The sequence below is a fragment of the Priestia sp. GS2 genome, assembly GCF_036409025.1.
Taxonomy (GTDB): Bacteria; Bacillota; Bacilli; order Bacillales; family Bacillaceae_H; genus Priestia; species Priestia aryabhattai_A.
In genome coordinates this window covers 1,972,724-2,030,394 of record NZ_JAZGJX010000001.1, presented here as the reverse complement: position 1 = coordinate 2,030,394, position 57,671 = coordinate 1,972,724, and the positions used below count along the sequence as shown (strand labels likewise).

59 protein-coding genes, 1 other RNA gene, 1 pseudogene and 1 riboswitch (1 of these 62 cut by a window edge) are annotated in these 57,671 nt (G+C 37.1%); of the genes and pseudogenes, 45 read left to right on the top strand and 16 right to left on the bottom strand.

What is annotated here, in order from left to right:
* Window positions 1–28: 28 nt before the first annotated feature.
* Window positions 29–127: riboswitch (TPP riboswitch) on the bottom strand.
* Between the two features lie 394 nt (window positions 128–521).
* The 4 genes from V2145_RS10595 to V2145_RS10580 all read left to right on the top strand — a co-directional run bounded on the left by V2145_RS10595 (window position 522) and on the right by V2145_RS10580 (window position 4,732).
* The gene (locus V2145_RS10595) at window positions 522–1,898 is read left to right on the top strand and encodes a sodium/glutamate symporter (RefSeq protein ID WP_131886848.1); all 1,377 of its coding nucleotides are present in this window, start codon (window positions 522–524) and stop codon (window positions 1,896–1,898) included.
* A gap of 176 nt (window positions 1,899–2,074) precedes the next feature.
* The gene (locus V2145_RS10590; RefSeq protein WP_094909852.1) at window positions 2,075–2,818 is read left to right on the top strand and encodes a TspO/MBR family protein; all 744 of its coding nucleotides are present in this window, start codon (window positions 2,075–2,077) and stop codon (window positions 2,816–2,818) included.
* Between the two features lie 262 nt (window positions 2,819–3,080).
* Window positions 3,081–3,260: a hypothetical protein gene (locus tag V2145_RS10585; RefSeq protein ID WP_094909853.1), complete on the top strand. Its 180-nt coding sequence runs from the start codon at window positions 3,081–3,083 to the stop codon at window positions 3,258–3,260.
* A 137-nt stretch (window positions 3,261–3,397) separates the two neighbouring features.
* Window positions 3,398–4,732, top strand: coding sequence for a sodium-dependent transporter (locus tag V2145_RS10580; protein ID WP_131886847.1), 1,335 nt, complete (start codon window positions 3,398–3,400; stop codon window positions 4,730–4,732).
* A gap of 34 nt (window positions 4,733–4,766) precedes the next feature.
* Here V2145_RS10580 and V2145_RS10575 read toward each other — a convergent pair whose 3' ends face one another.
* Complete coding sequence (locus V2145_RS10575; protein ID WP_131886846.1) at window positions 4,767–5,342, bottom strand: cell wall hydrolase; 576 nt, start codon at window positions 5,340–5,342, stop codon at window positions 4,767–4,769.
* A 323-nt stretch (window positions 5,343–5,665) separates the two neighbouring features.
* Here V2145_RS10575 and V2145_RS10570 point away from each other — a divergent pair, with 323 nt between their 5' ends.
* The 5 genes from V2145_RS10570 to V2145_RS10550 are packed head-to-tail and all read left to right on the top strand — an operon-like array spanning window position 5,666 to window position 10,531.
* Entirely contained in the window at window positions 5,666–6,700 is a 1,035-nt protein-coding gene (locus tag V2145_RS10570) for a LacI family DNA-binding transcriptional regulator (protein WP_094909855.1), read from the top strand.
* A 53-nt stretch (window positions 6,701–6,753) separates the two neighbouring features.
* Window positions 6,754–7,479 carry a ThuA domain-containing protein gene (locus V2145_RS10565; protein ID WP_094909856.1) on the top strand — a complete coding sequence of 242 codons (726 nt, stop codon included), beginning with the start codon at window positions 6,754–6,756 and terminating at the stop codon, window positions 7,477–7,479.
* A 22-nt stretch (window positions 7,480–7,501) separates the two neighbouring features.
* Window positions 7,502–8,527 carry a Gfo/Idh/MocA family protein gene (locus V2145_RS10560; RefSeq protein WP_131886845.1) on the top strand — a complete coding sequence of 342 codons (1,026 nt, stop codon included), beginning with the start codon at window positions 7,502–7,504 and terminating at the stop codon, window positions 8,525–8,527.
* A 13-nt stretch (window positions 8,528–8,540) separates the two neighbouring features.
* Window positions 8,541–9,545 carry a Gfo/Idh/MocA family protein gene (locus V2145_RS10555; RefSeq protein ID WP_131886844.1) on the top strand — a complete coding sequence of 335 codons (1,005 nt, stop codon included), beginning with the start codon at window positions 8,541–8,543 and terminating at the stop codon, window positions 9,543–9,545.
* A gap of 17 nt (window positions 9,546–9,562) precedes the next feature.
* Entirely contained in the window at window positions 9,563–10,531 is a 969-nt protein-coding gene (locus tag V2145_RS10550) for a sugar phosphate isomerase/epimerase family protein (protein WP_210608304.1), read from the top strand.
* A gap of 30 nt (window positions 10,532–10,561) precedes the next feature.
* On the opposite strand, the gene V2145_RS10545 is transcribed toward V2145_RS10550, so the two are convergent.
* The 3 genes from V2145_RS10545 to V2145_RS10535 form a co-directional block, all read right to left on the bottom strand.
* Window positions 10,562–11,158: a DNA-3-methyladenine glycosylase gene (locus tag V2145_RS10545; RefSeq protein ID WP_094909860.1), complete on the bottom strand. Its 597-nt coding sequence runs from the start codon at window positions 11,156–11,158 to the stop codon at window positions 10,562–10,564.
* A gap of 26 nt (window positions 11,159–11,184) precedes the next feature.
* On the bottom strand, window positions 11,185–12,573 hold the full coding sequence (locus V2145_RS10540; protein WP_094909861.1) for an MFS transporter: 1,389 nt from the start codon (window positions 12,571–12,573) through the stop codon (window positions 11,185–11,187).
* 165 nt (window positions 12,574–12,738) lie between these two features.
* Window positions 12,739–13,233: a hypothetical protein gene (locus tag V2145_RS10535; RefSeq protein ID WP_131886842.1), complete on the bottom strand. Its 495-nt coding sequence runs from the start codon at window positions 13,231–13,233 to the stop codon at window positions 12,739–12,741.
* A gap of 220 nt (window positions 13,234–13,453) precedes the next feature.
* Here V2145_RS10535 and murQ point away from each other — a divergent pair, with 220 nt between their 5' ends.
* The 5 genes and pseudogenes from murQ to thiE all read left to right on the top strand — a co-directional run bounded on the left by murQ (window position 13,454) and on the right by thiE (window position 18,122).
* A complete protein-coding gene (murQ, locus tag V2145_RS10530; protein ID WP_131886841.1) occupies window positions 13,454–14,344 on the top strand; it encodes an N-acetylmuramic acid 6-phosphate etherase in 891 nt (296 codons plus the stop codon).
* 32 nt (window positions 14,345–14,376) lie between these two features.
* A pseudogene (locus V2145_RS10525) lies at window positions 14,377–15,783 on the top strand (PTS transporter subunit EIIC); the annotation flags it as partial.
* Window positions 15,781–16,320: a PTS sugar transporter subunit IIA gene (locus V2145_RS10520; protein WP_256993269.1), complete on the top strand. Its 540-nt coding sequence runs from the start codon at window positions 15,781–15,783 to the stop codon at window positions 16,318–16,320. The pseudogene V2145_RS10525 and the gene V2145_RS10520, both read left to right, overlap by 3 nt.
* A gap of 339 nt (window positions 16,321–16,659) precedes the next feature.
* Window positions 16,660–17,472, top strand: coding sequence for a hydroxyethylthiazole kinase (gene thiM, locus V2145_RS10515; protein ID WP_094909865.1), 813 nt, complete (start codon window positions 16,660–16,662; stop codon window positions 17,470–17,472).
* 17 nt (window positions 17,473–17,489) lie between these two features.
* Complete coding sequence (gene thiE / locus V2145_RS10510) at window positions 17,490–18,122, top strand: thiamine phosphate synthase (RefSeq protein ID WP_256993239.1); 633 nt, start codon at window positions 17,490–17,492, stop codon at window positions 18,120–18,122.
* Between the two features lie 36 nt (window positions 18,123–18,158).
* On the opposite strand, the gene V2145_RS10505 is transcribed toward thiE, so the two are convergent.
* Window positions 18,159–18,587 (bottom strand): pyridoxamine 5'-phosphate oxidase family protein, encoded by a 429-nt coding sequence (locus V2145_RS10505; protein WP_094909866.1) that lies wholly within the window; start codon window positions 18,585–18,587, stop codon window positions 18,159–18,161.
* Window positions 18,588–18,849: 262 nt separating this feature from the next.
* On the opposite strand from V2145_RS10505, the gene V2145_RS10500 reads away from it, so the two are divergent.
* On the top strand, window positions 18,850–19,344 hold the full coding sequence (locus V2145_RS10500; protein WP_094909867.1) for a hypothetical protein: 495 nt from the start codon (window positions 18,850–18,852) through the stop codon (window positions 19,342–19,344).
* A gap of 204 nt (window positions 19,345–19,548) precedes the next feature.
* Here the strand turns inward: V2145_RS10500 and ssrS are convergent.
* From ssrS to V2145_RS10480, 4 genes are all read right to left on the bottom strand, one after another.
* A non-coding RNA gene (gene ssrS / locus V2145_RS10495) (6S RNA) lies at window positions 19,549–19,726 on the bottom strand.
* Between the two features lie 110 nt (window positions 19,727–19,836).
* Window positions 19,837–20,460: a hypothetical protein gene (locus V2145_RS10490; RefSeq protein WP_256993240.1), complete on the bottom strand. Its 624-nt coding sequence runs from the start codon at window positions 20,458–20,460 to the stop codon at window positions 19,837–19,839.
* 70 nt (window positions 20,461–20,530) lie between these two features.
* Window positions 20,531–21,691: an anti sigma factor C-terminal domain-containing protein gene (locus tag V2145_RS10485; protein ID WP_131886838.1), complete on the bottom strand. Its 1,161-nt coding sequence runs from the start codon at window positions 21,689–21,691 to the stop codon at window positions 20,531–20,533.
* The gene (locus V2145_RS10480; protein WP_094909869.1) at window positions 21,688–22,182 is read right to left on the bottom strand and encodes an RNA polymerase sigma factor; all 495 of its coding nucleotides are present in this window, start codon (window positions 22,180–22,182) and stop codon (window positions 21,688–21,690) included. Before V2145_RS10480 ends, V2145_RS10485 begins: the two co-directional genes overlap by 4 nt.
* Before the next feature lie 426 nt (window positions 22,183–22,608).
* On the opposite strand from V2145_RS10480, the gene V2145_RS10475 reads away from it, so the two are divergent.
* The 4 genes from V2145_RS10475 (at window position 22,609) to V2145_RS10460 (ending at window position 26,393) form a co-directional block, all read left to right on the top strand.
* The gene (locus V2145_RS10475) at window positions 22,609–22,839 is read left to right on the top strand and encodes a DUF2187 family protein (protein WP_025910525.1); all 231 of its coding nucleotides are present in this window, start codon (window positions 22,609–22,611) and stop codon (window positions 22,837–22,839) included.
* A 96-nt stretch (window positions 22,840–22,935) separates the two neighbouring features.
* Entirely contained in the window at window positions 22,936–23,823 is an 888-nt protein-coding gene (locus V2145_RS10470) for an ATP-binding protein (protein WP_131886837.1), read from the top strand.
* Window positions 23,824–23,834: 11 nt separating this feature from the next.
* On the top strand, window positions 23,835–25,751 hold the full coding sequence (locus V2145_RS10465; RefSeq protein ID WP_094909870.1) for a vWA domain-containing protein: 1,917 nt from the start codon (window positions 23,835–23,837) through the stop codon (window positions 25,749–25,751).
* A gap of 252 nt (window positions 25,752–26,003) precedes the next feature.
* Window positions 26,004–26,393 (top strand): sporulation protein, encoded by a 390-nt coding sequence (locus tag V2145_RS10460; protein ID WP_247600299.1) that lies wholly within the window; start codon window positions 26,004–26,006, stop codon window positions 26,391–26,393.
* Between the two features lie 33 nt (window positions 26,394–26,426).
* Here the strand turns inward: V2145_RS10460 and V2145_RS10455 are convergent, their stop codons facing one another.
* Complete coding sequence (locus V2145_RS10455) at window positions 26,427–26,810, bottom strand: SET domain-containing protein (protein WP_094909871.1); 384 nt, start codon at window positions 26,808–26,810, stop codon at window positions 26,427–26,429.
* Window positions 26,811–27,008: 198 nt separating this feature from the next.
* Window positions 27,009–30,116: a glycoside hydrolase family 2 TIM barrel-domain containing protein gene (locus tag V2145_RS10450; protein WP_094909872.1), complete on the bottom strand. Its 3,108-nt coding sequence runs from the start codon at window positions 30,114–30,116 to the stop codon at window positions 27,009–27,011.
* A gap of 133 nt (window positions 30,117–30,249) precedes the next feature.
* On the opposite strand from V2145_RS10450, the gene V2145_RS10445 reads away from it, so the two are divergent.
* From V2145_RS10445 to V2145_RS10435, 3 genes are read left to right on the top strand one after another with little or no spacing between them, the layout of a single operon-like run.
* Window positions 30,250–31,080 carry an AraC family transcriptional regulator gene (locus tag V2145_RS10445; protein WP_094909873.1) on the top strand — a complete coding sequence of 277 codons (831 nt, stop codon included), beginning with the start codon at window positions 30,250–30,252 and terminating at the stop codon, window positions 31,078–31,080.
* Between the two features lie 20 nt (window positions 31,081–31,100).
* The gene (locus V2145_RS10440) at window positions 31,101–31,625 is read left to right on the top strand and encodes a GNAT family N-acetyltransferase (protein ID WP_094909874.1); all 525 of its coding nucleotides are present in this window, start codon (window positions 31,101–31,103) and stop codon (window positions 31,623–31,625) included.
* A 1-nt stretch (window position 31,626) separates the two neighbouring features.
* On the top strand, window positions 31,627–32,412 hold the full coding sequence (locus tag V2145_RS10435) for an ABC transporter ATP-binding protein (protein WP_094910165.1): 786 nt from the start codon (window positions 31,627–31,629) through the stop codon (window positions 32,410–32,412).
* Window positions 32,413–32,463: 51 nt separating this feature from the next.
* Here V2145_RS10435 and V2145_RS10430 read toward each other — a convergent pair whose 3' ends face one another.
* Window positions 32,464–34,320, bottom strand: a complete 1,857-nt coding sequence (locus V2145_RS10430; protein ID WP_094909875.1) for a terpene cyclase/mutase family protein — start codon at window positions 34,318–34,320, stop codon at window positions 32,464–32,466.
* A gap of 148 nt (window positions 34,321–34,468) precedes the next feature.
* Here V2145_RS10430 and V2145_RS10425 point away from each other — a divergent pair, with 148 nt between their 5' ends.
* Both V2145_RS10425 and V2145_RS10420 read left to right on the top strand, forming a co-directional pair.
* Window positions 34,469–35,521 (top strand): C45 family autoproteolytic acyltransferase/hydolase, encoded by a 1,053-nt coding sequence (locus V2145_RS10425; RefSeq protein ID WP_094909876.1) that lies wholly within the window; start codon window positions 34,469–34,471, stop codon window positions 35,519–35,521.
* Window positions 35,522–35,631: 110 nt separating this feature from the next.
* Window positions 35,632–35,910 (top strand): hypothetical protein, encoded by a 279-nt coding sequence (locus V2145_RS10420; RefSeq protein ID WP_286175155.1) that lies wholly within the window; start codon window positions 35,632–35,634, stop codon window positions 35,908–35,910.
* Window positions 35,911–35,962: 52 nt separating this feature from the next.
* On the opposite strand, the gene V2145_RS10415 is transcribed toward V2145_RS10420, so the two are convergent.
* The gene (locus tag V2145_RS10415) at window positions 35,963–36,844 is read right to left on the bottom strand and encodes a PhzF family phenazine biosynthesis protein (RefSeq protein ID WP_131886834.1); all 882 of its coding nucleotides are present in this window, start codon (window positions 36,842–36,844) and stop codon (window positions 35,963–35,965) included.
* A 444-nt stretch (window positions 36,845–37,288) separates the two neighbouring features.
* On the opposite strand from V2145_RS10415, the gene V2145_RS10410 reads away from it, so the two are divergent.
* The 6 genes from V2145_RS10410 to V2145_RS10385 all read left to right on the top strand — a co-directional run bounded on the left by V2145_RS10410 (window position 37,289) and on the right by V2145_RS10385 (window position 41,589).
* Window positions 37,289–37,717, top strand: coding sequence for a hypothetical protein (locus tag V2145_RS10410; RefSeq protein WP_330987675.1), 429 nt, complete (start codon window positions 37,289–37,291; stop codon window positions 37,715–37,717).
* Entirely contained in the window at window positions 37,701–37,904 is a 204-nt protein-coding gene (locus V2145_RS10405; RefSeq protein ID WP_131886832.1) for a hypothetical protein, read from the top strand. Before V2145_RS10410 ends, V2145_RS10405 begins: the two co-directional genes overlap by 17 nt.
* A 23-nt stretch (window positions 37,905–37,927) precedes the next feature.
* Window positions 37,928–39,052 (top strand): NAD(P)/FAD-dependent oxidoreductase, encoded by a 1,125-nt coding sequence (locus tag V2145_RS10400; RefSeq protein WP_330987674.1) that lies wholly within the window; start codon window positions 37,928–37,930, stop codon window positions 39,050–39,052.
* A 209-nt stretch (window positions 39,053–39,261) separates the two neighbouring features.
* Window positions 39,262–39,816: a class I SAM-dependent methyltransferase gene (locus tag V2145_RS10395; protein WP_131886830.1), complete on the top strand. Its 555-nt coding sequence runs from the start codon at window positions 39,262–39,264 to the stop codon at window positions 39,814–39,816.
* Window positions 39,817–39,832: 16 nt separating this feature from the next.
* The gene (locus V2145_RS10390; protein WP_094909882.1) at window positions 39,833–40,516 is read left to right on the top strand and encodes a response regulator transcription factor; all 684 of its coding nucleotides are present in this window, start codon (window positions 39,833–39,835) and stop codon (window positions 40,514–40,516) included.
* On the top strand, window positions 40,513–41,589 hold the full coding sequence (locus V2145_RS10385; RefSeq protein WP_094909883.1) for a sensor histidine kinase: 1,077 nt from the start codon (window positions 40,513–40,515) through the stop codon (window positions 41,587–41,589). The genes V2145_RS10390 and V2145_RS10385 overlap by 4 nt, the downstream gene beginning before the upstream one ends.
* Window positions 41,590–41,633: 44 nt before the next feature.
* Here the strand turns inward: V2145_RS10385 and V2145_RS10380 are convergent, their stop codons facing one another.
* On the bottom strand, window positions 41,634–42,542 hold the full coding sequence (locus tag V2145_RS10380) for a VanW family protein (RefSeq protein ID WP_330987673.1): 909 nt from the start codon (window positions 42,540–42,542) through the stop codon (window positions 41,634–41,636).
* A gap of 150 nt (window positions 42,543–42,692) precedes the next feature.
* Between V2145_RS10380 and V2145_RS10375 the strand changes: the two genes are divergently transcribed.
* From V2145_RS10375 to nadE, 15 genes are all read left to right on the top strand, one after another.
* Complete coding sequence (locus V2145_RS10375) at window positions 42,693–43,526, top strand: hypothetical protein (protein WP_094909885.1); 834 nt, start codon at window positions 42,693–42,695, stop codon at window positions 43,524–43,526.
* A 436-nt stretch (window positions 43,527–43,962) separates the two neighbouring features.
* On the top strand, window positions 43,963–44,292 hold the full coding sequence (locus tag V2145_RS10370; RefSeq protein ID WP_025910505.1) for a helix-turn-helix domain-containing protein: 330 nt from the start codon (window positions 43,963–43,965) through the stop codon (window positions 44,290–44,292).
* Window positions 44,293–44,984: 692 nt separating this feature from the next.
* Window positions 44,985–45,329 (top strand): helix-turn-helix domain-containing protein, encoded by a 345-nt coding sequence (locus V2145_RS10365; protein WP_330987672.1) that lies wholly within the window; start codon window positions 44,985–44,987, stop codon window positions 45,327–45,329.
* Window positions 45,330–45,613: 284 nt separating this feature from the next.
* Window positions 45,614–45,811, top strand: coding sequence for a hypothetical protein (locus tag V2145_RS10360; protein ID WP_094909887.1), 198 nt, complete (start codon window positions 45,614–45,616; stop codon window positions 45,809–45,811).
* 84 nt (window positions 45,812–45,895) lie between these two features.
* Window positions 45,896–46,681, top strand: coding sequence for a hypothetical protein (locus V2145_RS10355; RefSeq protein WP_094909888.1), 786 nt, complete (start codon window positions 45,896–45,898; stop codon window positions 46,679–46,681).
* A complete protein-coding gene (locus V2145_RS10350) occupies window positions 46,681–46,947 on the top strand; it encodes a PqqD family protein (protein ID WP_025910501.1) in 267 nt (88 codons plus the stop codon). Before V2145_RS10355 ends, V2145_RS10350 begins: the two co-directional genes overlap by 1 nt.
* A 31-nt stretch (window positions 46,948–46,978) precedes the next feature.
* Entirely contained in the window at window positions 46,979–47,386 is a 408-nt protein-coding gene (locus V2145_RS10345; protein WP_051567174.1) for a S24/S26 family peptidase, read from the top strand.
* A gap of 18 nt (window positions 47,387–47,404) precedes the next feature.
* Window positions 47,405–49,222: an ABC transporter ATP-binding protein gene (locus V2145_RS10340; RefSeq protein ID WP_330987671.1), complete on the top strand. Its 1,818-nt coding sequence runs from the start codon at window positions 47,405–47,407 to the stop codon at window positions 49,220–49,222.
* A gap of 21 nt (window positions 49,223–49,243) precedes the next feature.
* On the top strand, window positions 49,244–50,245 hold the full coding sequence (locus V2145_RS10335) for a nucleotidyltransferase domain-containing protein (RefSeq protein ID WP_330987670.1): 1,002 nt from the start codon (window positions 49,244–49,246) through the stop codon (window positions 50,243–50,245).
* A 210-nt stretch (window positions 50,246–50,455) separates the two neighbouring features.
* On the top strand, window positions 50,456–50,848 hold the full coding sequence (locus tag V2145_RS10330) for a CDI toxin immunity protein (RefSeq protein ID WP_094909893.1): 393 nt from the start codon (window positions 50,456–50,458) through the stop codon (window positions 50,846–50,848).
* A 146-nt stretch (window positions 50,849–50,994) separates the two neighbouring features.
* The gene (locus V2145_RS10325) at window positions 50,995–51,765 is read left to right on the top strand and encodes an NUDIX domain-containing protein (RefSeq protein ID WP_131886824.1); all 771 of its coding nucleotides are present in this window, start codon (window positions 50,995–50,997) and stop codon (window positions 51,763–51,765) included.
* A 48-nt stretch (window positions 51,766–51,813) separates the two neighbouring features.
* Window positions 51,814–52,362 (top strand): cysteine hydrolase family protein, encoded by a 549-nt coding sequence (locus V2145_RS10320; protein WP_330987669.1) that lies wholly within the window; start codon window positions 51,814–51,816, stop codon window positions 52,360–52,362.
* A 31-nt stretch (window positions 52,363–52,393) separates the two neighbouring features.
* Window positions 52,394–53,863 carry a nicotinate phosphoribosyltransferase gene (locus V2145_RS10315; RefSeq protein WP_094909896.1) on the top strand — a complete coding sequence of 490 codons (1,470 nt, stop codon included), beginning with the start codon at window positions 52,394–52,396 and terminating at the stop codon, window positions 53,861–53,863.
* A 15-nt stretch (window positions 53,864–53,878) separates the two neighbouring features.
* The gene (gene nadD / locus V2145_RS10310; protein ID WP_094909897.1) at window positions 53,879–54,565 is read left to right on the top strand and encodes a nicotinate (nicotinamide) nucleotide adenylyltransferase; all 687 of its coding nucleotides are present in this window, start codon (window positions 53,879–53,881) and stop codon (window positions 54,563–54,565) included.
* Window positions 54,566–54,590: 25 nt separating this feature from the next.
* On the top strand, window positions 54,591–55,409 hold the full coding sequence (nadE, locus tag V2145_RS10305; protein ID WP_131886822.1) for an ammonia-dependent NAD(+) synthetase: 819 nt from the start codon (window positions 54,591–54,593) through the stop codon (window positions 55,407–55,409).
* A gap of 46 nt (window positions 55,410–55,455) precedes the next feature.
* On the opposite strand, the gene V2145_RS10300 is transcribed toward nadE, so the two are convergent.
* Together V2145_RS10300 and glcD are read right to left on the bottom strand one after the other, a co-directional pair.
* Complete coding sequence (locus tag V2145_RS10300; RefSeq protein ID WP_094909899.1) at window positions 55,456–56,778, bottom strand: (Fe-S)-binding protein; 1,323 nt, start codon at window positions 56,776–56,778, stop codon at window positions 55,456–55,458.
* Window positions 56,775–57,671: the 3' portion of a glycolate oxidase subunit GlcD gene (glcD, locus tag V2145_RS10295; RefSeq protein WP_094909900.1), read on the bottom strand. Its footprint extends 516 nt past the window's final position; only the last 897 of its 1,413 coding nucleotides appear in the window; its start codon lies off the right edge, out of view — the gene reads right to left on this strand; the stop codon is at window positions 56,775–56,777. Before glcD ends, V2145_RS10300 begins: the two co-directional genes overlap by 4 nt.

Sequence of the window (57,671 nt, the reverse complement as noted above, 5' to 3'; positions counted from 1 at the left end):
GGTAAAGGCAATTGTGGATGTATGACACAACAACGCCGTACCACTTCCCTACGCTGGTATAAACCAGATCAGGTTCAAAGGGATCAAGATTCCTTGTCTCAGCCAAAAGGCACCCCTAGTGGATTCTTTCATGTGTTCCTATTTAATCTAACATAAAAAAAAGAATTATACAAAAGTTTAGAAAGAATGATTCAAAAGTAACAAAGTATAGTGATCTGAATATTTATATTGTTTAAAAAATAACCGAGATAAATTACCTATGAAACTAGTAACTATACGCTTGAAGTAGTTGATGAAAAAATAAGAAAATTGTCACGAATCCTGTCGAAATGTGCAAAGGCTGCACTATCATGCTATAATAATCGTAAGCTCGTTACGTTTAAACAAGCTCAATTAAAGAATTAAGCTACAAATTAAAAAGGTGTTTAGCTGAAGCTAAATGGCCTTTTCAGTTTGCTTAGTTTAATATAAATTAGTCCTGTCAATTTAGTAGGAATTATATTTTTTAAGGAGGTTGTTTAATGAATTTATCAGCATGGGATTTATTTGTGGATGTTGGTTTCATCTCACTTCTATTAGTGGCTGGTACCATTATTCGAGCAAAGGTCAGGTGGGTACAAAATTTATTTTTACCTGCGAGTATTATTGCAGGAATTTTGGGCTTAGCATTAGGGCCAAACGGTATTGGTCTCATTCCATTCACTAATCAAATTGGAACGTATCCAGGTATCTTAATTGCGGTCATCTTTGGTGCGATTCCAATTGCAACTCAAAGTGTAAAGTTTAAAGAAATAGCTGGCCGCGTAGGTAGTATGTGGTCATATTCTCAAATGATTATGCTAGCGATGTGGGGAGTCGGTTTACTATTTTCATTGCTACTATTAAATAACGTTTGGGGAGATTTAAACTTAGGGTTTGGTTTGTTATTAGCAGCAGGATTTATTGGTGGGCATGGAACAGCGGCTGCTGTGGGAGACGCATTTGCAAAGCAAGGATGGGAAGAAGGATTATCGTTAGCGATGACATCAGCAACAATTGGTGTTATTTGCTCAATTGTAGTAGGACTAGCGTTTATTAAATATTATTCAAAAAAAGGTGAAACAAATTACCTTGCAAGATTTGAAGATTTACCACGAGAACTACGCACAGGATTAATCCCTCCCGAAAAGCGCACTTCTACAAAAATGGATACGGTATCATCGATTGCTGTTGATCCACTTGTCTTACATGTAGCGTTAGTGACAATTATCGCATTGGGTGGTTATTACTTAAGTGAGTTAGGTCAAACGTTGTTGCCTTCAGTAACAATACCAGCTTTCTCCTTAGCATTTCTTGTAGGGCTAGCTATTAAAGGTATTATGAAGAAAACGAACAGCGATCAGTATATTAATGCAGACGTAATGAATCGAATTAGCGGAAGCGCAACAGACTTTTTAGTAGCGTTTGGTATCGCTTCTATTAGTTTATCAGCAGTAGCGAGCTACATCGTACCTTTTGCACTGTTGTTAGTGTTTGGCCTAGTGTTTGCATGGTTTGTATTCCGAATTCTTTCTGGTAAGTTCTTTGGTCCAATTTGGTTTGAACGAGGAATTTTTACTTGGGGTTGGATTACAGGAACAACAGCAATGGGAATTGCATTATTGCGTATCGCGGACCCAGAAAGCAAAAGTAAAACACTTGATGATTATGCATTGGCGTATATACCGATTGCGCCGGTAGAGATTCTTCTTATTACATTTGCTCCGTTAATGATCGCAACGAACCAGCATTGGTTGTTTGTACTTATTACACTTGGAGCGAGCATCGCTATTTATTTATTTGCAATGTCAAGAGGCTGGGTGAAAAACGAAAAGAAATCATCGAGTCAATCAAGAAGTATAGAAGCAAACTCAAAATAAAAACTCAGCCTTAGGCTGAGTTTTTATTTTTTTTAGGAGTCAAAAGGCCTATTCTAAGAAATTTTGTGAACGAGTGCATAAATTTAGTTCAGACGAGGTATTAATGAAGAGAAGCTACTATTTGATCTTTTTAGCTAGGACGACTATATTCACATCTACAGGAAAGGAGAAATAGTATGGCGAATTTTCGTTTTTATAGCATCTTAAATGCGATTGGTCTCGTTCTCGTGTTAATCGTAAACTATTTAGCAAACGCGTTACCGATAGGTGGGCAAAATACAGGTGAGGTGTCTGATAGTGTGCCAACGCTATTTACACCAGCGGGTTATGCATTTGCAATATGGGGGCTCATCTATACGCTTTTGGTCATCTGGGTTATTCGTCAATTTATTGCAAGAGAAGATCAAAAAGAAATTTATGCGAAAATTGGTATTTGGTTCTTTATTAGTTGTTTACTAAACAGTGCTTGGATCTTTATCTTCCAATATCGTTATTTCACTCTTGCCTTACTCGTAATTGTTCTATTCTTAGTAACGCTGATGATTATTTACTCCATTATTCAAAATTCAAGAATGACAACGTGGTTCATGAGGTTACCAATTTCTATTTATATTGGGTGGGTCTCCGTAGCAACAATTGTTAATGTCTTTGTTGTATTCCAAGCTAATGGAATTGAAACGTTATTTGGTTTAAGTGAAGAGACGTGGGCCATCATTATGCTTATAGTGGGAGGAATATTAGGTATTCTGTTTACAAGAAAAAACAGAGACATTGCATATTCACTCGTGTTTGTATGGGCTTTTATTGCAATTTCTGTTAAGCAAAGTGCATATTCAGGAATTGTAACAACAGTTTGGATTGTAGTTGTGATATTGGTCCTTAATATCCTTGTTCAACTCATTCGTAATTATCGAAAGTGAAGAAATCCTAGCGATGGCTAGGGTTTCTTTTTTTCGTTGCGCTCCTCTAATAAGGAAGAGGTAAAACCAATTAAGCAAATCAATATGCCAAAAGGGACAACAATGGGAATAAAAGATAAAATAAAGGTCATTCTGTACCCTCCTTTACACAGGATTGATTATATCTATAAGTATGTAGAGAAGAAAAAAATAGTCTAGGATGTTTAAATACGTGCATTCAAGGCTATAGGATAAGTGATAAAGTAGAAGAGGAGCGGAAAAAATGACCTATTTAGTAGCGTATACGAATAAAGAAAACATGGAATATAGTCAAATTACATGCCGAAATCAGGCGGAAGCGGAGCAAGAAGCCCTTAGGTTAGAAAAGGAGGGACATTTGCATATTGAAATTATTTCGAATCAAGAAGCATATGACGGTGACGAATCTTCTTTTCGTGAATAGTTAGAACTGAAAAATTATTGTAAGAAAATGAAATAAGCAATGTTTTTCTTGAAAAAGTGCAATAGAGAATGATTTTCTCTTCGAGATATGATAAAGTACTATTCAGATGAGTATAGAAGAGGAGAGAATTTGGTTATATGAGTAAAGCAAATCAGTGGTCTTCACGTTTAGGATTCGTATTAGCATCTGCAGGTGCTGCGATCGGTCTTGGTGCCATTTGGAAATTTCCCTATGTGACTGGGACAAGCGGTGGAGGAGCATTCTTTTTATTATTTGTACTGTTTACGCTCTTTATTGGATTGCCGCTGTTGTTAGCGGAATTCATTATTGGTAGACATACTGGAAAAGAAGCGATTAGTGCGTATAAGGCAATTGCCCCCAATACAGCTTGGGTTTGGATTGGGAGAGTAGGTGTTCTTAGCTGTCTTGTCTTGCTGTCTTTTTACAGCGTTGTAGGCGGATGGATTATGCTTTATACCATTATGAGCTTTAGTGGATTACTTACTGGGAAAGAATATGGTGCACTTTTTAATACGATTATCGCAGAGCCTTATCTCGTAATTGGAGCGCAGGCTTTATTTTTGATTATCAACGTATATGTTATATCAAGAGGAGTTCAAAAAGGGATTGAGCGTGCAAATAAATATATGATGCCTTTGTTATTTATTTGTTTTTTAATTATCGTTGTTCGTTCTTTGACCCTAGATGGCGCAACAGAAGGTATAGAGTTCTTTTTGAAGCCTGACTTTAGCGCTATTACAGGTACATCTGTCCTGTACGCATTAGGGCAGTCTTTCTTTTCTTTATGTGTGGGTTTATCTTGCATGGTTACGTATAGTTCATATTTAGGAAAAGACATAAGCTTAACAAAATCTGCTGGTTCCATCTCTATTTTAAATCTGGTTGTATCATTGCTAGCTGGACTAGCTATTTTCCCTGCCGTATTTGCATTAGGCATGGAGCCAACCGAAGGGCCAGGATTACTTTTTGTTGTATTGCCACAAGTGTTTGAGCAAGTACCATTTGGATCTGTATTTTTAGCACTATTCTTGCTGTTATTTTTATTTGCAACGTTAACGTCGTCTTTTTCACTACTCGAAATTATTGTGGCGGCTCTTACAAAAGAAAAGCAGGAAAAACGCCCGAGATCTGCAATGTTAGCAGGGGGGATTGTCTTTCTTGTAGGATTGCCTTCAGCGTTGTCATTTGGTGTTTTAAAGAATGTCACGGTGTTTGGTAGAAACATTTTTGATACAGCAGATTTCTTTGTAAGTAATTTAATGCTTCCTATAGGAAGTTTATTAATCGCTATTTTTATTACATGGAAAATGAAAAAAGAACACGTGTTTGAAGAATTTAAAGCCGGAAGCGTCAAGTCCGAAAAGCTATTTTCAACGTGGTTTATCTTAGTTAAATATGTGTTACCGTTCATTATTATTGTGGTTTTATTTAACTTAGTTAGTGCCTATTAGGCAAAAAAAAGCACTCCAGAAGGAGTGCTTTTTTTTATTTTGCAAAAACGTGGTCACCAATTGTAGTAGTAACTTCTTTTTGACGTAGCCATTGGTTATCTGTTTTTGAAGGGTTGAAGAAGAAGAGAGAACCGCTTCCTTGTCCGTGTAATGCTAACGCTTCATTTACTGCTTTTTTCGCTTCAGCATCCGCTGGCTTGTTAATTTCACCATTGCTTACAGGTTCAAACTGGCCTTTTTGGTAAATGACTTCACGAATAGAATTTGGGAATGCATCATCATCGACGCGGTTTAAGATAACAGTCGCAACTGCAACCTTTCCAGGATAAGGCTCTCCTTTTGCTTCTGCATGAATAATACGAGCTAATAGATCTTTGTCTGTACTGCTAATTGAACTTGGGATTTTTAGTGTTTCATTGATTGCAAGTCCGTCAGTTTCTTTATTGTTTTCCTCTTTTAAATCTTTGATAGAGACACCATATTCCATCCCAATTTTATAAAGGGAATCGCCGCTTTCTACGCGATGCGTTGTTTCCGCTGCGCTTGCTGAATGCCCTAATCCGAGCATAGGCACTGTTAAAGCACCAATAATAGCTAATCTTTTCCACATAGTTTTATAACCTCCGATGTGTATTGTTTTAGCGTGCACGTTCTAAAGAGTAACAGCTTACGAGGTGTCTTGTCATTAATGAAAACATACCAGTCTAGGAAGATATTAAATAAATTTAACAATAATCGTAATAAATGCCCATATCTTTAATGGATAGTAAACGTTGCGCTTTAAAAGAGTGAAATAACGAAGAAGAGTACCTATCCGTAAAGATACAATTAGTTCAAATAATTATTCTTATTTCTAAAAAGAGGATTGACTTGAAATTCAAGGTGGCTTATAATGAGCGTGTAACTAGTTAACCGTTTAACTGGAGTGGGTATATGAATGGAAAAATAACGATTCGAGATGTTGCAAAGCACGCAGGAGTTTCTCCCGCAGCTGTATCTTATGTGTTAAATGGTATTAACAAAGTATCAGATGAAACAAAACAGAGAATTTTGAAAGCGGTTAAAGAACTTGAATATGAACCAAATCTAACGGCAGTAAGTTTGTCAAAGCGAAAATCAAACGTCATTGCGGTTATGTTTCCTTTAGTGAATGATTCCCTTGTTACGATGTTTAAAGATAATCACTATCAAAGTGAAATGATTAGTGGAATCGAATACGTACTTCGTAAAAATGGATATGATTTACTCATTTCAGGTGTGCAAAGTCCAAGTGAGTGCATGAAATGGATTCGCAAGCGAAACGTAGATGGCCTAGTATTTTTAGGCGTATTTCCAAATCGTTTATACGAAGAGATGAAAGCGTTATCTAAGCCTATCGTGTTAGTAGATACATACGATAAGTACGAGCGTTATTTCAATCATATTACGATGAACGATGAGGAAGGTGGCTATCAAGCTACGAAACATTTAATTGAGCTAGGTCATAGTGCAATCGGTTTCATTGCTCATCGAATGACAAATAGCCCTATCGACCATAAGCGGTTTATTGGCTACGAAAAAGCGCTCAAAGAGGCGGGGATCAAGCCGTGCAAATCACATATATTCGAAGCGTTAGATAGTTCATTTGAAAATGGATACAGGGTGGGAAAAGAGTTATTATCACGTCCACATTCTATGTCTGCATTCTTTGCTTCATCTGATACGCTAGCATTAGGAATAATGAAAGCGCTACAAGAAGAAGGTAAGCGCATACCAGAAGATTATTCAATTGTAGGATTTGATGATTTAACGTTTAGTAGTTATGCTACACCTAGCTTAACTACGGTACGTCAAGATGTATTTAATAAAGGGTCGGTAGCTGCCACATCAATTATTCAAGCAATTGAAAATGAAACTACCGCACTTCAACATATTCGACTGTCGACTGAGCTCGTTCAGCGGGAGTCCACAGCTAAAAAGAAAAGGTAAGTGGCAGGTTAATCGGTTCACTAAAAACAAATGGTGTTAAAGGGGATATAAAAATGACAAAAGTAACGGTATGGAACGAAAATCGTCACGAGCAAAAAAATCCAGTTGTAAGAGAAGTTTATCCAGAAGGGATTCACGGCGCTATTGCTTCATTTTTACAAGAAGCTGGGTATACAGCAGCTACAGCTACGCTTGATGAGCCTGAGCATGGGTTAACAGATGAAGTTCTTGAAAATACTGATGTGCTTGTTTGGTGGGGGCATTTAGCTCATGAAGAAGTATCGGATGAAGTAGTCCAAAAAGTACAGCAACGCGTGTTGGATGGTATGGGACTAATCGTCTTACATTCGGGACATTTTTCAAAAATCTTTAAAACATTAATGGGAACAAGCTGTGATCTAAAATGGCGTGAAGCAGATGAAAAAGAGCGCTTATGGGTTATCGATCCTTCTCACCCAATTGCAGAAGGGATTTCAGAATTTATTGAACTTGAGCGTGAAGAAATGTATGGAGAGCATTTTGATATTCCCGCTCCAGATGAACTTGTTTTCACAAGTTGGTTTGAAGGTGGAGAAATCTTCCGCAGCGGATGCACGTATAAGCGTGGAAACGGAAAGGTGTTTTACTTCCGACCAGGACATGAAACATATCCAACTTACCACAATAAAGATATCCAACGCGTAATTGTAAACGCTGTAAATTGGGCAAAGCCTGTTGATCGCAAACGTCCAGTATATGGAAACGCTCAACCGCTTGAAAAAATTACGGTAAAAAACTAAGGAACTAAAGGGGAGAAAAATAATGGAGAAATTAAAAGTAGCAGTTATCGGTTGTGGAAGTATTGCTCAGTATCGTCATTTGCCAGAATATAAAATAAACAAACATGTAGAGCTAGTAGCCGTTTGTGATATTAACGAAGAGCGTGCCAATAAAGTAGCAAGTGAATACGGCGTAAAGGCTTATACAAGTTATGAAGAGCTATTAGCAAGCGGAACAGTGGATGCAGTTAGCGTTTGTACACCGAACTACCTGCATGCTCCTATCTCCGTTGTAGCATTAAACAGCGGGGTACATGTTCTATGTGAAAAGCCAATGGCAACGTCAAAAGAATCTGCTGAAGCGATGATAGAAGCAGCTAAAACAAATGACAAAAAGCTAATGATTGCTCATAACCAACGTTTTGTAGCATCTCACCAAAAAGCGCGCCAATTAATTGAAAACGGTGAAGTTGGAAGAATCTATAGCTTCCGTACAGCTTTCGGACACGGCGGTCCAGAAGGGTGGAGCGTAGACGGTAAGGACAGCTGGTTCTTTAGAAAAGAAGAAGCATTTATTGGAGCGATGGGAGATTTAGGTGTTCATAAAACTGACTTGCTTCGCTACATTTTAGGGGAAGAAATTGTTGAAGTTGGTGCATTTGTTGAAACAACTGCAAAAGATTTTGGCGATGTAGATGACAATGCGGTTTGTGTATTAAAAACAGAAAGCGGTATTGTGGGTACGCTAGCAGCAAGTTGGGCGTACACAAGCAAAGAAGATAATTCAACAATCATTTATGGCGAAAAAGCAATTTTACGCCTAGAAGACGATCCAAACCATTCATTAGTAGTTCAATACGCAACTGGAGAAGTTGTGAAGTACGAGTTAGGGAAAATTCAATCAAATGATGATGGTGGTCAGAGCAACTCTCATGTTGTTGAAAAATTTGTGGAAGCAATTATTAATGATACAGAAACACCGGTTTCAGGCGAAGAAGGATTTAAGTCATTAGCTGTTATTTTAGCTGCTCTTGAGTCTAGTGAAACAAAACAAATTAAGCAAGTGTAATGAGGTGATAGCTGTGAAAGTAGGAATTATTGGAGTGGGCGGTATTGCAGTAGGCCGCCACATTCCAGCATTTAAACAGCTACAGGATGAGTGTGAGATTGTGGCCGTGAGTGATATTAATGTCGAGCGCGCAACGGAAGTAGCAAATGAGCATGGTATTCCACATGTATTTATTGACTACAAAGACATGTTTGCAGAAGTCGATGCCGTTTGTATTTGTACACCGAATAAATTCCATGCTGAATATGCAATAGAAGCGTTAAAAGCTGGTATCCACGTGTTATGTGAAAAGCCAATGGCTTTATCGAAAGCAGAATGCGAGCAAATGATTCAAGAAGCAAAGAAAGCAGATAAAGTGCTAGCGATTGCTTATCATTATCGATTCATGAAGGAAGCACAAGCTGCTAAAAAAAGCATGGATGAAGTTGGGAAGCCGCTTGTTGCCCGCGTAAGAGCAATGAGGCGTCGAAAAGTACCAGGATGGGGCGTGTTCACTAATAAAGACTTGCAAGGTGGAGGAAGCTTAATCGACTACGGCTGTCACCTTCTTGACTTAGCTGTATGGCTAATGGGGAATCCAAAACATACAGAAGTAGTGGGATCTACGTATAACGACTTAAGTCGGTCACCCAACCAGCTAAATCAGTGGGGGACGTTTAATCACGAAACGTTTGAAGTGGATGACCACGTTACAGCCTATATCAAGTTTGATAACGGTGCATCGTTGTTACTTGAGACATCTTGGGCAGCTAATATAGCAGACGACGAAGAGCATGTAAGCATTTCTGGTGTTAATGGAGGCATCAATGTGTTTCCGTTTGAATTATATACGTCTAAAAATGGCATGTTGTTAAACAGCCAAGCAGCTTGGATAGATGGGGAAGAAAACTATAGCTTATTGCAAGCGAATAATTTTATTAATGCTTGTAAAGGTAAAGAAGACCTTGTCGTAAAGCCGGAAGAAGCGCTTCAAACATCAGCTATCATTGATGCTATTTATAATAGTAGTAAGAACTAAAAGAGGAGGAGACTAAGTTGAAATTAGGGGTATTTACTGTATTATTTGCGGATAAATCATTTGAAGAAATGCTGGATACTGTTAAAGCTGCTGGGCTTCATGCAGTGGAAATTGGAACAGGGGGCTATCCTGGAAACAATCATTGTCCGTTGGATGAGCTTTTAGAGGATGAAGCTGCACGAAAAGCGTATAAAAATCAAATCACGGATCGTGGATTAACGATTAGTGCATTCAGCTGCCATGGAAACCCAATCTCACCAGAGGTTAATTTTGCAAAAGAATCTCATGAAACGCTATTAAAAACGATTAAACTAGCTTCGTTACTAGATGTCCCAGTTGTGAATTGTTTTTCAGGAACAGCAGGTGATCATGATGGGGCAAAATATCCAAACTGGCCGGTTACACCTTGGCCAAATGAGTATGGTGACGTTTTAAAGTGGCAGTGGGAAGAAAAATTAATTCCTTATTGGAAAGAAGTAGGCGCGTATGCACAAGAGCACAATGTGAAAATTGGTTTGGAGCTTCACGGTGGGTTTTTAGTACATACACCGTATACGTTATTAAAGCTACGTGAAGCAACATGCGACGCAATTGGTGCAAACTTAGACCCAAGTCATTTGTGGTGGCAAGGGATTGATCCTGTTGCAGCCATTAAAATTCTTGCTAAAGAAAATGCGATTCATCACTTCCATGCAAAAGATACGTATTTGGATCAAGAAAACATTAATATGTATGGATTAACAGATATGCAGCCTTATGGTGAAGTTCGCTCTCGCGCATGGACATTCCGCTCAGTAGGGTGTGGACATAGCTTAACAGAATGGTCTGATATGATGAGCGCTTTACGTACGTATGGATATGATTATGTTGTAAGCATAGAGCATGAAGACCCAATTATGTCAATTAACGAAGGGTTTAATCGTGCTGTAACAAACCTTCAAAGTATTTTAATTGAAGAGCAGCCTTCACAAATGTGGTGGGTATAAATAAAACAACGCACTTTAAAGTGCGTTGTTTTATTTGGATACATAAGGATGATCCGTAATCCAAAATCGCCAAGGGTAATCTTTTGCTTCACCAGAATTATCGATGCCAATCCTTGGTCCTGACGAAATAGATGTAGGCGTAAATCCTTTTGAGATGTAAAGAGGTGAACTAGTAATGTCATGTCCATAAGCATTCATTGTAATCGCAAGTGCTTTTGTTAACTTTCCAGGTCCGTTTGTCCAATTTTTGGGCAGAGCATGCTTTCGACGCTCTTGAATAAGATTAATCCCACTAAAAGGTTCGATTGCTCGAATTAACACAGCTTCTGGCTTATCAACTGGGCCGCTGACAATATTAACAAGGCAGTGGGTGTGCATGACATAGGTATATACATTGCCGGGAGCACCGAACATCACTTCCGTCCGCTTTGTTCGCCGGTTATTAAAGCTATGTGCAGCGCGGTCTTCAGGACCCATATAGGCTTCTGTTTCAACGATAAATCCAGAGGTAGTACCCTCAGTTGTTTCGTGAATAAGTAAACAACCGAGCAGGGATTTTGCTAAAGATAGTGTTGGTTGTTTATAAAATGAAACATCTAGAGGCTGAAGTGTTAATGTACCGTCCACAGATAATCCCCTTCCTTTATGCTAAGTTAATCTTCAGGTGTTTCTACCGCAACACGTTTATATCCTAAAAATAACATAAATGATACGATGATTAATACTGTCATGCCGATGAACAAATTCTGAAATGCTGCTTCAATTGGTAAGCTTTTTTGCCAAACGATTGCTACTCCTGTTAAGGCTACGCCCGTAGCTCCACCAACGAACTGAGAAAGTTGTGAGAATCCCATTCCTGTACCAACACTATCTGAAGGTAAAACACGTGAAATTTCGTTCGCTACGCTAGACGTAAGAGACGTGAAGCCAACGCTCATAAACATATAAACAAACAGAATTGCTGTTGGAGACACCGTGCTAAAAAATGTAAATAATATAGCGGCAAGACATAAAAACAGATGGCCAAATCGAATTAATACGTTGTTTCCAAATTGATCAATAATTTTACCAATAAAACGAGAAGCAACTGCTGAAAGAATGGCACCTGGGAAAATTAGCAAGCCGATTTCAGCAGAGCTTTTTTGGAAAACTTGTACCAATAATAACGGCATAATAAAAAGAGTAGCAAAATGAGTCATGTATGCTGCAAACCCAATTCCATTTAATAGTAAATAGCCTTTACTTTGAAAAAGCTTGGGCTCAATAAACGGATGGTTATGCTTGCGGATACGAATGCTTAATAAAATAATAGCTACAATACCGACTGCTAGTAGTACCAACGAATAGGAAGTTAAAAATAGTAAAAAGCCAGTCACGCCTGCTGCTGTTAGGATACCACCTAGAATATCAAAGTAAACTTTCTTTTTATCTTCAGCGGGTAATACTTTATGAAATAGTGGGATGAAAATCAAAACTAATCCTGTAACGATGAATAGAAAGTTCCAGCCCATATACTCGGTCACTGCTCCTCCAATAACAGGTCCAAGACCAAATCCAAGCGACGCAGCAGAAGAAATCATAGACATTGATTTACCACGTCTAGATTTTGGGATATAGCGCGTGATTAAAATCATTGCTAGTCCAGGTACTGCTGCTGCCCCGGCAGCTTGAAGAACGCGAGCGAATAACAACATTGTAAAGTTGTTCGAAACAAAGCCGATAATTGAAGCAATTCCAAGAAGCGTTAAGCCAGTTGTTAGTAGCTGTCTAATCGGAACGAAGTCGGATAGTCGACTATATGTAATTGTCGCAATCGCAAAAACAACAGAATAGCCAGTAATAATCCAAGCAGAGGTTGAAGATGTTAAAGCAAATTCAGTGGATACTTTAGGAAGAGCAACATTAAACATTGTAGTGTTCATTACTACAAGCATAACTGTCAAACTCCAAAAAGGAATAACAACAGATTCTTTAAATGGTTTTGGTTCTAAGATTGAATGCTCTTCATTCTCTTCATTCGTATTAATAGTAGTGGTAGTCATCTTTATCTCCTTACAAAATAGCATATTTAAACAAGGTTTAATGATATGTCATTAATTCTCAAACTTGTCTACAGGTATATAAATATAGAATTTTATGATACGTTTGTCAATCTTTTTCGGGTTACGAAATAAAATCAGGTGCACGCACCTGATTTTATTTCGCTTTTAAAGCTTTTCTTCCTTCTCAAACGTCACTTTATGCTCTTTGGCAAGCTTTTTAATATCACTTGCATATTGACGCATTCCCTTTCTTGCTTCATCTAACATTACATTAGCTTCAACAATTAATTCAGGGTCTTGTTTCTCAAGAGCACTGACAATCTTTGCAAAAGCATTATACTGAGTATTGGCAGCTTTAATGTAATCTTCATGAAGTGCTCGTAGCTCATCTGTTTCTACTTCAATTTTTTCCAGTTCTTCAATAAATTCACGATACTGTGGAATCACGTCATCCACAAGCGTATTGTACATTGTAAAATCATCTGTGTAGTTAGCTCCAGATACGCTGTCATATGCTTCAACCGCCTGTATTTCTATTTTACTGACCTTGGGAATTTCATTGTTTGAGTAGTTTAATAAATCGTCTTGAACGGGGTCGTTTAGGCAGGCTGATAAAAGCAACAGCAGTGGAGTAAACAGCAGCAAAAGTTTTTTCTTCATTTAACTTTCACCTCCATTATTAAGTGTATGAACGTACTGCTTGACACAGTATCAATATTCTTACTGTCTCGTGTAGCGAAAGTAGAAAGAATTTTCATAAGTAATGAGGGATTTTAAAATTTAATTTCAATTTTTATAAAAACTATTGAAATTAAATTTTAAATGAGTTATTGTTTATACTGTAAACGTTAACAGAATGAATCGTTTAGGAGGAGAAGAAATGCTAGAAAATTTAACTACTGAGGCTCGTAATGAAAAAACAATGAATTTAGACGAAATGTCTATTGTAGAGTTTCTAACAACAATGAATAAAGAAGATGAAAAAGTGGCTAAAGCCGTTAATGATGAAATTCCTTCCATTGCAAAAGCTGTAGAAGCAATCATAGAAGTAAAAAAACAAGGTGGTCGTCTTATTTATATAGGTGCGGGAACTAGCGGCCGAATTGGATTATTAGATGCTGTAGAGTGTCCACCTACTTTTGGTACAAATCCTGAAGAAGTGCTAGGCTTAATGGCTGGTGGAGAGAAAGCTTTTATTAAAGCGGTTGAAGGAGCAGAGGATAGCAAAGACTTAGGTAAAGAAGATTTGCAAAACATTGGCCTGACTAACGGAGACATCGTGGTAGGAATTGCTGCAAGTGGTCGAACACCTTATGTTATTGGCGCTTTAGAGTATGCTCGTTCAATTGGAGCTCCAACTGTAGCAGTTAGTTGTAACAAAGGTTCTGACATCGGAAGAATAGCTGATATTAGCATTGAAGTTGTAGCAGGTCCTGAGGTATTAACGGGTTCTACTCGCTTGAAAGCTGGAACTGCACAAAAGCTCATTTGTAATATGTTATCAACAGCTTCTATGGTAGGGGTTGGAAAAGTTTATGGGAACTTAATGGTAGATGTACAATTAACTAATGAAAAGCTTGTGGAGCGTGCAAAACGTATCGTAATGGAGGCGACTTCATGTACGTATGAGACAGCAGAGGAATACTTGGAAAAAACAAATTCTAATTCTAAACTTGCTATTGTTATGATCTTAACAGGACTTTCATATGAAGAATCTCTACAACGTTTAGAAACGACGAAAGGGTTTGTTCGTCAAGCAATTGCTAAATAAGTAGCGAATTTATAAAGGAGATAAGAACAGCTATGAGTAAACATCATCAAATAGCTAAAGAACTACTTCAAGCTCTTGGAGGTAGTTCTAATATAGCTAACTATACACACTGTATGACAAGGCTTCGAGTTACGCCAGTTAATCGTAGTAATATTAATGAAGCTAGTATAAAACAAGTAAAAGGAGTAGTGGGGGTTGTTGATGACGATACGTATCAAATTATCTTAGGGCCAGGAGTGGTTACGAAAGTTGCTGAACAATTTGGTATCGTAATTCAAGAAGATTCCGAAGGTCTTGCATCTCAAGGAAGTTCGACTGAGAACTTAACGTCAAAAGGTGCAGATATGAAATCGGAACTGAAAAAGAAAAATAATACCCCGTTTAAAAATTTTTTAAGAAAAGTTGGAAGCATTTTCATACCTTTAATCCCGGCTTTCGTTGGTGCGGGTTTAATAGCTGGAATTGCATCAATTTTAGCAAATAGTATCACGGCAGGAGACCTTGATCAAGACACATGGCAGCAGTATGTGACGATTTTAAATGTAATAAAAAATGCAATTTTTAGCTATTTAGCTATCTACGTTGGTATCAACGCAGCAAAAGAATTTGGAGCAACGCCGGCTTTAGGAGGAGTTATTGGTGGAATAACTCTCTTAACCGGAGTCACAGAAGAGTTACCTATTATAAATATCTTTACTGATCAGCCGCTATCTGCTGGTCAAGGCGGTGTAATTGGAGTTTTAATTGCGGTATGGTTGCTTTCCTTTTTAGAAAAGTTTTTACGCCGATTTATTCCTGATGCAATAGATATCATTGTCACACCTACGATTGCACTTCTCGTTATTGGGTTGCTAACTATCTTCTTTATTATGCCGTTTGCTGGCTTAATTTCTAGTAACTTAATTGGAGGAATAGATTGGACGCTTGAACGTGGAGGCATCTTTGCAGGCTTTGTATTAGGGGTAGCATTTTTACCATTAGTAATGTTAGGTCTGCATCAAGTATTAATTCCGATTCATATTGAGATGATAAATACAGCTGGCATGACCATCTTACTGCCAATCCTTGCAATGTCTGGTGCTGGACAAGTAGGAGCAGCTTTAGCATTATGGGTTCGTTGTCGTAAAAATGAATCACTTACTACAGTTATTAAAGGCGCTCTTCCTGTTGGTATTTTAGGTATTGGTGAACCACTTATTTATGGAGTTATTCTTCCTTTGGGTCGACCATTTATTACAGCTTGTATTGGTGGAGGAATTGGCGGGGCTGTCATTGGGATGTTCGGTAATGTTGGGTCCATTGCGATTGGTCCCTCAGGTTTAGCTCTAATTCCACTAATTGCAAATAGTTTATGGTTGAAGTATATTATTGGTTTAGCTGCAGGTTATGCTGGAGGGTTCATCTGTACCTATTTATTCGGTGTACCAAAGGATGCTATGTTAGGAGATTCTAACAAAGAAAAACTTGAGAGCAATAATAAAGTTGAAGTTGCTACTGAACTTCATACAAAAGAAAATAAAACGTTAGAAAGCGAGTTCGAACTTCCTTTTGATGGCTATGTTATGCCCCTAGAGGAAGTGCCAGATGCTGTGTTCTCTTCAAAAATGATGGGAGATGGTTTCGCTATTACTCCTACTAATGAGACGCTGACCTCTCCTATTGAAGGAGAAGTAGTAAGTATTTTCCCTACAAAGCATGCCCTAGGCTTAAAAACAGATGAGGGGTTAGAAATACTAATTCACGTTGGAGTCGAAACAGTCGCTCTAAAGGGACAAGGCTTTACCTGCTTAGTAGAAGAGGGACAAAGTGTTAAACGAGGTACGCCTCTTCTTAAGTTAGATTTGGACTATATTAAAGAAAATGCCAAGTCGATTGTAACGCCAATCATTTTCACAAATTTACCTAAAGAGCAAACAGTAAAAATCAATAAGCAGGGCTTTTATAATCAAGGAACCGATAAGGTTTTCACACTATAAGATTATTAAAGTACATCGCTAGTTCATAGGTAACATTTAAAGCTTCTCTGACTTTAATAAGTTATGTCGAGATAATTATTGTGATTTAAGTGCATTTTAAGCAAACAATGAGAAGAAGCTTTACTGTTGCATCAAAACCTACTTATATAGTAGACTTTTACTATAGCTTAATAAAATGGGGAGCTTGCGGATGCAGGCTGAGAGTATGATTAGGAAACCATCATAGACCATTTGAACCTGTTGGATAATGCCAGCGTAGGGAATGTAAGTAGATTGTAAAAAGCACCTTGCGTTCATGCAGGGTGCTTTTTTTATATCGAAAGGTAGGAGGACGGAAAAATGACAAAGCAAAAAGAAATAGGCCATTTATTATCTCAGGTGAGACAAGAGAAGCCTCTAGTACATAATATGACGAACGTTGTTGTAACAAATTTTACAGCGAACGGTTTACTCGCTTTAGGTGCATCGCCCGTAATGGCTTACGCAAAAGAAGAGGTTGCAGATATGGCAAAAATTGCTGGAGCACTCGTACTTAATATGGGAACGTTAACAAGTGCTGAAGTTGAAGCGATGATAATTGCAGGAAAAGCAGCCAATGAGGCAGACGTTCCGGTTATATTTGATCCGGTGGGAGCGGGTGCAACGCCGTTTCGCACAGCTAAAGCAAGAGAATTATTGAATAAAGTAAATATATCAGTGATTCGTGGGAATGCTGCTGAAATTGCTAATGTTGTAGGAGAAAGCTGGGCGATAAAAGGTGTAGATGCAGCATCTGAAGAAGGGGATATCCTTACATTAGCTAAAACGGCTGCAAAGCAGTTGGAAACAATTGTTGTTGTAACGGGTGTACAAGATGTGGTTAGTAATGGAGACTCAGCTTATATTATCACAAATGGGCATTCAATGCTTGCAAACGTAACAGGAACAGGTTGTTTATTAACATCCGTTATTGGTGCTTTTGTTGCAGTTGAAAAGAAAAGAATAGTTGAAGCGGTTATTGAAGCATTATGTGCATATGAAGTTGCAGCTGAACTTGCAGCTGATAAAGCAGCAGGTGAAGGGCCAGGAAGTTTTCAGGCAGCTTTTTTAGATGCCTTATATCATGTTCAGCCAGAGCAAGTAAAACAAGGAGCACGAATTGAACAGCAGTAGAAGGGAGCTAACAAAAGGTGAATATTAAAGATTGTTTAAAGGTTTATTTTATTATGGGGAGTAATAATTGTAAGGAAGATCCTAGAGTTGTATTAAGGGAAGCGATTGCTGGTGGGATTACCATGTTTCAGTTTCGTGAAAAAGGAGACGGAGCTCTGCAAGGGAAAGAAAAGTATCAGCTTGCTTATGATCTTCAGCAAATCTGTAAACAGCATGAGATACCTTTTATTGTAAACGATGATGTTGATTTAGCAATTAAATTAGAGGCTGATGGTATTCATATTGGTCAAGAGGATGAAAAGGCATATATTGTGAAAGAAAAAGCTCCTCATCAACTAATTGGTGTATCAGTTCATTCGATTGAAGAACTACAGCAGGCAATTAAAGATAAAGCGGATTATGTGGGAATGGGGCCTGTCTTTCCAACCACTACAAAAACAGATACAAAAGCTGTTCAAGGCACAAACTTAATTCAGCAAGCTCGTCAAGAGAAGATTGATTTCCCCATTGTAGGAATTGGGGGTATAACAGCCGAAAATGCTCCGAAAGTCATTCAAGCTGGTGCTGACGGAGTATCTATTATTACAGCGATTAGCTTAGCAAGTTCACCTAAGAAAGCGGCAGAACAGTTGCTTCGAGCGATACAATAAAAAAATGCCTCCCACAGGAGGCATTTTCTATCTAGACTATAAGCTTATAGAAATTGGTGTATCTTTTCCTTCATTCATCAATTTGATATGAGCAGGCGTAATTTCAAGTAAAACGTAGTTAGGGTCATCAGGTCCATTAAACCACTTTGACATATGGTCATTCCAAAAGCGGTTCTTTAGCTCTTGACTATCATTAATTTTAGCAATCCCAGATACTTCTACATAATTGTCTCCGTATCCTTCGCCGCTATAGCCAAGCAAAATATGCACGTTGCCGTTTTCCTCAATTTCATCAGCTTTATGCGTAGCTATGCTTGTCGGGGTGTACAAGGTAATGTCACCATCTTTTTTGAAAAACGTCATGTAGCGAGAATTAGGCTTTTGATTCACAACGGTTGCTAATGTGCCCACTCGATTTTCATCTAGTAAGTTCGATAACTTGTCTATCATTTCTTGCTTATTCATTTGAATCAGCTCCTTAAGTTTATCGTCTTACTTAAGGTATACCACCGCTCAAAAAAACCTAAACATTGGAGTAAGAATATTAACCTTTCCACTAGTTGGGCATAATCTAGCCGATTTTAGACAGTTAAACAAGGTTAGAATTGCAATTTAACTATAAGCAATTTGTTTCTTTTTTATCAACGAATAACAAATCGTTATAAGAACAAAATAGTCTGTATATGGATTTAGCAGGGGGAATAGATACATCAAAGGAGAATTAAAAATGATAGCAAGATTATATAACTTAGCACTGTTAGTACTGCCATGGTTAACGCTATTTAAAACAGATAAACAAACCTTCAAAAGATATTTACCGGTTATTACGTTTAGTTCATTAGCCATTTCCTTACTAAGTGAGCTTGCCAAAAGTTTTAAATGGTGGAGAGTACGAAAGCCACTTGTACCTAGACTTTCTAGTGATATTTCATTTGTATTTGGAGGATTTTTCATTGCGAACTTTTGGGTGTTTAGATTAACCTACGGAAAGTTTATTCCTTATATGTTGCTGAATGCTGTATTTGACTACATGTTTGCATACCCACTTACGACACTTGGTGAAAAGCTTCGCGTATATAAAATGGGCACGCTCTCCCGTTTTAATCTTTTTCTAATGTGTATGGGAATGGCAGTAGTCAACTATCTCTATCAAATGTTTATAGATGATGCTTTAGAGCCAAAAAAGAATTCATCTAAAGAATCACTGAACCAGCACAATTGAGTTTAAAAGTATTTTCTTGATTGAGGGAAAATACAGCGGCAGTGAAAATACTTATTTTACGTGTCTAATAAGTTTATATGGCGTCGACAAAAAAGAGTAGAAAACCGTAATGATTTACTACTCTTTTGTTCGTTTTTATGTTTTTAGGCTTTACTACGAATTTTTGAATAGACAATAATATCATTATGTAAACTATAGTGAAGTAAAAAGCCCGCACTGCCGTAACCCGAAGTGTCTTAAATACCCAGATCAACTAGGTGGGTGTTCGCACAATCGGTTTTAGCGTCCCAAAAAGGGCATGCTATCCGCAACTGAATTTTGAACTCCCTTTTAACACTCAAAGGTTTAAGACAACATGAGTATACGCACAGCGCAGGTATGTAGGTATACCTTGGTAAAAGGTATACATGGTGTGTGTTAGGAATTTTACACAATCGCAATCATGTGTACAAGAGATGATTATAAAGCAATATCTGTAGAAATGCAACATAATTATTTAATGCTAAAAAATGTATTTAAAGGTGTATTGCTTTTTTCGTTATTTATCGTTAAAAGTAAAATGAGGGGCCCTAAGATAGGCAGGACACATACGAATCGGTAACGATGACCTTTAAAAAGAATATAGGTTAACCAAGTAAGGGCAAAGAAATCAATCGTCATCACGCTAACTAGTTGAGAACGCTTGAAAGCTTCTATATAGCCTGAAAATGAGCCTGTTGTAAAGCCATACAAATAAAGAACAAGAGTCATGGTCAACAAAAACAGTAAGAAAGTGCGTGAAGTTAACCATTTATTTAGAGAGCTAAACCCGCGATTCATAGTTGATTTTTCGCCCTTTAGTGCAAAGTAAGGTAAAAGTGCGAAAGCTCCTAATCCAAAGGAGAGCAGTGAAAAAGGCCAGCCTGGAAGTTTAAACGAATCGTTTGGCATAATTAGTGATGCAAATAAAAGAGGGAATAGTCCTAAACATGAAAAAATCATAACGACGAGTGGCTCCACCGTTGTGAACTGCCCAGAGATTAGCTTTATCATGATGAGGTCGTTTTTTCCTTTACTGCCGGGTGCTAATAGCCATGCATAAATAATAAGGAAAGTCCACATAGATAAATACTTCAAAATTCTCACTCCTTTTCGTTTTATCATAGCATGTAAAAAGAAAAGCACGAAAACGTAATGTTCTCATGCTTTAATGCAAGGTACCTTGAGTGGGACGAGTAAACCAGTTCCATAATTCTACTTCTCCTAAAGAAGAATAGGTGATCGACGGTTCGTTCTTTAGTTTTAGCAGTTCTTTTGTTGGTCCTGTTAAGACAATGCCATATATTCTAACACCGTTCTTTTTTACAAATTTGTATCGATTCATTAACTGAAGATCATCTGGATTCATCCATCTAATTTGTTGAACCGTCCGCTCGTTATCAGCAAGCACCTTTAGCATCTGTACGACGCGTTCTTCATCTGTAAAGGTTTCTTTTTCTTCATAATACGGTAACTCTAGCATTGATGGGAATCCAAAAGAAGAGGTTAAATCTACAAGTGGATTGCTTGTATCGCTTCCTTTTGTTTCATAACCAGTGTCTAAGGCATACCAGACGGGTGAGATGTCGCTAGAAAGTGTAGAGCTAAGTTTTTCTTCAATTTCTTCCATGGTATAGGCTTGATCAAAAGAAAGCGCAACTTCACTAACTGTGCCTTCTGGAAGTTGATCAAGTGCTCCCCATGTCTCATTTGACCAATCTTGATAGAAAGAAGGATCTTTTTCTTGTTTTACTCGCTCTGGATAAGCAAACGATAACTTCATATTATAATGATCGTTTAAAAAGTTTTTGTCGACGTTTGTAACTCGTTCAAATAGGTGGTGAAACGTATATTGTCCGACACTCTTTTGTTCATGGCCAACTTCTTTATACAGCGTGTATTCGTTTTGTAAGCGGAAAAAAGGCTTTGCTTCGGTTTTTGAGTTTTGGACGTATACGTTTGGTAAAGCAGATTCGATTGCTGCTTTATCAACGGTTCGTAAATATTCACTTTTATGAGTGAAAGAATAATAAATAACTGATAAAAAGCTGCCTCCTAACCAGAGTAAGGTAATAGCACTTAGCACAGTCAATACATTAGTAAAGCGTTGCCTCCATTTCGCTCTTATCATTGAGCGTTTTGCTTTTTCGTGATCAAACGTAGAGGAAGCAGTGACTGGCTGTATTTCTTCTTCATCAAGCAGATTTTGAAGATAATTCATACATTCATCACACTCTTCAGTATGACGTTCGAGCTCTTCTATTTCTGCATCTGTCAAAGTTCCGTCTTTGTATTTTTTCCATTGGTGCTGCATGTTTTGACAGCTCATACGTTCTCTTCCTTTCTTTTCTTTAATTGCTGACGTCCTCTATAAAGATCCATTTTCACTTTTGCTAGAGTAAAGCCAGTCATCTCAGCAATTTCTTCATATGTAAAACCGTGATAATCACGAAGTAGTACAATGTTTCTTTTGGGCTCTGGAAGAGTGGATACTTCTAAAAGCCACGTATTAATTTCGTCTTGTATAAACACTTTATCTTCAGCGCTTGGCTGTGGTGAAAAATGCCATTCCTCCAGTTCAACAGTTGGCCGCTTTTTTTCTTTTCGATACCAATCAATAAATGCGTGATAAGCAATTTTGAACAACCAAGGTTTTACTTCTTCACCGCTATATGTTTCTAAATGTAGTAATACGCGATAAAACGTTTCTTGCATAAGGTCTTCTGCAGCTTCTTTCCGCCGCGTAAGAGAGAGAAGATAGCGGAAAAGGTCGTGCATATGCTGTTCATAAATTTCTTCGAAATGATGCTTAGGTGCCATTTTCTCCCCCTTTCCTTTAACTAACGGAAATGTTCGTCAAAAGTTTCTAATTATAATATAGGAAAATATAACTGTTTTCTAAGCGTATAAAACATAAATGTTAGCATACCATATAGAAGAGAAAATGCGATGAAATTCGACAAAATTCCGTGGTAAATGTCATTTTTTTTAAAAACTAAGGTTTAATTGGTGTTCGGAATGGCAAGAAAATGGTATGATAAGACTCAGAAGGTATACATTGTCATATTGATGGCGTACATAGCATTTTAAAAATGACGCTCGTTGAAACTTCTCTCATAAAATTTTATTTAAACGTTTGAAATAAAGTAGTTTCGGGAAAAGTCACAAGATAGCTCAAACGAGTGGTGAAAATCAAGCTTTGTAGAGAAAAGATGTATATAGTTAATAAAATACAAAGGTGGGATCATCATGGATGTAGAAAATACACAAGGAACAGAAGAGCAAGCACCAAAAGTAAAAGCAGCAAAAGTCGGTGACACAATTCAGCCCAAAAAAGGTGATTTTAAAGGCTATAAAGGTATTGTCATGGTGGTTCGTGATAACTCCGTCATCGTAGATTTTGGAAAAGACGCTGAAACGGGCGAATCAATGAAAACAGTCGTTAATCACAAAAACTATAAAATTGTGAAAAAGTAGGTATCTACCTACTTTTTTTCATGACGTAAAACCTTTGAGAACCCAAGTGAAATCTTGTAGAATGAAGAAAGCAAACCGAGAGAAAGGATATGAATTATGGCAATTGAATTAACAGATTTAGCATTACCAAGTGAGGTACTTACTCGCATTCAAGAAAGAAAACAAAAATTAACAACAGAAGATGAATTTTTAATTGGAAAAGGCGGCTATACTGCAGAAGAAGCTGATATTTTAGAAGATGCTCTTATTGCTCTAGCTCTTGGAAAGAACGTCCTTTTAAAAGGCCCGACAGGCTCTGGTAAAACAAAGCTTGCAGAAACATTATCTTATTTGTTTTCACAACCAATGCACAGCATTAACTGTTCAGTGGATTTAGATGCTGAAGCGTTATTAGGTTTTAAAACAATCGCTGAGAAAAATGGAAAGCAAGGGATTGAATTTGTTTCTGGACCAGTTATCAACGCGATGAAGAAAGGGCAGCTTCTTTATATAGACGAAATTAATATGGCAAAGCCTGAGACATTACCAATTTTAAATGGTGTTCTTGACTACCGTAAAATGATTACAAATCCATTTACAGGTGAAGTTGTAAAAGGAAAAGAAACCTTTGGTGTTATAGCGGCCATTAATGAAGGCTATGTTGGAACAGTTCCATTAAACGAAGCATTAAAGAATCGATTTGTTGTTATCGATGTACCATATATTCAAGGAGAAAGCTTACGACAAGTATTAAAAACACAATCACAGCTTCAAGATGAAAAGTTAATTAACCAATTTGTACAGCTTTCAGGAGATTTAATTACGCAGGTTAGCAACGGTCATATTTCAGAAGAAGCAGCATCGATTCGTGCACTATTAGATACGTGCGATTTAGCGTTATACATGCCTCCACTGCGTGCTATTAAGAGAGGAATTATTGAAAAGTTAGAAGATGAAAGGGAAAAGGCAGCCATTCAAAACATTGCAGAAACGTTATTTGAATAAGAGGTGGCGCTATGAGATTTATTAAGTTTAACGATAAAAACGTTGATTCATTTTTATATATGGAGCTTGCGGATTTAACCAAAACATTGACAAAAAACGATGATATTGAAGTGGAGTATCGAGTTTCGTCTTACTATGATCCGCTGCAGCAAATTATCTATTTAAGTCACTTCTGGGATAATCGACCTGATAGTGATAAAGTGTATGGCCTGAAGAGCGACGTGTTTTTAAGAGCGGTTGGAAGCTATTACCACTGTGATTTCCAAGAGGTAAACGCGTATCTGAAAAAAGTGAAGCGTTCATCTGTATCAAGCCTCGCAAAGCAGTTGTTTATGCTCTTTGAAGATTTGCGTTTGGAAGATTTATGTACGAAAGAAAGACCTGGTACGAAAAAAGCTTTCGCTACACGTAGAAATGTGTACCGCAAGTATTTTGCTACTCAGATCAATGCAAACTTAACTAAAAGCGTTCATACTGATGCGCTCTTTAACGGTATCTACCTTTTATTAACAGCGGAAAACCCGTTTGAAGAAATTCCGTTTATTACAAATGAAGTTGATATGGCAATGCCGTTTATTCGAAGCCAGCTAGTAAAGGTGTATGAAGCGAAAACCACTAAAGATATTTCACGTATTTGCTTAGAGCTTGTCGATTTGTTTGATGATATTTTGGAAAAAGACATGCTTAATACGTATTTCTTTTTGGCAGAACTTGATTATGAAGAGCTGGAGACAGGCCTAACATTTGATGATTTGAAGCGTGAATCGAAACTTGCAAACGATGATATTTTGGAGCATGAACAAGATGGCGATGAAGATATTCATGAAGAGAAAATGGAAATGTGGCATCGTGAAACAAGTAAAGCAACGCAAAGTTTTTTACAATTCGATATGGATCAAGGTTCTAAAACAGATATGCTAGGTGATGGCGTCCGTGAAGGAGATGATGGCGATCAAGCGCTTGGTATTGTTCAAGGTGCCTCACAAAAAACGTCAAGAAACGATTATTCACAAATGGAAGCGATGGACCAAACGCATCCAGAAAAAGACGGAGCAGCTGACTATGAGTATGGAAAAGATAATAAGTACGCATTTCCAGTGTTCTTAGATCCAACCATTCCCACAGACGAAGAAGCTGCTTTGTATGGTGAAAATAAGCAACTTATTTCATCTTTTCAAAAAAAGCTCAAGCAAATGATTGAGAAGACGTTAGAGCACAAAAAAACGTTACCGAGAAGTGAACTTCAATTTGGTCGTTTAAATAAGAGGTTGTTAAAGTTATGGACAGACGATAACCCACGCTTATTCTATAAAAAAGACCAAGAATCTCCGCAGATTGACGCGGTTTTCTCTTTACTTGTTGATTGCTCAGCATCAATGTATGACAAAATGGATGAAACAAAGCTTGGCATTATCTTATTCCATGAAGCGCTAAAATCAGTGAGAGTTCCACATCAAATTGTTGGCTTTTGGGAAGATACGAATGATGCAACTGAAACAAGTCAGCCTAACTATTTAAAGACAGTGATGGACTTCCAATCATCACTCAAACCTAAAAGCGGTCCTGAGATTATGCAGCTGGAGCCAGAGGAAGATAACCGTGACGGATTTGCTATTCGCCACATGACAAGACGCTTGTTAAAGAGAACGGAAAAACAAAAGTTTCTTCTGGTGTTTTCTGATGGAGAGCCTGCAGCAATGGGATATGAACAAAATGGTATTGTTGATACGCATGAAGCAGTACTTGAAGCAAGAAAACATGGAATGGAAGTAATTAATGTTTTCTTGTCAAACGGGGAAATTGATGAGGGACAGCGAAAAACAATTCAAAATATGTATGGAAAATATAGCATATTAGTCCCAGACATCAAAGAATTACCGGATGTGTTATTTCCACTTTTAAAAAAGTTACTTCATAAAAGTATTTAAGAATATTGACAGAAATACAGATTATCGACTAATATAAGCTTATAAATGAAAAATGTTCTCCTAGAGGGGAGTAGCTTTTACAATAAAGTCGTCATTTCAGAGCAGTTGCTCTCGGCTTTATTGGCAACGAACGATTGTTAGCGAGACCTTTACCCATACGGTAAAGGTCTGTATTTATGTTTAAAGCCTTTACCACATTGGTAGAGGCTTTTTTCATTTAATATAGACATTAGAATTAGAGGAGAAAATAACATGATTTTACGAAAATATATGTCCCTGTTAGGTGTGGGGGCGGCTCAGATTGATTTAATCTTATTAAAAAATCAGTATTGCAAAGACGAATGTGTAAAAGGAGAGTTTCATTTAAAAGGTGGAATTGTTGAGCAGGAAATTACGCGCATTGAATGTGACTTGATTGTAACAGATCATCACAGCAAGGAAGAAGTAGTGATTGGTTCAACCAGCCTTTTAACATCAAGAAAAATTAAAAGTGGACATCAAGAGAAGATTCCTTTTACATTTGACTTACCAGCAGAGCTCTTACCTTCTAACGATAAACGGTCATACAGGTTTAAAACAAGGTTAACTTTTAGCGAAGGAGTAGAAAGTAAAGACCAAGATCACATTACCATTACTGAATAAAAAACAACCTGGGATTTTCCCAGGTTGTTTTTTTTATTCTTCTTCCTTATCAAACCAAAGCAGTTCTTGGTCGTCAACGTCTCCGTTATAGTTAATTAACACTTCTTCCCCAGCTTTAATGTCTGTATAGGCATAAAACTCGAATACGTGTTTATCAAAATTAATTTCATAAGTAGCATTAGGGGTATAAGAGTGATTAAATAGCATCCCATAGCCTAATAAAATAGCAGAGTGATTAATCCCATATTCAAATGAATAATCTGCTAAAAGCGTTTTTTCAATGTGTTCATGCTCTTCGTTAGGATAAGCAATAACAGGTGCTTCGTGGATTAACTCACCTTTTTTAATATCTTGCGTTGCAAATACCCCGCGATTAAACTCACCATCACTTAATGTTGAGGCCTTAATTTCAATCATGTGTTCACCTATTTATTCTTTCTTCTAAATTTTAGTTCCTCTTTAAGCTTGCCAGTTAATCATGTAGAAAGCAACCATATTTTAAAAATAAATTGGGGGGCAATAGAAGAAGGGGTTAGAAAAAAAGTGTTTATACCCTTTAGATAAATAGACTTTTCTTCTAAAAAAAAGAGCGCACTCAGCGCTCTTTTTAAATGATTAAACGATTGGCTTAATCGTAAACTCATGAACATATGGACGATTAGCATACAGCGTATATTGTGGATGCGTTTTGGCTCCCCAGCTATCGTCACCACCTACACCCATTTGCTTATAGTTAATGCGAATCGACGTTTTATCACTACTAGGTAACTTGTAATGATGATCATAACTTTCAAGCTCAAACGGAGTATACGGTAATGCACTTAATTCAATCGTCGGTGTACCCTGAATAAAGAAACCAACTCCGTTTTCATTGAGAATGCTTGCTGAACGAACATCCGTTTTATTCCCGCATTCCTGTGGACGTAAATAAGGTGTTACCTGGGAGTTTACATCGCTTGTATAGGAGCCAACTTTTGCTCCTGTATTACGGTCCCAATGATTTTCATGAGGTCCTTTTCCATACCAAGAAAGCTGGTTGAATTCTTTTGGCATAGTAAAGCGTAAGCCAAATTCAGGAATTTCAGGAAGCGTACTGCCCGGAATCAGCGTTTGGCGAATAGCAACCTGTCCACTGTTATCTACAGTATATACAACTTCACAGCTTGTGTTTTCAAGCGAATGAAACCAAAAGCGTGTGGTAATAGTTATATGACTTTTCTCTTCTTGTACAGTAAACGATTCCAGTTCTCTGTTAAGGCTTGCTTCTCTCCAAACTTGGCAGCGTTCTTGAAGTTTATTACCCAAATCGTTATCCGTTACTGCTCGCCAAAAGTTAGGCTGCAATCCATCTAGCAATAATTCGGTATCCCTATATAAATAAGAAGTCATCAAGCCAGATTGTTTGTTGAATGTAAGAGTAGCAGAGTCAGCTTTAATCATAAGTTCTTGGCTTGTATTTTTTATAGAGCGTGGTGCTTTTGTCTCAGCTGCACGTTGTAAAACAACTTGTGCTGGTAGAATAAACTGTTCAAAAGCTACTTCATGCCCTTTGTCAGCCCACTTAGTTTGATTTCTTAATTTCATTGATAGAGTAGCAATAAATTCATCATTAATCTGAGATTTGTTATAATCATCCAATGGTAATTGAATCTCTTTTGTTGTTTGAGGCTTTACATCTACTATAAATGAATGGTTATAAATGTCTTCGCCATTTTTTGTTACTGTAAGCGTAAACTCATAATCTTTTAAATTTGTAAATAAGTAATCATTTTGGACAGTAAAGATTTTTCGTTTAAGATCAGTAGCTTTCCATGATACAGCTTCATAGCATTTTTTAACTTCATATAACTTTGGCGTCACGTCACCATTAGCAAATAAAAGTCCGTTCCCACTGAAATTACCATCATGTGGACTCTCGCCAAAGTCGCCACCGTATGCTAAATAAGTAATTCCGTCTGGTGTTGTTGTTTCAAGAGCTTGGTCTCGCCAATCCCAAATGAAGCCACCTTGTAAGATTGGATATTGATTAATAACATTCCAATAATCAGCTAAATTACCGCATGAGTTCCCCATTGCATGGCTATACTCACAGAGAATATAAGGCTTTTTGGGGTTCATCAGCGCATATTTTTCAATGTCAGCTGGCTTAATATACATCGTGCTTTCGATATCAGATGCATCGTAATCTCGGTGATGGAATATTCCTTCATAATGAACGAGACGCGTATCATCTTTTTGCTTGAAGAAATCATACATATGCTTGAAATTTTCCCCACCAAACGATTCGTTTCCAAGAGACCAAATCACGATAGAAGAGTGGTTTTTATCACGTTCGTACATAGAACGACAGCGATCTAAAACATTTTCTTTCCATTCAGGCTTACTTCCTGGAATTGCATCTTGTTCACCTTCTTGCAGGTAACTCCATGTCCCGTGTGTCTCCAGATTGGTCTCATCAATTACATAAAGGCCGTACTCATCGCAAAGTTCGTACCAGCCTGAAGCATTAGGGTAGTGAGAGGTACGAACTGCGTTGATATTAAACTGCTTCATTAATAAAATATCATGAAGCATCTCTTCTTTTGTAATGCCGGCTCTACCTTTCGTCGCAGAAAATTCATGGCGATTTACACCTCTAAAAACAATTGTTTCCCCGTTAATCTTCATTAATCCGTCTTTTAGTTCAAATGTGCGAAACCCAATCTTGCAGCTTTGCGCTTCAATTACGTTTCCATTTTCATCTTTCAAAGTAAGTACAAGCGTATAGAGATAAGGACTTTCTGCGCTCCATTTATTTGGTGAGGCAATGCTTGAGTCTAGCGAAACAGTCTCTTGTTCATGTACTGAAATTGATGTTTGCAGCGGCTGGTTTAGCACTTCTTTAAGCTCATCATTATAAAGCATGGCTTCAAGCGTTACATTTTCAGCACTCTGTTCGATATAGTTGGTGATATCAGCAGAAATTGCTAGTTTTCCATTCACATAATTTTCATCTAGCTGTGCGCGGACGGTAAAGTCAAAAATATGAACTGGAGGAGTAGAATAGAGATAAACGTCTCTGAAAATCCCACTCATTCTCCAAAAGTCTTGATCTTCAAGCCAACTAGCGTCACTCCAACGATACACTTCTACAGCTAATTTATTTTCACCTTCTTGAATATAAGGGGTTAAATCAAACTCAGCAGGCGTAAAGCTATCTTCACTATAACCGACTAGTTCACCGTTTACCCATACATAAAAAGCAGACTCTACTCCTTGGAAACTAAGATAGATAGGTTGGTTTTTCCAGCTTTCATCCACGGTAAAAGTACGCGTATATTGTCCTACAGGGTTATAGTTCGTTGGCGCAAAAGGCGCTTTGATATCATCATGATGTATCCAAGGATACGTTACGTTTGTATATTGTGGATAATCATACCCTTGAAGTTGCCAATGGGAAGGGACTGAAATGGAGTCCCACGTGCTATGATCAAAATCTTTGCGATAGAAATCCACAATGCGTTCATCTGGGCGCGGTACCCAATGAAACTGCCAATCTCCATTCAAAGACTGATAGTAAGAAGATGAGGTGTTAGAGTGTAAAGCTTGTTCTGACGTTTGGTAAATCGTCGTATTTGAATGAGCTGGTAAGCGGTTTAGCTGGAAAATATCAGGGTTATTATTCCACTCAGGAAATCCGTTGGCTGGTGGAGTGTAGTTGAATTTTTTAATTGTTTTTAACATGTTCATCCATCCCTTATTCATTTATAATGGTATATGAACATGATAACGCTTACCAAAAGGCGAATCAATGAGACAATTTTAAAAAAATATAACAAAATTCATATGAAGAATGATGAGTAGGAGAGGAAGTTAAGTGGATAAAGCAATTTTTCCCACGCTGACAGAGTTAGACCTTAGATTACCCTTTTATGTATCAAGTGTAGGATATTGGAAACACCAAGTGCATATTGTACGTGAACACGAGTTTCCAGACTTTCAGTGGATTCAGTGTATGAGCGGAAAAGGGAAGCTTTGTGTGAATAATCAAGCATATACAATTGAACAGAACGAAGGCTTTTTTCTAACTCCCTACGTTCCGCATGAATATTATCCTTTAAGTGAACAATGGGAAGTATGTTGGGTTTCATTTAACGGAGCACAAATCAATGAAACTCTTCGTACATTTGGCTTGCTAACCTCAACAAAAGTTAAGGTAACATATGCTGAAACTCTTTTACAAAAGCTAAAAGATATGATTTTAGCTTTTGAAGTCAAAGGGTCATCGAGTAGCTTAAAGGCTTCTGAGTTAATTTATAGCTTTTTGCTTCATTTACAGAATGATTGCCTGCTGTCTGAAAGAAAAACGAGACATGAGCATCATGCGCAGCTTCAGCCTGCCATTGACTATATTGAAGGTTCGTATGCTAGCGTTGTGACTCTAGATGCTATCGCTCACTCTTTAAACGTAACACCTCAGTATACGTGCCTTTTATTTCAACAAGCTTTTGGTTTAAGACCAATCGAATACGTTACGCGAGTGCGCATTCAAAAAGCGAAAGAGCTTTTAATTAAACATAGCCAAATGTCTGTCTCAGAGGTGGCAGCATTAGTTGGATATGAAAATGTCAGCTATTTTATTAAGCAGTTTAAGAAATATGAAAACCTGACCCCTACAGCGTTTCGCAAATTATATTTATCATCATAAATTAAAAAAGGAGTCGAGGGATGAGCTTTGTTATAATAGAAACTAAGCGGTTAATTTTAAGAAAGATGAGAGCGTCTGATGATCAAGCGCTGTTTCAAATATTTAGTGATCCAAAAGCGATGAAATTCTATCCGCATATAAAAAGCGTAGATGAAACCAAACTTTGGATTCAATCTGTTCGAAATCATGATATGTCTTACGGCTTTAGTTTGTGGACCGTTGAAAAGAAAGGTGAAAAACAAATTGTTGGACAGTGTGGCTTGTTGTTGCAAAAGGTTGATGGCGTTATAGAGGTAGAGTTAGGGTATTTATTTCTTCAAGATTTTTGGGGGAAAGGTTATGCAACTGAAGCGGCTCAAGGCTGTATTAACTATGGATTTCACAAGCTTGGATTAACGAGGATTACAGCTTTAATAGATCCTAAGCATCACGCATCGCAAAAAGTAGTGGTGAAAATAGGGATGAAAAAAGAAAAGCAGATTATAAAGTGGAATAAACCTATTGATGTTTATTCAATCCAAACAGGAGGGATGTCAGTTGACTAATATTGTAACATTAACAAATGTTTCGCTTATACGCGAAAACAAACTGTTGCTAAACGATATATCGTGGAAAATTAATCAAAGTGAGCATTGGTGTTTACTAGGGTTAAATGGATGTGGCAAAACAACGCTCTTAAATATTATAAATGGATACATATGGCCAACTAAAGGAGAAACTACCGTTTTAAATCATAAGTTTGGTGAAACCAATTTGCCAGAAATGCGCAAAGAAATTGGGTGGGTCAGTTCGTCTTTACAGCAGCGATTTCCTGAGGATGAAACAGCAATAACAATTGTTTTAAGTGGGAAGTTTGCTTCAATTGGACTATATGAGAGTGTAACTCAGGAAGATGTGGAACGTGCAAATCAATTTCTCCATCAGCTTAAGTGCAAACACCTTGCTAGTCAACCCTATCGCACTTTATCTCAAGGTGAACGTCAGAGAGTGTTAATTGCACGCGCATTGATGGCATCTCCAAAGCTTCTTATTCTAGATGAACCGTGTACAGGTTTAGATTTTTTGGCCAAAGAGCAATTATTATCGTTAATTCAACAAATTGCGATGGAACCAGATGGTCCAACTCTTATTTATGTGACGCATCATGTGGAAGAGATCTTATCTAGCTTCACTCACACCATGTTGATGAAAGAAGGAAGAGTGTTTTCAGCAGGCAAAACAGCCGATTTGTTAACGGAAAAGAAGCTTTCTGCGTTTTTTGAACAGGAAGTAGGAGTTCAAAAAATACAGGATCGTACGTGGCTATCACTAAAAGAGAAAGTTCCCTATTGAAAATATAGAATTTTCAAATAAAAAACTTCTCCAATCAATGGAGAAGTTTTTTTAAGTTTTTGCACGATAATGTGAAAGAGCTAATAAAGGAAAAAGGTCGTTATAGCTGTGGTAATTAATATAAAATTGTCCAGGAAGTCCAATGCCGGTCGGATAGTTTCGCTGCTGCATGGTTTGTTCTGAGCGATTGAGTAAAAAGGAAACACCATCTATTATTTCTTGATTAGTTTTTGGACAGACACCCAGTAGAGCATCTATAGCCCAAGCTGTTTGAGAAGGTGTACTAAACGATAGGGGCATATAGCGCTTATATTTAGCACTGGAGCATGATTCTCCCCATCCGCCGTCTGAACGTTGGATGCTCTTAAGCCAGTTAATTGCTTTTACAATCTGCTTATCGTGTTTTGATACACCTACTGCTAAAAGCCCCGTAACAGCTGCCCAAGTACCATATATATAACAAACTCCCCAGCGCCCATACCAACTGCCATTCTCTTCTTGATTGTCTAATAACCACTCAACGGCTGCTTGGATTTTGGGATGATTCTTGTTCATACCTCCAAATGAACCAAGACATTCTAGTACCCGGCCCGTTAAATCAGCAGTTGCAGGATCCGTAGCCGCATCTTCTGCATTTTCAAGGGGCAGGTACGTAAACAACGTGCTATCAGTGTTTTTTTCAAAGGCAGCAAAGCCACCGTCTCGATTTTGCATCGATAACAGCCAGTTGATTCCTTTTTGCCACGAGTGGAAATAAGATGGGTCGCCTGCGGCTCGACTAGTTAATGCACGAATTGCAGCAGAAGTGTCATCTAAATCAGGGTTGATGGTGTTATTGTGTGAAAATCCCCATCCGCCTGGTTCAATACCTGGGTTATGAACACGCCAATCTCCAAAGCGAGAATGTTGTTTTTTCTGTAAATAAGAAGTCGCTTTTTTTATCATAGGGTTTTTCCAAGATAAGCCGGATTCTTGAAGCGCATAAGTTAAAAGAGCTGTATCCCATACCGTTGATGTAGAATTTTCAATATGTGTATAAGCCGAGCATTCACTAGCTAATCCACAAATCCCTTCAACGGCCCGTTGAACAATAGGAGAAGTACGCTCATATCCAAGAGCTAATAGAGCGTACACCATAAAAAATGTAGCACTAGCATAGCTGTATAATGTCCCATCATCCTCTAAGCGGTCCAGCATGTAACGTTCGGCCGCTTGATAGCCAAGTCGATGAATATAAGATGGAAGGGATGTTAAGTGCTTAACTTGCTTAAGAAATGGTGATGATTGAATATTTCGTTGCATATCTAGTTCCTCTGACCGTGTCAGCAAATGATTGAGAGAAGGGGTGTGCTTAGACGTGACTGAAAATTTTTTATTGGCAACAATCATCATTGGGATAAAATGAATGCGTGCATAAGCGCTTAAATTATAAAAGCTAAGGGGAGCGTTAGGCGGAACGACTAGAAATGAAAGTGGTAAATAAAACAACGAAGGCCAATCGTATAATCCGTTTGCTGCAAGCATCCATTTTGTCATAAAATGAGCCTTTGATAGTGCATTGGTTTCAATGAGGTATGCCTCTGTTTTTCGAAGAATGCGATCTTCGCGCGTATAGAAGCCAGAGTATAAAAGGGCTGCATAGGCTTGAAGAGTCGCAGAAGGATTTGACTTTTCATCATCGTGCAGGGTCCAAACTCCATCCTTATTTTGTTTTGAAACAATTCGCTTCGTAAGCTTTTCAACAAGCTTTTCGTCCGGGTGTTCAATGCTTCGCAAGAGCATAATTAAGAAAGAGTCCGTCATAACACCCCCTTCAAAGCAATACTGAAAGGAACCATCAGCTGATTGTCTGCTTTGAATTTTTTGTATATAATAATGGATTTCTTTTGCTATTTTCTCTTGTAGCATTAGTCATCACCTCAAATTAATATTTATTAATTCAAAACGCTCACTCTTTAACTTTATTCCATTTGGATGTCTTGTATGAGGATTGAAAGTTGCAAATCGATGTTCATTTCCTGCAAAATAAGAGTAGATTAAATGAGGTGAAAAGGAAATGAAAGACATAAAGGTAGAGATTATTCAAGGAAGAGGTTCTTATTATAATCTTGGAGTACTACAAGGGTTACAACATAAGGGTACAAAGCTTGAAGAAAATCATTTAAAAAGAAGAAAGCGTTCAACTCGAAGTTATAAGGCGAATCAACGCCAGGCTAAAACGTATTATGATTTGTTTGCACCTGACTTGTGGAGTGAACTAGAAGGATTGCGTGAAGGGTTAGATTGGTCGCTTGAAGATGTTGTTCACGAGTATAGCGGCTATCAACAAAATTGGGATAAAACAGGATGTTCGGCTCTTATGCAAAACGGGGTGTATGTGCGCAACTATGACTATCACCCTAAAACATATGAGGGAAGATTTTTACTCTTTCAACCTGATCGAGGTTTTGCTAGCGTAGGATTTGGAACTAGAATGATTGGCCGAATGGATGGCATGAATGAAAAAGGCCTTGTAATCGGTTACCATTTTGTTAACCGTCGTAGGCAAACAGATGGCTTCATTTGCTGTACGTTAGCTCGTTTTATTTTGGAATCATGCGAAACAACAGAAGAAGCGGTAGCTGTTTTAGAGAGAGCTCCTCATAGGCACGCATTTAACTATTCACTTTATGATCGGAATGGATATGCAGCTGTTGTTGAGGCATCAGGTAGAGGAGTGCGCGTATTGAGAGGAGGGGCGATGGCTTGTACAAATCATTTTCATGAATTGATTGAAGAAAATCGCCATCATCTCGTTGAATCAACAGAGCGTTTAGAGAATATCCGTAACCATATTGACCAAGCACTATCCATAAGGGATGCATTTCAAGTTTTCAATGACCCAGTCCATGGAGTCTTTAAAGAAGACTATAAAAATTCAGCTGGAACGCTGCATACGGTGGCATATGAACCTCATACGCTGCAAGTAGCAGTTGGAATTGGCCGATCAGCTGAGCCCTTCATCTTTTCCTTTAAAGAATGGATAGAAGGTAAAGCGTTGGATAAATCATACTTAGAAGGAATTATTCATACAACAGAGCCATTTCCATTTGAAGAAATAAAGCACTGATTACCTTTTATTAAATTTTGTTAACAACTTTGTCTGACAAGTTGTCAAAACCTTTGGTAAATGATAACGTTGTTGTTAGCTAAAACTATATATAGAAAGAAAGTGATGTTTTGTACTATTCATCAAGGCCAAGAGGCGTGCATTTATTTATTCCGGGCCTACTGTTTGTACTGACAATTGTTTTATTTACAATGGTGCAAGTAGGATTTTATTTAGAATCAGCAATTATCCGAAAAATTTGGGTCATTCTAATGGCATTACTCCCAATAGCTGGACTTGTTACAGCCATTAAAGGAAAGCGTGGAAGCGTGAAGCCCTGGTTAATTATTGGAAATGTAGTGCTTGTATTAACTGTAACCGTGATGAGCGTTCAAGCTGTGTTTTCATAAGTCTCTACATAGGAAAATCGTACATGAAAATGTACGATTTTTTAGTGTTTTATTAAATTAAAATTGTTTTTGTTTCTACATAGACAGCTTCACCAGCAATTGAAACGCATAATTCACTGGAGTTTTCAATTTTTACATACACCAACCCGTCTCTCTCTATTTCCAGTCCTTGTTCGACAAGTAGATTCATACTGCTGAAAGCAGAGTTGTTAACATAGGTTGCATAGTAAGCACCCATCACGCCGGAAGCAGTCCCTGTTACCGGGTCTTCTACTATCCCTGAATAAGGAGAAGAGAAGTGGCGCCCATGCATATGTGCTGCTTTATGAATGGTTTCAAAGCAAAAAGGGTGAATAGAAGCTCTCGGAAAATCTGTTAGTATTTGAGGGAATTTCTCGGACAAAGGATGCATTTTTTGACAAGCATTTAACGATTTTAATGGCACAATTAAAGTCCAACTTCCCGTGCTTCCGTAAACAATAGGTAAATCAGAAGCAAAGTCATGGACTGTAATTCCAAGAGCGCCCGCTAATTCATCTTTTGAACCTTTAAAAGGTTGAAAAATAGGCTTTGCTTGATTCATTGTAATGAGCACCTGGTCGTTATCTTCTATCTTGATTGGTAAAATGCCAGCTTTGGTTTCAATCGTCAGTTCTCTTTTTGAGAGCATGTTATTCGTATACAGTGCGTAAATAGACGCAATGGTGGCATGTCCACATAAATCAACTTCCTGTCCAGGAGTAAAGTAGCGAATATGTAAGTCTGCGGATGAAGATGGTAAAATAAAAGCTGTTTCACTAAACTTTGCTTTTGTTGCAACGAGCTGCATCTCATGATCAGTTAAGGAATCGGCATGAAAAACAACTCCTGCAGGGTTTCCTTTATGTGGTTTTCGACTAAACGCATCATATTGATTAACTTTAATTTGTTTCATATAGTCACCTTCCTTTCTCTAGCATATCACAATTTTAAAGATCTTGAAGGTAGCAGATAAAGAAGTAGTTCAAATTTTGCGCTATCCAAAAACTGGATTTCAAATAGATTTTTTGTGGTACCATATGAATGATAAATAGAGTATGAAAAGGGGCATGAAAACATAAAAAATGTAGCAGCTGCTTTTAGCGTAAGTGCCATTTTTATGCTGACGAGCTGTGCAGCACCATCAAGTGAGTCAGTTGAAAAAGGTAATAAGCAACAAACGGTAGGTGTTGAAGTAAAGGAAGAGAAAGCAGGGCAACAGAGCCTAAAAGCGCATTGCAAGATCTTAGAGAGATTCCTAGAGGGAGGGGGGACATAAAGAAGTAGTTATGAAGAGGAAGCGGTAGAAAAAGAACTATTAAAAGCTGATCAGCAGTTAACAGGTATTGAAGTTTACGACTTGGTTGTTCCTTTATTAGCCGCTAATATAAAAGAAGATGCCATTAAGCTTGAAGAGTTAGATTCGGTTGTTCGAATTGAAGAGAGTGACATGCCAACTCAGCAGGTGAACATACCTGATGCCGAAGAGCTAAACGTTGCATGTTTAATTGATGCAAGCAAAAGTATGAATAGAAGCGTAATCGGCGGCCAAAAAATGGAGCTGGGCAAACAAGTGGTACGTGACTATGTAAATAGCTTGCTAACAGGAGCAAACATATCTCTTCGGGTATATGGGCACAAAGGATCAAAACAAGAGAGTGATAAATTTGCTTCTTGTCAAAGCAATGAAGTAGTCTATAGTTCAAGCATATACAATCAGGATAAGTTTGAAAAAGCACTAGCTTCTTTTGAAGCAACAGGCTGGACACCTTTTGCTTCAGCCATTTAAGTTTAAAAATAAAAAAGAAGCCGAAAATTATCGTGATCTTATTAAGGAGCGTTATCAGACGGTTAAAGATTTTTACCAAAACGAGTATGAGCGAAAAAATCAGATTCGTAAGCAAACAAAAGAAGCAATCGATAAGCGAATTAAAGAACAAAGTGGTAGAGAACCACCTTTATCACTTAATGACTAATAGAGAATAAAGGAATGTTATAAATGAGTACATATATCGTCATCGGAGCAGGGATATTAGGAGCATCAACTGCTTATCATTTAGCCAAATCAGGAGCAGATGTAACGATTGTAGACAAAAAGCATGATGGACAAGCAACAGATGCAGCTGCAGGAATTGTATGCCCATGGCTTTCGCAGCGCCGTAATAAAGCCTGGTACCGCTTAGCTAAGTCCGGAGCAAAATATTATCAAGACTTGATTGCAAGCTTAGAAGCAGATGGAGAAACAAGTACAGGTTACCAACAGGTTGGAGCCATCAGTATTCATACAGATGAAAATAAAGTTGATAAAATGCAAGAGCGTGCTTACAAGCGGCGTGAAGATGCGCCTGAAATTGGTGATATCAAGCGCTTGTTAGAAGATAAAACTCAACGGGAGTTTCCCTTTTTAAAAAATGGCTTTCAATCTGTTCACATTAGCGGAGCCGCTCGCGTTAATGGCAGAGCATTGTGTGAAGCTCTGCTTGCAGGGGCCAAAAAACATGGAGCAAAACTCATTCATGATAAAGCAGAACTCTTATATAAAGGGAAAAAAATAAAAGGAGTTCTTACAAGTTCAGCTACTATTGAAGCAGATTATGTTATTGTTACGGCAGGAGCGTGGGCAAGAGAGCTATTTGAACCAATTGGGATTGATTTGCAGATTACGTATCAAAAAGCCCAAATTATGCATTTGCAGCTTGATGAAGAAGAAACAGATTCTTTACCTGTTGTCATGCCTCCCAATGATCAATATATACTTGCTTTTGAACAAGGTAAGATTGTAATTGGAGCAACACATGAAAATGACACAGGCTTTGATTACCGGGTAACAGCTGGTGGGATTTATGAAGTGCTGCATAAAGCTTTAGAGATAGCACCTGGATTAGCCGATGGGGCAATAGATGAAATCCGTGTAGGCTTTAGGCCGTTTACGCCAGGGTTCTTACCGATTATCGGACCTGTTCCGTCACATTCCAACGTCTTTTTAGCAAATGGGCTTGGAGCATCTGGCTTAACGGTAGGGCCTTATTTAGGCTCACAGCTTGCTAAACTTGCGCTTGGAGAAGAAATTGAACTGCCTCTTGATGAGTATTCCGTAGCAAGTGCAATTCAACTAAACCAATAAGAACTGAAAGCAAAAGCTAAGATAAACGGCTTTTGCTTTCAGTTTATTTAATCAATATATGTTCTAACTAATTATTAAGAGTGTGCACTAGTCGACTAAGTTTAATATAGTGACAAAAAATCTTAAGAAATCTTAAGATTTTCATCCATAAAATCTTCATTTTTATCTTTTATCCTAAAAAATAAGAAAAGATAATGGAGTGATGAAGAATGGGTGAATTATTTATTTCTCAATATGCGAAAAAACCAAGAACAGTAGGAGCAATTTTACCAAGTTCTCGTTATTTAGCTGCCAAAATGGTAGGTGAGATTAATTTTGAAACGGCTAATGTAATTGTTGAATACGGACCCGGTACAGGGGTTTTCACAAAGGAGCTGTTAAAAAGAAGAAAGCAGGGGACAGTTCTTTTGCTAATTGAAATTAATGAAGAATTTTATCAATATCTGCTTGAAGAATATAGTGAAGAGAAAAACGTTCATATTATTCATGGATCCGCTGAGCATATCAAGCAATATTTGGAGGGTTATGGTATAAAATGTGTTGACTACATTGTGTCCGGATTACCATTTTCTTCATTGCCAAAAAACCTTTCAATTTCTATTTTAAAGGAAGCTACGTCTATTTTAAGAAAAGAAGGTATGTTTATTACATTTCAGTATACAAAAATGAAAAAAATGTTTATTGAACAGTTCTTTTCCTCAATGAAAATTCAAAGAGAATTTTTAAATCTTCCACCAGCGTATATATTTCATTGCCAAAAATAGAAAGGAAAGAATAGACATGAGTAAAGCTATAATGGTTGTTGATGATGATGAAAAGATTAGAAATTTAATTGGAATTTACTTAGAGAACGAGGGTTTTAACGTCTGGAAATGCCAAAGCGGGTTAGAGGCTTTGGAACTTCTGAACAATCAATCATTTGATTTGTTAATCTTAGATGTGATGATGCCAGAAATGGATGGAATTGAAATGTGTATTGAAGTTCGAAAGAGAGCTCATATTCCAATCCTTATGCTTTCAGCAAAGTCTGAAGACCTGGATAAAATACAAGGTTTAACTGCAGGAGCAGACGATTATTTAACAAAGCCTTTTAACCCACTCGAGTTACTAGCAAGAGTGAAGTCTCAGCTTAGACGATATACAAAGTACAACGCACAACCTAAATCTCAAAGTGAAATTGAGATTGAAGACTTAACGATAAATACAGAAACAAGGAGTGTGAAAGTAAACGGTCGAGAAGTTCATTTAACACCAAAAGAGTTTGATATCCTTGAGTTATTAGTACGAAACAAAGGAATTGTATTGAGTGTAGATAAGATATATGAAGAGGTATGGAAAGATCCTTTCTTAAAATCAGATAACAATGTAATGGTTCATATTACAAAGCTTCGTGACAAAATTGAGCCAAATCCCAAAAGGCCGATTTATGTGAAAACGGTTTGGGGAGTTGGCTACAAAGTATGAAATGGAAAAAGGTGATTTTTAGAAAAATTAGCTTACAACTATTACTGGCGATTTTTGTTAGTTATGTTCTTGCTTTTTTCATATTGGGATTGTTTTCAAAATATGTAGTACAACCTTATCTTTTACATACGTATGAGATTAACCCAACCCTTTATAACATAATCCTATTTTTAATTCTCCTTACTACGGTAGGAGTTTTTATCGTTAGCTTTTTGCTCTTTGTTAGGAAAAAAGTTCTGTATTTAAAAAAGATTTCAAATGAAATTACAAATATTGCAAACGGTGATTTAGAGGTAGAAATAGAAGTTAGAGGTCATGATGAACTAGCAAACCTTACCCAAAATATTAACAAAATGTCTGCGGAGTTAAAGGCGAAGTTTGAGCATGAGCGATTAATTGAACAAAGTAAAAATGAACTAATTTCAAGTGTTTCTCATGATTTACGTACTCCATTGACTTCTATTATTGGCTATCTAGATTTATTAAAGCAAAATCATCACCTTAATAAAGAAGAGTTTCTAGAATACGTAGATATCATTGATGCCAAAACACAAAATTTAAACTATTTGATCAATGATCTTTTCGAGTATACAAAATTAACAAGCCCTAATTTAGCTCTTACTTATTCAAACATAGACATCAGTTTGTTGTTACAGCAGTTAACGAGTGAGTATCATGCCATATTAAAAAGCGAAGGGATTTCAGTGAATTTAGAAATAATGAACAAGGATATGACGTTATGTGTAGATGTTGACAAAATTGTAAGAGTATTTACAAACTTATTGGATAACGTGAGAAAATATGCAGTAAAACCGTCTGATGTATTTATTGTTCTAAAGAGAAACGAAACGGATGTTTTATTTTCTATTCATAACCAGGTTCAGTCAAATCAAAGAGTTGATACAAATCAAATGTTTGATCAATTCTATCGTGCAAATAAATCGAGAACAAACGATGGAAGTGCGGGGTTAGGTCTCTCTATTTCAAAGCGTATTGTAGAATTACATAATGGAGAAGTATGGGCTGAGCATGATGGGGAATGGATTGCCGTTTACGTACAGCTCCCTCTTTAATAAAAAGATGTGTTCCACATAGCACGCAGAACACATCTTTTTATTTAATCAATAGACGATGGTACAAGCTTTTCTTTTTGAATGCTAGGTACACTTTTTGGTTCATAACGAAGGTCATTCGTTGAAAAGAGCATAATACTTACTGTGCTCCCTTTTGCATACGCTCGAATAAGTAACGGCTGGTCATAGTTGTTTCGAAAATTAAAATCCGGTCCGTACCAGCTTACCGTAGCATCTCTTCCAGGTGGAACATAGTGAACGGTTTTACTATGTGAAAATCGCTGAGTCACTTCTAATCCTGCTCGATCAACAGCATTAAATAAAGTTGAAGAAACCTGGCAAATTCCACCACCAATACCTTCCGAAAATTCACCTCTAATAATAATCTTAGCAGGAAGATATCCCTTTTCTTTTGTACGTTGTCCCACAGTACGATTAAACGAGAATGTCTCCCCAGGGAAAATAACTTGATTATTAATAGCTTCTGTAGCTAAAGAAATGTTGTGTGAGCGGTTTTTATTATGCGTATTAAAATAAGTATAATAATGACTAATTTGCTTGGAGCGAACGGAAGCTAACAGCTCGCTGTCAACTTTAGGATAAATAGCCATCTTTGGAATCTGAACAGATGTTTGTGAACGATTGTAAAACGTTCTGTAGAACTCTTCTTTAAACAGTACGCTATTGAGCTGTGATCCAGGCTGTTCAGGAATAATGTTGCCCGCACGATCAAGCTTTGCATTAATAGGTGGTTTATAGGCAATAGGCTGAATTTTTTTCAGTAGCATGTCGTATTTATCATCATCAATAAGTGGAATACCTGGAATATTACTTTCAATATCCGCAAGGTTAATAGTTGTAATTGGTTTATTGTCTTCGGTTAATAACAAATGGTCTGATAACGAAGTTGGATGAGCAACCAACATAAGACCTAACATCCAAGTTAGTTTCATACGCATTTCCCTCCCAATGTTAGTATGGATAAGCTCCCGAATTTCATGTAACCGAATAAAGCTTACTTTTTAGCTATTAAGTGCCAATTATAAAATACATGAACCGTCGTATATTAATAAAGCTAAAATGTATATGAAAGAGGTTTATGTATGAATAAATATTTCATTATTTTATTGTTTATAGGTCTTATCACGCCAAATCATGCGGATGCAAAAATCAAAAACCACCCTTTAACATATTATGGAACAGTACAAAAAGGTAAAATTATACCATGGAAAGAAGCTCAATATTTACTTCCTAAAGGCAAGAAATTTACGATAATTGATATGGATACTGGTTTATCTTTTAACGTGCAGCGACGAGCCGGAAACAAGCATGCAGATGTACAACCCTTAACAAGAACGGATACTGCTGTTATGAAATACATTTATGACAACCAGTGGAGTTGGGATAGAAAAGCAGTTTTGATCCCTATAAAGGGAGAGCTTATAGCTGCATCAATGAATGGTATGCCACATGGAGCCGGAGCGCTAGATAACGGATTTCCAGGCCATTTTTGCATTCATTTTTTAAACAGCACTACACATAAACGAAATCATACAGATCCAGATCATCAAATGATGGTATTAAAAGCCGGAGATAATCTTGAGAAATTTGTTTCTACAGCTACACCAGAACAGCTCATTCAGCTTTTCTTAGTCGGAGTAAAACAGCAGGATGAAACTTTGTTGAAAGCAGCAGTAGGTGAGAAGCAATTGCAGAAAATCTATTCAAAAGTCAAGAAAATTGAAGCTTTAAACTACAAAAAAGAAGAAATTGAAGAAAAAATAGAAAACAGTCCCCTTGTTGTAAAGGGAAAGGTGAAGATTTTAACCATTGCAGTTGAGAAAGGAAAGGGGCAAACTAGTTTATCAATGGAATTTGACTTAGAGAGGTCTGCGGTCAATGACCTTTGGGAAATTAAACAAGTAAATTTTAAGTAGGTCAGGAGAGGCTAGCACATAAATATTTCAATTAATAAAACAGTTAAATTGTACCTTAAAATGCTATACTTTTGATTGTATGTATTTTATACTGAAGTAAGTCAAATGGCTTATTTTAGGAGAGCTAGAAAGAGATTTTATAGTGTTGAAAGCTGAATCATCGGGTAGTATATCTTTGTGGATATTCTATTTGGGTTTATTGCTGGACTTTTTATCTATAAAAGATTGGAGATTTTGCTGCTAGGATTCTTTACTGACTTCTTAGTGGGTGGCTGTATTGTTTTATTTCGATGGTGGAAAGAAAGCGTCTGAGAATAAAAAGTAATTGTATACTCATTTAATTAATGAGGTTTTACAATTAACGTTTTGGTCATAAGTAAAATTAGAAAAAATATGTTATAATGCTTCTAATAGTAACAGTTAAGGGTGATGATAATTGGAAATTGGTCAGCGTATCAGAGAACTAAGAGGAAAAAAAGGAATGTCTTTAACGGAGCTTGCTACGCGGGCAGGAGTAGCTAAATCCTATATTTCATCGGTAGAACGAGGAATTCAGCTTAATCCATCAATTCAGTTTTTAACAAAAGTATCAACCGTATTACATGTTAGCGTCGAATCGCTTATTAATGATAGCAGTAATAAGCAAGAACCACAGTTAGACCCGGAGTGGATGGAACTAGCAAAAGAAGCGGCGCAGTCGGGTGTTAGCAAAGAACAGTTTAAGCAGTTTTTGGAGTTTCAAAAATGGCAACAAATAAAACAATGATATAATTTAGCAACTGCAGTAGCTGTTATAATATTTTCTTAACATTCAGATCCTCTATACTTCTGCAAATATTTTTCCTTGATAAATAATTCATTTCTAGATATATCATACGTATTCTTCAGTCTTAATTTTGTTCATATTGTTATTAAACGAAACAGGTATCAATTATTATAACAAAATGTAATAATTGATACCTGTTTTATAAAAGGTACATAAGGGCGCTTTTGCTTTTTAGCTTTATCTATGTAAAGATTTAATTAGTTTATAATAAACAGAGCGATTGACAATTAAAAATAAAAGTGTTAGTTTTTAATTATGTTCTTTATAAAGAACATTTGTTATTTCTGTTGCTTTCTATATTTAGTATTCACTATAAAGATGTGAAGCACAAAATTATAGGAACTTCTAAATAATTTCCTGTGCATATTGTAATGAGCGCTATATCCTATAAAAAAACTAAAAAAATAACTTGTTTCGTTCTTTATGAAGAACGAAATGTTGGAATTTAAATGTTCTAGTTTGATTTCGCTGCTATCAGTGCAAAGGTATTTCATCATAGCGGTGTCAATCTGTCTATCCGCTTAAGCATTAAAAATAAAATTTACCTATTGATAGATCTTCTGCTATAAATGACTAGAAACCAGAGTTAAGGAATATAATTGAATAAATAATAAAAAGTATGAGGGATACAAATGATAGGAGAAAAAATTTATAGAATTCGTAAATCTCGAGGGCTTACGCTTTCTGAGCTTGCTGAAAGGGCAAATGTATCGAAATCATATCTAAGCAATATCGAAAGAAATGTAAATCAAAATCCATCTATACAAGTTGTAGAAAAGTTAGCCGCGGTACTCGGAGTTGAATTCACAATACTAGTAGAGGCAAACCCTGAAATAGGCGAGCTTTTAGAACCGGAATGGGTAGATTTTATTAATGATTTAAAAGAAATGGGAGTAAAAAAAGAGCAGCTGAGTGAGTACAGGGAGATATTGAAATTTATCAAATGGCAAAAAGAAGAACAAGGTAATGATAAATAAAATATGATTAGTGTAGAATCAAAGAGCTTAAAGCACCTTTCCGATTGTATATATGCATATAATTCTAATAAATTAAATGAAGGTACCAACTTGTTATAGCAATAAAGAAGAGCAACTTTTTGTATAAAGTTATTTAATAGTTATATTTTTCTAAAAATGTTCTTTAAAAAGAACGAAGAATGTTTTATAATGAAAAAGAACTAGTAATCATGCTAAAGAACTAGTTGAAAAAGAAATCTTTGCATGGTTTTGTTCTCAATAAAGAACAAAGAGGAGAGAAGAAGGTGCAAAATAACGTACATGAAGCGCCCAAAGTACTAAATCATCAAGCTATTCAGTTTGAAACGGCTCAAAGCTGGAATCCGGGCAAGGGAAACCAAGATCATCCTGGAACAGGAAACGATGGAATAAACTTTCCACCAGGCAACCCTAATCCACCAGGTGGTGCAGGCACGCCAGGAAAAGGTAATGGGAAGAAGTGAGAAGCTTCCTGTTAAAGTAAGGCTAGTAGTCAATGGCTTCCATTGACTGCTGTTTTAAAAGTTATGGATTGAGGAGATAAAAAAATGAAAATCATGCATACACGAATTGCTGATCATAACATTGATATATATACGGACTCCAAACGTGCTTGGGCATTTCTTAGTCAATATTTTTTCTGTTTCGAACGTAGAGAGAAAGATAGCGGCCATCTTCAAATAGAAATAGAGATGGGGTATGGCGTATCTTTTATTGATTACAATGTTGAGACAAAAGACGAGCTTGATGTCATTACTTTTAAAAGAGCAGATTATAAAATTGAAGTAGATCATGGGTATAAAAAAGCGAAAATAATGGCGTATGATGAATTAGCTTTAAAGCATGCCACAATGAATCTATACAGCGCTTTTATTGTTCATCACAACTGGGGAATTTTACTTCATTCATCCTGTGCTGTAGACAGTGAGCAAGCACATATTTTTACAGGCCACTCTGGGGCTGGAAAATCAACAGCAGCACAATTGTCACAGCCTAGATTGTTATTATCTGATGAAGCGACAATAGTAAAAGTTCAAACAGGTAGCGTTATGATATATAATTCACCGTTCCGCAGTGAACTTCACGCAAAAGAGGTTGAACAACCCATTCCGCTTGCGAGTATTCAACTACTATATCAAGCACCTAGAAATGTAAGAATTCAACAAAGAAAATCCGTTGCTCTAGTGGAGTTAATTGATAAGGTTTTTTACTGGTCATATAGAAAAGAGCAGGTTTCTCAACTTATGAAGTTGTTAAAGCAAGTAGCAGATGAAGTACCAGTGTATCATCTGCATTTTCAAAAAAACAATACGTTTTGGGAGTTGATTTCGTAATGAGTTGTTATATCAGAAAAGAAAATTATGAGATTGTGGAAATAGATCAAGAGTGGGTTATTTTAAACACAGATGCTTATACTGTAACAACTATTAATGAACTGGGTAAATATTGTTGGACGTTACTAAATACCCCACAAAGCAGCAGTAGCTTATATCAAGCTATTATAAATAAATATGAAACGAGTATAAATGCGTTAGAAAGTGACATAGAGTCTTTTTTACTAGAGTTAACGAGTTGTAACTTAATTGAGCATGCAAACTAAAACAGGTCAAAGTTATTTGGTGAAAAAGATTATGGAACAACAAGGGTGGATCAATATTCCCGCAATTGGAATGAGTATGTACCCAAACATTAAAGAAGGAGATTCTTGTCGATTTGTAACGTGCAATCTATCCTATTTATCAAAGGGTGATATTGTTTTATTTGAATCTCAAGAAGGAAAGCTTGTGGCACACCGGTTTATTTCTAGGAAACAAGACGACAAAGGAAGCTTTTACTTATTTAAAGGTGATACGAACTTACGTCTAGATGATGTTATTCGCCCAAGTTCAATTATTGGAAAGTTAGAAACAATTAAAAAAGGTAATCGGATAATCGAGTCTACAAGCTTCTTAAATAAACTATGGGGAAGACTAGTAGTTTCATTGCCATTTCTATCGAGATTGTTAAATATATATATTCATCGCGTTCTTGGGAAGTGAATATAGAGGTGTAAGAACATGAATGTTAAACGATTCATTGAAGGGTTAAACATTGAGCAGTACTTATCAATTAAAGATATGAAGCGCATTTTTGTATGGGTAGCCCCGTATGTTAAGCGATATAAGATAGCTTATATTGGACTGTTTGTCTTACTATTTGTAGACATAGCTGTAACCTTGGGGTTTGCCTGGTTTTTTGGAAATATAACAGATGCAGCTGTCCACAGCGATTTTGAAAAATTAAAGTGGTTTGTTTTGGTAGGAATAGGATTGTCTTTTATTAGTATCGTAACTAATTTTATTGATACATACTTAGAAGCAATTGCTATAAATGCAGTAAAAAGAGACGTGAACTTGGATTTATATAAGCGTCTCTTACTTTTAAGTGAAAAAAATATATCTAATAAGCATTCGGGAGAGCTTGTTTCACACTTTACAAACGATATTCATAAAATTGAAGGAGTCATCGGCCGGGGATTAATTAACTTAATTCGCTTTCCAGTTATATCAATTGCCGCGTTAATTTATTTAACTAATATTAGTTGGAAACTTTCATTATTTAGTCTATCAGTAGCCCCGGTTGCAATGCTAGGAGGAGCAGTTTTTGGTATCCTTCTACGAAACAACAGTCGAATTGTTAATGAGTTGATTAGTCAGATTATCAGAAAGTTGAATGATACATTTCAAGGTCTTACAATTATTCGGTCTTTTACATTGGAAAACGTCTTCTTTCAAAGCTATGGAAATAAAATTAAGGATCTTTATAACCTAGAGCTTAAAGAAACGAAGATTAAAGGCTGGTTTTATGCGGGAGGACAAGCGGTTGGTTCAACCGCATTTTTAATTAGTCTAGTAGTTGGAGCTTATTTTGTAACAAGTGATGTCATTACAATAGGTGCATTATTAACTTTTGTCAATTTAATTAATCACCTGATTTCACCACTTACAGGGTTAGCTGGTCAGTGGGCAGGCTATCAGCGTGCAATATCTGCTTTAGAACGAATTGTAGATGTATTTGAACAGCCAATAACATCAAAAGCTTTACCTACTCAGCAATCGGCTAAATATCTAGTTCATCATAGTGAAATTGAATTTCGAGATATTTCATTCAAATATAATGAGGGTGAACACCTTTTTAGTAATCTAAACTTGAAAGTACCAGCTGGAAAAGTGACCGCAATTGTTGGGCCAAGTGGTGCTGGCAAGTCTACATTATTTAAATTATTACAGCGCTTTTATGAACCTGATTTAGGTTGTGTATTAATTGATAGTAATCCTCTTCAAAACTTAAGTATTGAAGAAGTGAGAAACTCAATTTCCTATGTTCCGCAAGAAACATTTTTATTCAGTGACACCGTAAGAGAAAATTTAAAAATGGCAAAACCTTGCTTGACGGATGATGAGATGTATCAAGCTTCACTTCATGCTAATATCCATCAAGATATTGAAGCTTTAACTAATGGATATGACACTGAAGTGGGAGAGCGAGGGTCTAAATTGTCAGGTGGGCAAAGACAACGTGTTGCTATTGCAAGAGCGCTTTTAAAAGATGCACCTATTCTGCTGTTAGATGAAGCAACATCTGCTTTAGATAATGAAGCGGAGCATCTTATTAAGGAATCTTTAAGTCAACTTATGAAGAATCGAACAACATTAATTATTGCTCATCGATTGTCGACCATACAGCACGCTGATTTTATTGTAGTAATGGATCAAGGAAAGATTGTACAAGTAGGTGCTCATACCGAGCTAATAAAGGAACAGGGGTTATATCGAGAGCTTCATGATAAACAATTTTTTAAAGAAGAACCTTCTCAACAACCTATCACATGTTAAGAGGAGAGAAAGGAGAGTTCAATGATTCATACATTTATACAACAAATTTACATGGACCAGCCTCTTGCGTATCAAAAACATGACTATCAAAAGTTACTAAATGAAATTGAGAAAGACGCCGTGTCTTCTCAAGTTTATTGCTTGCTAAAAAAATATGGAAAACTAGAAGAAATACCTTTAGATATGCGTAACAGACTTGAACAAGTTTATAAAAAAATAGTGTTTCAAAACTTAATTATTAAGAAAGAAAAAGATGATGTCTTAAAGGCACTTACAGAGTTTGGTATAGCAGTCATTGTACTTAAAGGTACTTCTTTTGCAGAACGGTACTATGGGCATATAGGTGCAAGACCAACCTCTGATATTGACGTATTAATTAAGCCAGATAATCTAGCCAAAGCAAAAGAAATCGTGATTTCTATGGGATTTAATGTTGAGAATGAGCCAATTGAAGGGCATTTTCATGTTACTTTTAGCAAATATATGCCAGGCTCTATCGTACCATTGATGGTGGAACTTCACTGGAACATTTTAAGAAGTAACACGTCTGTATTAAACATTGAAGAATTTTGGGCGGCCTCCACCCCTGAAAAAAACAATCCATATATTAGAAACTTAGACCCTCAGCATGAGTTTTATATGATTTGCTTGCATGGATGGCGACATAACTTAGACGCAGCAAAGTATTTTTTAGATATCATTCAAATGTGTGAGATTTTAAAAGGTAAAATTAATATTCCAAAAATGCTAACAGACTCCAAGCAGCACCATACAAGAAAACGTTTAGAAAAAACGCTATCTATTGTTCATCAAACATATCCTGAGTTAGAACATTTAAGTTTTTACTCGGCTATTAATCACGAAAAATACAAGCTCGACTATTATGTCCATCGTCATACTAAAGTTCCATTGATAAGATATATTGATCGTATATCACATCGTTTTTTTAACTATGATTTAATTACGTATAGCTTTAAAGAAATAAAAAAGTGGTGCATTCAAAGGTATAATAACAGCAGATAAAGTAGAGGTAGCAAAAATAAATCACTTTTTACTGCTTTTGAAGGTTTCTGCTCTATTCTTAGGTCTATCCATTCACTTTTATCAAAAAAATTCCATAAATATCATTCTATCTCATCAAAGTGAATCTGTGGAATTTATGATACAGTAAATGTAGCTATTTTCTGAAAGTGTTGTTTCAGAAAGGGTAAGATGAGTGGATGGAGGTAGACAATGAAACCATTTAAAAAACTAATTGAAGAATTAGGAAATAAAGTCGATGTCTTGACAAGTAAGCAGTCGAGCATTTATTTTGAAAAATTAGTGGGACAATTTCCCTTTACAAAAACCAATACCATTGATTGGAAACGCGTGCTAATCAAAGAAAGATGTGAACAGGTTCAGCAGGTTATTCAATGGCTACAAACGATGAAAATTTATGATGAACACGTTATTCTATTTTCAAAAGATTATCAAATTCCAGCTGTCCGAGTAAATTTAAAAGAAGCATTACCGGTCGTGACAAAGCTTCAAGACTGTCATTTGTTTATTTATTGCCCAACAATTGAGTATGTGATTGAGTGGGTGAAAGAGAAGTGTTTTACTATCGGACTAGCTGCAAGGTAGCACATAAAAAGCATCGTCGTTCTATACGACGGTGCTTTTTTCTTTGCAAGCATAAATTTACTACTTTTTGTTGACATTATAAAAAAAGTACGTATAATTAACATTAATCAAATTGTTAATTATAAATTCAATCAGGAGACAGGGCAATGTTAAATCATGATCAAAAAAGTGTAAAAAAAGAATACCCAAAGCCATACGGATATACGGCAGATATTGCTGTGTTTACGATTGTAGCTACTGAAAAAGAAGCATATAAACCACCAAAGATGGTATTGAAATTAATGTTGATTCAACGAGCAATTTTAAATGCCGAAGGTGAACAAAATATTGAAGCAGGTAAATGGGCGCTTCCAGGTGGCTTTGTACACCCTAACGAATCGGCTTATGAAGCAGCTAAGCGTGAACTAGAAGAAGAAACGGGCGTATCGGGTATTCATATGAAGCAGTACGGAATATATGATAAACCTGGTAGAGACGCACGGGGATGGGTTATTTCAAATGCTCATTATGCTATTGTGCCAGAAGAAATGTTGGCAAAAAGGCAAGCGAATGACGATGCAGCAAACGTTGAGTTGTTTGACCTAGAAGAAGTTTTTTCACTGCCATTGGCGTTTGATCACGCTCAAATTATTCAAGATGGCATTACTGAAATAAAAAAAGATCTCCTTCAAACGACGGTCGCACAAAAGTTTTTACCTAAAATGTTTACTTACTCTGAACTTCAGGCTGTATTGCTTACAATTACGAATAATCCAGCAATTCGGAGTGATCAGGCGTTTGCGCGTAAGATTCGCATGCTGCCTTTTATTGAAGAAGTAGAAGGACAAACAACAACTAGAACATCTAAAAAGCCAACAAAGCTATATCAGTTTATTGATGCAGATTTTGCTACATCTATCTACACAGCTAGGTATTAACTACTCAACAATTTGTTTATTGTTAATTACCAATAAGGGGGCAAAGTAATGAGAGCACTTATAAACATTGATTATACGAATGATTTTGTAGACGATAAGGGAGCTTTAACTTGTGGAGAGCCTGGACAGCAAATTGAATCGGAAATAGTTAGCTTAACCAAGGAATTTATTGATAACGGTGACTATGTGGTATTTGCGATTGATTTGCACGAAGAAGGTGATCAATACCATCCTGAAACCAAATTATATCCGCCGCATAATATCAGAGAAACAAAAGGAAGAAGTTTATATGGTAGGTTACAAGAGGTATATGATACGTACAAAGAAAGCCAAAACACTTACTGGATGGATAAAACAAGGTACAGTGCTTTTGCAGGCACAAATTTGGAAATGAAGCTTCGGGAAAGAGGCATTACTGAAGTGCATTTAATAGGGGTATGCACCGATATTTGTGTTTTGCATACTGCTGTAGATGCCTATAATAAAGGCTTTAATATCACAGTGTATGAAAAGGCAGTTGCAAGTTTTAACCAAGCAGGGCATGAATGGGCATTAACTCATTTTACGAATTCACTAAACGCAACGGTTATTAAATAAGTTGTGCATTGATTATTTGGAGGAAAATAGAATGACTTTATATAAAGATGACAGCATTATGCTTCATACGGATTTGTATCAAATTAATATGGGTGAAACTTATTGGGAAGATGGCATTCATAATAAGAAATCAGTGTTTGAGGTATTTTTTCGCAAGCTTCCATTTGGAAACGGCTATGCAGTGTTTGCTGGGTTAGAGCGCATTATAAATTATATTGAAAGCTTTCGTTTTTCAGAATCAGACATTATGTATTTACGTGAAGAAGTAGGATTTAAAGAAGACTATTTAGATTTTTTAAAAGAGCTACGCTTTACAGGGAATATTCGCTCAATGGTAGAAGGAGAACTTGTGTTTCAAAATGAGCCTATTTTACGAATTGAAGCCCCCCTCATTGAAGCTCAGCTTGTTGAAACAGCTATTTTAAACATCGTCAATTATCAAACGCTAATTGCTACAAAAGCTTCTCGAATTAAACATGTAGTTGGAGAGCAAATAGCAATGGAATTCGGTACTCGCCGCGCTCAGGAAATGGATGCAGCAATCTGGGGAACAAGAGCGGCATACATCGGTGGATTTCAGGCCACGTCAAACGTGAGAGCAGGAAAGAAATTTGGTATTCCAGTGGCAGGAACGCATGCGCACTCAATGGTTCAAGCTTATAAAGACGAGTACGTAGCGTTTCATAAATACGCTCGCCGCCATAAAGACTGTGTATTCTTAGTTGATACGTATGATACCTTAAAATCAGGCGTGCCAAATGCTATTAAAGTTGCACAAGAATTAGGCGATAAAATAAACTTTCGAGCGATTCGATTAGATAGTGGAGATTTAACATACCTTTCTAAAAAAGCACGGCAGCTTTTAGATGAGGCTGGATTTGTTGATACAAAAATCGTTGCTTCAAATGACCTTGATGAAGATACTATTATGCATTTAAAATCTCAAGGTGCTCAAATTGATATGTGGGGTGTTGGTACAAAGCTTATTACGGCATATGATCAGCCGGCATTAGGTGCTGTATACAAGCTTGTATCTATTGAAGGAGACAGCGGTGAGATGGTGGATACAATTAAAATTAGTGCTAACCCAGAAAAAGTAAGTACACCAGGTTTAAAGCGCGTATATCGTATCATTAATAAGCTGAATGGACGATCAGAAGGAGATTACATTACTCTTGAGGGTGAAGATCCACAAAGTGAGGAAAGGTTGAAAATGTTCCATCCAGTTCATACGTTTATCAGTAAGTTTGTAACCAACTTTGAGGCGAAAGAACTTCATCAAGATATTTATAAAAATGGAGAGCTGGTGTATCAAACACCAAATTTACAGGCGATTCAGCAATATGCAGAAGATAATTTAGAGTTGCTTTGGGATGAATATAAGCGCACGAGAAATCCAGAAGAATACCCGGTTGATTTAAGTGAAAAGTGCTGGGAAAACAAAGCGCGTCAAATAAATGAAGTGCGTAAAAAAGTTTCGTCCAAATTAAATCAAGGTTAAAAGGGGATACTGAAGATGGAAGAAAACAAGTGGAACGAGCTAAAGCAGTTAAATAATACGAAGCAACTTAATCACCTTACTTCACCGGGAGTGAAGATTGGAATATATGGTTCATCTTTTGATCCAGTTACTAATGTACACTTATGGACCGCATCAACCGTAGCTCATCGTAAAAAGCTTGATTATATTATATTTCTTCCATCTTCTAATAAACGCACAGATAAACGCTTGCAGACAACAGATGAACATCGCGTTGCTATGATTCAAAAAGCTATTTCAACTAATCCTAAGTTTTTATTAGATACTTATGAACTAAACGTATTACCAGGTTATCACTACACATACTACACAATGGATTATTTTAAAAAACTTTTGCCAAAAGCAAGTTTTTATTTCATCATGGGGGCAGATTTACTGATTGATATTGCGGATGGTAAATGGAAAATGTCAGAAGAGCTTGTCAGTGAAAACCAATTTATTGTCATGGCTCGAAATGGCATTGACATGTTACAAGCGATTAGTCGTTCACCTCTTTTACGCAATTATGATGATGGTCGCTTTCAGCTCTTAGATAAAGGATTAGCCATGGAAATTAGCTCTACTTATATCAGAGAAGAATTCGCTAAAGGCGGAGAGCCTCGCTATTTATTGCCGGACGCATGTTACGACTATATTAAAAATCATCATTTATATAAAAGATAAAATGAGAAATTGAAAGGAGCTTATTATGACAATTCAACAGCAAATTATGAAAGAACTAAATGTTTCTCCAACAATCACTCCATCAGAAGAGGCTCGTAAACGTGTTGATTTTTTGAAATCGTATGTGAAAACAGCTCATGCAAAAGGATTTGTGTTAGGGATTAGTGGAGGTCAAGACTCAAGCCTAGCAGGAAGGCTCGCTCAGCTTGCCGTTGAAGAACTTCGTACAGAAGGCTATGAAGCAAAATTTATTGCGGTTCGTTTGCCGCATGGAGTTCAAAAAGATGAAGACGATGCGCAAGCGTCTTTGGATTTTATTAAGCCTGATGAAACAATTACATTTAATATTGAAAAAACAGTCACATCGTTTTCACAAACTTTTAATGAAGCAGCTGGTCATGAATTAGGAGACTTTCATAAAGGAAATGTAAAAGCACGAGTTCGTATGATTACACAGTATGCAATTGGTGGAGAGAATGGATTATTGGTAATAGGAACAGATCATGCTGCTGAAGCAGTCACGGGATTTTTCACGAAGTATGGAGACGGGGGAGCGGACGTCTTGCCGTTATCTGGGTTAACAAAGCGCCAAGGAAAAGCACTATTAAAAGAACTAGGTGCAGATAAGCGCTTATATGAGAAGATTCCAACTGCAGATTTACTGGATAACAAGCCAGGCCAAGCGGACGAAACGGAATTAGGCATTAAGTACGATGAGCTGGATGATTATTTAGAAGGAAAAGAAGTGACACCTGAAGTAGCTGAAAAGATTGAGAAGCGCTACCGCATGACCGAGCATAAGCGCCAGCTACCGGCAACGATATTTGATTCATGGTGGAAATAACAGAAATAGCAAAAGGAGCTCTAGTAGTAGAGCTCCTTTCTTAGGATTATTCTTGCACGGCTTCAAGCAATAAATCGACGAGGTGAACAGCCCTTACTTTTGACGATAATCCTTCTCTTTCAATTCCCAGCTTCATTTGAAGCAGGCAGCCAGGGTTAGCTGTCACAATTGTTGTAGCTTGCGTAGCCACAGCACTTTTCATTTTTGTATCAAGGATTTGCATAGACATTTCGGATTCAACAATGTTATAAATACCAGCAGATCCACAGCAGCTATCTGCGTTTTTCATTTCGCGGTATTCTACATTAGCAATCGCTTTTAATAACCTTCTAGGTTCACTTGATGTTTTCATAACGTTTCGTAAATGACAAGAATCTTGATACGTAATCACCTGTTGAGGTAATGAAAGTTTCTTGTTGAAAAATTCAAGGTCGACAAGAATGCTGCTTATATCTTTTAGTTTACTTGAGAACGTTTGAGCACGCTGAGCCCACTGAGGATCATCTTTTAACAGGTGATCGTAATCAATTAAAAAGGCACCACAGCCTCCTGCATTTGTGATAATGTAATCTACATTCAAATCTTCAAATGCTTGAATGTTACGTTTCGCGAGCTTTTTAGCTGCATCTTTTTCACCGCTATGGCCATGTAGAGCCCCGCAGCAAGCTTGATTTTGAGGAATAACAATTTCACAACCTGCAAGCTGAAGAAGCTTCATCGTAGCGTCATTTGTTTTCATGAACATCGTATCCATCAAGCAACCGGAAAAAAATGCAACGCGTTTTTTGGTTTCATTTTTTGCAGGTAGGTGTGTAGGGCGTTCTTTCATCTCTTTTAAAGTTGGAACAGTAGGTAACACTTTTTCCATTGATGCTAGGTTATCTGGAAGCAACTTTAATATCCCTGTCGAACGAACAACACGTTGTAAACCAGAGCGCTGATAAAAGCCAAGTAACCCCGTCATGTTTTGCATGCGGTTTTGATGAGGGAACAATCCCTCAAACACCACTTTTCGAACGGCTTTTACAGGAATGGAATGCTTTTTATTTTGATTAATAATATCCCTTGCTTCCTCTAATAAATGTCCATAATTGACTCCTGAAGGACATACAGGTTCACAAGCTCTGCAGCCAAGGCACATGTTTAAGGATTTTTCTACATCTTCATCAGGTTCAATAATCCCATCGACAACAGCTTTCATGAGCGCAATTCGTCCTCTTGGAGAATGTGATTCTTGAAAACCTGATTCAATATAAGTAGGGCAGGTTGGTAAGCAAAACCCACAGCGCATACAGTTTAATAGTTCATCTTCGTTCATTTGTTCTTTAAATTGTTTTTGGATAAGCTCTCGCTCTTTTATTGTTGTCATCTTGAAATCACCACCCGTTTTCGCGAGTCTTTAGCAAAGATTTTACCAGGGTTTAGAATGTTATTTGGGTCTAGAGAGGCTTTAATGGCTTTCATAGCAGCAATCCCTTCTTTACCTACCTTGAGTTCAAGGTAAGGGGCTTTCATGACTCCAACTCCGTGTTCACCAGTAATGGTGCCCCCAAGTTCAATAGCTTTTATAAAAATTTCTTCAAAAGCTTGTTCGACACGCTCAATTTCTTCATGGTTTCGAACATCGGTTAAGCATGTGGGATGAAGGTTGCCATCTCCGGCGTGACCGAATGTACAAACTGTTAACCCATATTTTTCAGCAATTTCATTAGTAGCCACAACCATTTTAGCAATTTCAGATCTTGGAACCGTTGCGTCTTCTAGAATCGTCGTGGGTTTTAAACGAGCCAAAGCTGAAAGGGCAGACCTTCTTGCTGTACGCAAATCATCCGCTTCTTTTTCCGAACTAGCTACCTTTACCGATAGGGCATGCTCTCTTTTACAAATAGCAGCCATGCTACTCATATCTCGCTTGACGATATCAATCGGTCCATCTTGTTCAATTAAAAGAACAGCTTTTACATCGGTAGGGAGGCCAATTTTTGCAAAATCCTCTACAACTTTCAACGTTGGCTGATCTAAAAATTCAAGAGTGGTCGGAATAATTTTATTGGCAATAATCGTCGATACGGATTTTGCTGCAGCTTCAAGGTCTTGATAAAGGGCAAGCATTGTCATTTTCGCTTCAGGCATTGGTATTAGTTTTAAGATTGCTTTTGTAATGATTCCAAGAGTTCCTTCTGAGCCGACAAATAAACGTGTTAAATCGTAGCCAGCCACATCTTTTGCCAGTTTTCCTCCGGTCTTAATAATATCTCCATT

What these genes read in the sequence shown, in the direction of transcription:
- V2145_RS10390 (WP_094909882.1), top strand. Translation starts at nt 39,833, where the DNA reads ATGAGTAAAGCTATAATGGTTGTTGATGATGATGAAAAGATTAGAAAT.
- V2145_RS10375 (WP_094909885.1), top strand. Translation starts at nt 42,693, where the DNA reads ATGAATAAATATTTCATTATTTTATTGTTTATAGGTCTTATCACGCCA.
- V2145_RS10590 (WP_094909852.1), top strand. Translation starts at nt 2,075, where the DNA reads ATGGCGAATTTTCGTTTTTATAGCATCTTAAATGCGATTGGTCTCGTT.
- V2145_RS10335 (WP_330987670.1), top strand. Translation starts at nt 49,244, where the DNA reads ATGATTCATACATTTATACAACAAATTTACATGGACCAGCCTCTTGCG.
- V2145_RS10465 (WP_094909870.1), top strand. Translation starts at nt 23,835, where the DNA reads ATGAGATTTATTAAGTTTAACGATAAAAACGTTGATTCATTTTTATAT.
- V2145_RS10315 (WP_094909896.1), top strand. Translation starts at nt 52,394, where the DNA reads ATGACTTTATATAAAGATGACAGCATTATGCTTCATACGGATTTGTAT.
- V2145_RS10320 (WP_330987669.1), top strand. Translation starts at nt 51,814, where the DNA reads ATGAGAGCACTTATAAACATTGATTATACGAATGATTTTGTAGACGAT.
- V2145_RS10415 (WP_131886834.1), bottom strand. Translation starts at nt 36,844, where the DNA reads ATGAAACAAATTAAAGTTAATCAATATGATGCGTTTAGTCGAAAACCA.
- V2145_RS10570 (WP_094909855.1), top strand. Translation starts at nt 5,666, where the DNA reads ATGAATGGAAAAATAACGATTCGAGATGTTGCAAAGCACGCAGGAGTT.
- V2145_RS10595 (WP_131886848.1), top strand. Translation starts at nt 522, where the DNA reads ATGAATTTATCAGCATGGGATTTATTTGTGGATGTTGGTTTCATCTCA.
- V2145_RS10535 (WP_131886842.1), bottom strand. Translation starts at nt 13,233, where the DNA reads ATGAAGAAAAAACTTTTGCTGCTGTTTACTCCACTGCTGTTGCTTTTA.
- V2145_RS10520 (WP_256993269.1), top strand. Translation starts at nt 15,781, where the DNA reads ATGTTAGGAGATTCTAACAAAGAAAAACTTGAGAGCAATAATAAAGTT.
- nadE (WP_131886822.1), top strand. Translation starts at nt 54,591, where the DNA reads ATGACAATTCAACAGCAAATTATGAAAGAACTAAATGTTTCTCCAACA.
- V2145_RS10585 (WP_094909853.1), top strand. Translation starts at nt 3,081, where the DNA reads ATGACCTATTTAGTAGCGTATACGAATAAAGAAAACATGGAATATAGT.
- V2145_RS10340 (WP_330987671.1), top strand. Translation starts at nt 47,405, where the DNA reads ATGAATGTTAAACGATTCATTGAAGGGTTAAACATTGAGCAGTACTTA.
- V2145_RS10365 (WP_330987672.1), top strand. Translation starts at nt 44,985, where the DNA reads ATGATAGGAGAAAAAATTTATAGAATTCGTAAATCTCGAGGGCTTACG.
- V2145_RS10575 (WP_131886846.1), bottom strand. Translation starts at nt 5,342, where the DNA reads ATGTGGAAAAGATTAGCTATTATTGGTGCTTTAACAGTGCCTATGCTC.
- V2145_RS10455 (WP_094909871.1), bottom strand. Translation starts at nt 26,810, where the DNA reads ATGATTGAAATTAAGGCCTCAACATTAAGTGATGGTGAGTTTAATCGC.
- V2145_RS10460 (WP_247600299.1), top strand. Translation starts at nt 26,004, where the DNA reads ATGATTTTACGAAAATATATGTCCCTGTTAGGTGTGGGGGCGGCTCAG.
- V2145_RS10440 (WP_094909874.1), top strand. Translation starts at nt 31,101, where the DNA reads ATGAGCTTTGTTATAATAGAAACTAAGCGGTTAATTTTAAGAAAGATG.
- V2145_RS10395 (WP_131886830.1), top strand. Translation starts at nt 39,262, where the DNA reads ATGGGTGAATTATTTATTTCTCAATATGCGAAAAAACCAAGAACAGTA.
- V2145_RS10300 (WP_094909899.1), bottom strand. Translation starts at nt 56,778, where the DNA reads ATGACAACAATAAAAGAGCGAGAGCTTATCCAAAAACAATTTAAAGAA.
- V2145_RS10480 (WP_094909869.1), bottom strand. Translation starts at nt 22,182, where the DNA reads ATGGCACCTAAGCATCATTTCGAAGAAATTTATGAACAGCATATGCAC.
- V2145_RS10380 (WP_330987673.1), bottom strand. Translation starts at nt 42,542, where the DNA reads ATGAAACTAACTTGGATGTTAGGTCTTATGTTGGTTGCTCATCCAACT.
- thiM (WP_094909865.1), top strand. Translation starts at nt 16,660, where the DNA reads ATGACAAAGCAAAAAGAAATAGGCCATTTATTATCTCAGGTGAGACAA.
- V2145_RS10350 (WP_025910501.1), top strand. Translation starts at nt 46,681, where the DNA reads ATGAGTTGTTATATCAGAAAAGAAAATTATGAGATTGTGGAAATAGAT.
- V2145_RS10505 (WP_094909866.1), bottom strand. Translation starts at nt 18,587, where the DNA reads ATGAATAAGCAAGAAATGATAGACAAGTTATCGAACTTACTAGATGAA.
- V2145_RS10500 (WP_094909867.1), top strand. Translation starts at nt 18,850, where the DNA reads ATGATAGCAAGATTATATAACTTAGCACTGTTAGTACTGCCATGGTTA.
- V2145_RS10450 (WP_094909872.1), bottom strand. Translation starts at nt 30,116, where the DNA reads ATGTTAAAAACAATTAAAAAATTCAACTACACTCCACCAGCCAACGGA.
- V2145_RS10430 (WP_094909875.1), bottom strand. Translation starts at nt 34,320, where the DNA reads ATGCTACAAGAGAAAATAGCAAAAGAAATCCATTATTATATACAAAAA.
- V2145_RS10485 (WP_131886838.1), bottom strand. Translation starts at nt 21,691, where the DNA reads ATGAGCTGTCAAAACATGCAGCACCAATGGAAAAAATACAAAGACGGA.
- V2145_RS10540 (WP_094909861.1), bottom strand. Translation starts at nt 12,573, where the DNA reads ATGACTACCACTACTATTAATACGAATGAAGAGAATGAAGAGCATTCA.
- V2145_RS10330 (WP_094909893.1), top strand. Translation starts at nt 50,456, where the DNA reads ATGAAACCATTTAAAAAACTAATTGAAGAATTAGGAAATAAAGTCGAT.
- V2145_RS10355 (WP_094909888.1), top strand. Translation starts at nt 45,896, where the DNA reads ATGAAAATCATGCATACACGAATTGCTGATCATAACATTGATATATAT.
- V2145_RS10470 (WP_131886837.1), top strand. Translation starts at nt 22,936, where the DNA reads ATGGCAATTGAATTAACAGATTTAGCATTACCAAGTGAGGTACTTACT.
- nadD (WP_094909897.1), top strand. Translation starts at nt 53,879, where the DNA reads ATGGAAGAAAACAAGTGGAACGAGCTAAAGCAGTTAAATAATACGAAG.
- V2145_RS10565 (WP_094909856.1), top strand. Translation starts at nt 6,754, where the DNA reads ATGACAAAAGTAACGGTATGGAACGAAAATCGTCACGAGCAAAAAAAT.
- V2145_RS10425 (WP_094909876.1), top strand. Translation starts at nt 34,469, where the DNA reads ATGAAAGACATAAAGGTAGAGATTATTCAAGGAAGAGGTTCTTATTAT.
- V2145_RS10580 (WP_131886847.1), top strand. Translation starts at nt 3,398, where the DNA reads ATGAGTAAAGCAAATCAGTGGTCTTCACGTTTAGGATTCGTATTAGCA.
- V2145_RS10385 (WP_094909883.1), top strand. Translation starts at nt 40,513, where the DNA reads ATGAAATGGAAAAAGGTGATTTTTAGAAAAATTAGCTTACAACTATTA.
- V2145_RS10325 (WP_131886824.1), top strand. Translation starts at nt 50,995, where the DNA reads ATGTTAAATCATGATCAAAAAAGTGTAAAAAAAGAATACCCAAAGCCA.
- murQ (WP_131886841.1), top strand. Translation starts at nt 13,454, where the DNA reads ATGCTAGAAAATTTAACTACTGAGGCTCGTAATGAAAAAACAATGAAT.
- V2145_RS10560 (WP_131886845.1), top strand. Translation starts at nt 7,502, where the DNA reads ATGGAGAAATTAAAAGTAGCAGTTATCGGTTGTGGAAGTATTGCTCAG.
- V2145_RS10345 (WP_051567174.1), top strand. Translation starts at nt 46,979, where the DNA reads ATGGAACAACAAGGGTGGATCAATATTCCCGCAATTGGAATGAGTATG.
- V2145_RS10400 (WP_330987674.1), top strand. Translation starts at nt 37,928, where the DNA reads ATGAGTACATATATCGTCATCGGAGCAGGGATATTAGGAGCATCAACT.